Annotated in this window: 61 protein-coding genes (2 of these 61 cut by a window edge); 16 read left to right on the plus strand and 45 right to left on the minus strand. The window is 68.0% G+C overall.

Annotated elements, in window-relative coordinates; translation table 11 throughout:
- The 5 genes from topA to plsY form a co-directional block, all read right to left on the minus strand.
- A protein-coding gene (gene topA, locus AC3WLD_RS06805) for a type I DNA topoisomerase (RefSeq protein WP_492556188.1) crosses the window boundary here: on the minus strand, nt 1-155 show its beginning. The gene continues 2434 nt to the left of window position 1, outside the view; the window shows 155 of its 2589 coding nt (coding positions 1-155); the start codon lies at nt 153-155; its stop codon lies off the left edge, out of view.
- Nucleotides 156-236: 81 nt separating this feature from the next.
- The gene (locus tag AC3WLD_RS06810; protein WP_492556189.1) at nt 237-1250 is read right to left on the minus strand and encodes a hypothetical protein; all 1014 of its coding nucleotides are present in this window, start codon (nt 1248-1250) and stop codon (nt 237-239) included.
- 74 nt (nt 1251-1324) lie between these two features.
- Nucleotides 1325-1702 carry a hypothetical protein gene (locus AC3WLD_RS06815; protein WP_492556190.1) on the minus strand — a complete coding sequence of 126 codons (378 nt, stop codon included), beginning with the start codon at nt 1700-1702 and terminating at the stop codon, nt 1325-1327.
- Nucleotides 1692-2816, minus strand: coding sequence for a DNA-processing protein DprA (dprA, locus tag AC3WLD_RS06820; RefSeq protein ID WP_492556191.1), 1125 nt, complete (start codon nt 2814-2816; stop codon nt 1692-1694). The genes AC3WLD_RS06815 and dprA overlap by 11 nt, the downstream gene beginning before the upstream one ends.
- Nucleotides 2813-3397 (minus strand): glycerol-3-phosphate 1-O-acyltransferase PlsY, encoded by a 585-nt coding sequence (gene plsY / locus AC3WLD_RS06825; protein ID WP_492556192.1) that lies wholly within the window; start codon nt 3395-3397, stop codon nt 2813-2815. Before plsY ends, dprA begins: the two co-directional genes overlap by 4 nt.
- 107 nt (nt 3398-3504) lie before the next feature.
- Between plsY and murI the strand changes: the two genes are divergently transcribed.
- The 4 genes from murI to AC3WLD_RS06845 all read left to right on the plus strand — a co-directional run bounded on the left by murI (nt 3505) and on the right by AC3WLD_RS06845 (nt 7420).
- Complete coding sequence (gene murI, locus AC3WLD_RS06830) at nt 3505-4311, plus strand: glutamate racemase (RefSeq protein ID WP_492556193.1); 807 nt, start codon at nt 3505-3507, stop codon at nt 4309-4311.
- Nucleotides 4312-4324: 13 nt separating this feature from the next.
- Complete coding sequence (locus AC3WLD_RS06835) at nt 4325-5284, plus strand: MBL fold metallo-hydrolase (protein WP_492556194.1); 960 nt, start codon at nt 4325-4327, stop codon at nt 5282-5284.
- A gap of 109 nt (nt 5285-5393) precedes the next feature.
- Complete coding sequence (hemA, locus tag AC3WLD_RS06840) at nt 5394-6614, plus strand: 5-aminolevulinate synthase (protein WP_492556195.1); 1221 nt, start codon at nt 5394-5396, stop codon at nt 6612-6614.
- Between the two features lie 119 nt (nt 6615-6733).
- Nucleotides 6734-7420, plus strand: coding sequence for a nitroreductase (locus tag AC3WLD_RS06845; RefSeq protein ID WP_492556196.1), 687 nt, complete (start codon nt 6734-6736; stop codon nt 7418-7420).
- Between the two features lie 66 nt (nt 7421-7486).
- Here the strand turns inward: AC3WLD_RS06845 and AC3WLD_RS06850 are convergent, their stop codons facing one another.
- The 6 genes from AC3WLD_RS06850 to AC3WLD_RS06875 all read right to left on the minus strand — a co-directional run bounded on the left by AC3WLD_RS06850 (nt 7487) and on the right by AC3WLD_RS06875 (nt 12949).
- Complete coding sequence (locus AC3WLD_RS06850; protein WP_492556197.1) at nt 7487-8674, minus strand: type III PLP-dependent enzyme; 1188 nt, start codon at nt 8672-8674, stop codon at nt 7487-7489.
- Between the two features lie 308 nt (nt 8675-8982).
- Entirely contained in the window at nt 8983-9444 is a 462-nt protein-coding gene (locus AC3WLD_RS06855; protein WP_492556198.1) for a type III secretion system chaperone family protein, read from the minus strand.
- Between the two features lie 115 nt (nt 9445-9559).
- On the minus strand, nt 9560-10078 hold the full coding sequence (locus AC3WLD_RS06860) for a type III secretion system chaperone family protein (RefSeq protein WP_492556199.1): 519 nt from the start codon (nt 10076-10078) through the stop codon (nt 9560-9562).
- 106 nt (nt 10079-10184) lie between these two features.
- Nucleotides 10185-11384 (minus strand): carboxynorspermidine decarboxylase, encoded by a 1200-nt coding sequence (locus AC3WLD_RS06865; protein WP_492556200.1) that lies wholly within the window; start codon nt 11382-11384, stop codon nt 10185-10187.
- A gap of 9 nt (nt 11385-11393) precedes the next feature.
- The gene (locus AC3WLD_RS06870; protein ID WP_492556201.1) at nt 11394-11744 is read right to left on the minus strand and encodes a DMT family protein; all 351 of its coding nucleotides are present in this window, start codon (nt 11742-11744) and stop codon (nt 11394-11396) included.
- Nucleotides 11744-12949, minus strand: a complete 1206-nt coding sequence (locus tag AC3WLD_RS06875) for a saccharopine dehydrogenase family protein (RefSeq protein WP_492556202.1) — start codon at nt 12947-12949, stop codon at nt 11744-11746. The genes AC3WLD_RS06870 and AC3WLD_RS06875 overlap by 1 nt, the downstream gene beginning before the upstream one ends.
- A gap of 80 nt (nt 12950-13029) precedes the next feature.
- Here AC3WLD_RS06875 and AC3WLD_RS06880 point away from each other — a divergent pair, with 80 nt between their 5' ends.
- From AC3WLD_RS06880 to AC3WLD_RS06890, 3 genes are all read left to right on the plus strand, one after another.
- Entirely contained in the window at nt 13030-14007 is a 978-nt protein-coding gene (locus AC3WLD_RS06880; protein ID WP_492556203.1) for a threonine ammonia-lyase, read from the plus strand.
- A gap of 76 nt (nt 14008-14083) precedes the next feature.
- Nucleotides 14084-14536, plus strand: a complete 453-nt coding sequence (locus AC3WLD_RS06885; protein ID WP_492556204.1) for an MAPEG family protein — start codon at nt 14084-14086, stop codon at nt 14534-14536.
- Nucleotides 14537-14551: 15 nt separating this feature from the next.
- Nucleotides 14552-14986, plus strand: coding sequence for an MAPEG family protein (locus AC3WLD_RS06890; protein WP_492556205.1), 435 nt, complete (start codon nt 14552-14554; stop codon nt 14984-14986).
- Between the two features lie 37 nt (nt 14987-15023).
- On the opposite strand, the gene AC3WLD_RS06895 is transcribed toward AC3WLD_RS06890, so the two are convergent.
- The 7 genes from AC3WLD_RS06895 to AC3WLD_RS06925 all read right to left on the minus strand — a co-directional run bounded on the left by AC3WLD_RS06895 (nt 15024) and on the right by AC3WLD_RS06925 (nt 23386).
- On the minus strand, nt 15024-16235 hold the full coding sequence (locus AC3WLD_RS06895) for a class I SAM-dependent RNA methyltransferase (RefSeq protein WP_492556206.1): 1212 nt from the start codon (nt 16233-16235) through the stop codon (nt 15024-15026).
- Nucleotides 16232-17638, minus strand: a complete 1407-nt coding sequence (locus AC3WLD_RS06900) for an NAD(P)H-hydrate dehydratase (protein WP_492556207.1) — start codon at nt 17636-17638, stop codon at nt 16232-16234. Before AC3WLD_RS06900 ends, AC3WLD_RS06895 begins: the two co-directional genes overlap by 4 nt.
- Entirely contained in the window at nt 17607-17993 is a 387-nt protein-coding gene (locus AC3WLD_RS06905) for a hypothetical protein (RefSeq protein ID WP_492556208.1), read from the minus strand. Before AC3WLD_RS06905 ends, AC3WLD_RS06900 begins: the two co-directional genes overlap by 32 nt.
- A gap of 86 nt (nt 17994-18079) precedes the next feature.
- Nucleotides 18080-19924: a dihydroxy-acid dehydratase gene (ilvD, locus tag AC3WLD_RS06910; RefSeq protein ID WP_492556209.1), complete on the minus strand. Its 1845-nt coding sequence runs from the start codon at nt 19922-19924 to the stop codon at nt 18080-18082.
- A 128-nt stretch (nt 19925-20052) separates the two neighbouring features.
- Nucleotides 20053-20781, minus strand: coding sequence for an N-formylglutamate amidohydrolase (locus AC3WLD_RS06915; protein ID WP_492556210.1), 729 nt, complete (start codon nt 20779-20781; stop codon nt 20053-20055).
- Nucleotides 20782-20790: 9 nt separating this feature from the next.
- On the minus strand, nt 20791-21594 hold the full coding sequence (locus tag AC3WLD_RS06920; RefSeq protein WP_492556252.1) for a 4-(cytidine 5'-diphospho)-2-C-methyl-D-erythritol kinase: 804 nt from the start codon (nt 21592-21594) through the stop codon (nt 20791-20793).
- A gap of 139 nt (nt 21595-21733) precedes the next feature.
- Nucleotides 21734-23386 carry an electron transfer flavoprotein-ubiquinone oxidoreductase gene (locus tag AC3WLD_RS06925; RefSeq protein ID WP_492556211.1) on the minus strand — a complete coding sequence of 551 codons (1653 nt, stop codon included), beginning with the start codon at nt 23384-23386 and terminating at the stop codon, nt 21734-21736.
- A 140-nt stretch (nt 23387-23526) separates the two neighbouring features.
- On the opposite strand from AC3WLD_RS06925, the gene AC3WLD_RS06930 reads away from it, so the two are divergent.
- The 4 genes from AC3WLD_RS06930 (at nt 23527) to AC3WLD_RS06945 (ending at nt 27824) form a co-directional block, all read left to right on the plus strand.
- Entirely contained in the window at nt 23527-24258 is a 732-nt protein-coding gene (locus tag AC3WLD_RS06930) for a uracil-DNA glycosylase family protein (RefSeq protein WP_492556212.1), read from the plus strand.
- Nucleotides 24255-26015 carry a lytic transglycosylase domain-containing protein gene (locus AC3WLD_RS06935; RefSeq protein WP_492556213.1) on the plus strand — a complete coding sequence of 587 codons (1761 nt, stop codon included), beginning with the start codon at nt 24255-24257 and terminating at the stop codon, nt 26013-26015. The genes AC3WLD_RS06930 and AC3WLD_RS06935 overlap by 4 nt, the downstream gene beginning before the upstream one ends.
- The gene (moaB, locus tag AC3WLD_RS06940; RefSeq protein ID WP_492556214.1) at nt 26005-26532 is read left to right on the plus strand and encodes a molybdenum cofactor biosynthesis protein B; all 528 of its coding nucleotides are present in this window, start codon (nt 26005-26007) and stop codon (nt 26530-26532) included. Before AC3WLD_RS06935 ends, moaB begins: the two co-directional genes overlap by 11 nt.
- Before the next feature lie 212 nt (nt 26533-26744).
- Nucleotides 26745-27824: a PA0069 family radical SAM protein gene (locus AC3WLD_RS06945; protein WP_492556215.1), complete on the plus strand. Its 1080-nt coding sequence runs from the start codon at nt 26745-26747 to the stop codon at nt 27822-27824.
- On the opposite strand, the gene AC3WLD_RS06950 is transcribed toward AC3WLD_RS06945, so the two are convergent.
- The 16 genes from AC3WLD_RS06950 to AC3WLD_RS07025 all read right to left on the minus strand — a co-directional run bounded on the left by AC3WLD_RS06950 (nt 27821) and on the right by AC3WLD_RS07025 (nt 41695).
- On the minus strand, nt 27821-28201 hold the full coding sequence (locus AC3WLD_RS06950) for a DOPA 4,5-dioxygenase family protein (RefSeq protein WP_492556216.1): 381 nt from the start codon (nt 28199-28201) through the stop codon (nt 27821-27823). The genes AC3WLD_RS06945 and AC3WLD_RS06950 overlap by 4 nt on opposite strands.
- Nucleotides 28198-28605 carry a DUF1330 domain-containing protein gene (locus AC3WLD_RS06955; RefSeq protein WP_492556217.1) on the minus strand — a complete coding sequence of 136 codons (408 nt, stop codon included), beginning with the start codon at nt 28603-28605 and terminating at the stop codon, nt 28198-28200. Before AC3WLD_RS06955 ends, AC3WLD_RS06950 begins: the two co-directional genes overlap by 4 nt.
- A 1-nt stretch (nt 28606) precedes the next feature.
- Nucleotides 28607-30214 (minus strand): long-chain fatty acid--CoA ligase, encoded by a 1608-nt coding sequence (locus tag AC3WLD_RS06960; protein WP_492556218.1) that lies wholly within the window; start codon nt 30212-30214, stop codon nt 28607-28609.
- A gap of 20 nt (nt 30215-30234) precedes the next feature.
- On the minus strand, nt 30235-33822 hold the full coding sequence (gene dnaE, locus AC3WLD_RS06965; RefSeq protein ID WP_492556219.1) for a DNA polymerase III subunit alpha: 3588 nt from the start codon (nt 33820-33822) through the stop codon (nt 30235-30237).
- An 81-nt stretch (nt 33823-33903) separates the two neighbouring features.
- Complete coding sequence (locus tag AC3WLD_RS06970; RefSeq protein ID WP_492556220.1) at nt 33904-34110, minus strand: hypothetical protein; 207 nt, start codon at nt 34108-34110, stop codon at nt 33904-33906.
- A gap of 135 nt (nt 34111-34245) precedes the next feature.
- Nucleotides 34246-34611, minus strand: a complete 366-nt coding sequence (locus AC3WLD_RS06975; protein ID WP_492556221.1) for a hypothetical protein — start codon at nt 34609-34611, stop codon at nt 34246-34248.
- Nucleotides 34612-34785: 174 nt separating this feature from the next.
- Nucleotides 34786-35700, minus strand: coding sequence for a class II glutamine amidotransferase (locus AC3WLD_RS06980; RefSeq protein WP_492556222.1), 915 nt, complete (start codon nt 35698-35700; stop codon nt 34786-34788).
- On the minus strand, nt 35700-36683 hold the full coding sequence (locus tag AC3WLD_RS06985; RefSeq protein WP_492556223.1) for a cyclic nucleotide-binding domain-containing protein: 984 nt from the start codon (nt 36681-36683) through the stop codon (nt 35700-35702). Before AC3WLD_RS06985 ends, AC3WLD_RS06980 begins: the two co-directional genes overlap by 1 nt.
- A gap of 97 nt (nt 36684-36780) precedes the next feature.
- On the minus strand, nt 36781-37233 hold the full coding sequence (locus tag AC3WLD_RS06990; protein WP_492556224.1) for an SRPBCC family protein: 453 nt from the start codon (nt 37231-37233) through the stop codon (nt 36781-36783).
- Nucleotides 37234-37245: 12 nt separating this feature from the next.
- Complete coding sequence (locus AC3WLD_RS06995; RefSeq protein WP_492556225.1) at nt 37246-37887, minus strand: glutathione S-transferase family protein; 642 nt, start codon at nt 37885-37887, stop codon at nt 37246-37248.
- Entirely contained in the window at nt 37887-38369 is a 483-nt protein-coding gene (locus AC3WLD_RS07000; RefSeq protein WP_492556226.1) for a VOC family protein, read from the minus strand. The genes AC3WLD_RS06995 and AC3WLD_RS07000 overlap by 1 nt, the downstream gene beginning before the upstream one ends.
- 4 nt (nt 38370-38373) lie before the next feature.
- Nucleotides 38374-39150, minus strand: a complete 777-nt coding sequence (locus AC3WLD_RS07005) for a VOC family protein (protein ID WP_492556227.1) — start codon at nt 39148-39150, stop codon at nt 38374-38376.
- A 3-nt stretch (nt 39151-39153) separates the two neighbouring features.
- Complete coding sequence (locus AC3WLD_RS07010) at nt 39154-39882, minus strand: DUF1428 domain-containing protein (protein WP_492556228.1); 729 nt, start codon at nt 39880-39882, stop codon at nt 39154-39156.
- Between the two features lie 35 nt (nt 39883-39917).
- The gene (locus tag AC3WLD_RS07015) at nt 39918-40343 is read right to left on the minus strand and encodes a VOC family protein (protein ID WP_492556229.1); all 426 of its coding nucleotides are present in this window, start codon (nt 40341-40343) and stop codon (nt 39918-39920) included.
- A gap of 58 nt (nt 40344-40401) precedes the next feature.
- Nucleotides 40402-41070, minus strand: coding sequence for a glutathione S-transferase family protein (locus AC3WLD_RS07020; RefSeq protein ID WP_492556230.1), 669 nt, complete (start codon nt 41068-41070; stop codon nt 40402-40404).
- Complete coding sequence (locus tag AC3WLD_RS07025; protein ID WP_492556231.1) at nt 41060-41695, minus strand: TetR/AcrR family transcriptional regulator; 636 nt, start codon at nt 41693-41695, stop codon at nt 41060-41062. The genes AC3WLD_RS07020 and AC3WLD_RS07025 overlap by 11 nt, the downstream gene beginning before the upstream one ends.
- A gap of 185 nt (nt 41696-41880) precedes the next feature.
- Here AC3WLD_RS07025 and AC3WLD_RS07030 point away from each other — a divergent pair, with 185 nt between their 5' ends.
- A complete protein-coding gene (locus AC3WLD_RS07030; protein WP_492556232.1) occupies nt 41881-42426 on the plus strand; it encodes a group I truncated hemoglobin in 546 nt (181 codons plus the stop codon).
- 137 nt (nt 42427-42563) lie between these two features.
- Nucleotides 42564-43541, plus strand: coding sequence for a cobaltochelatase subunit CobS (gene cobS / locus AC3WLD_RS07035; protein ID WP_492556233.1), 978 nt, complete (start codon nt 42564-42566; stop codon nt 43539-43541).
- Nucleotides 43542-43568: 27 nt separating this feature from the next.
- Here the strand turns inward: cobS and AC3WLD_RS07040 are convergent, their stop codons facing one another.
- From AC3WLD_RS07040 to fmt, 3 genes are read right to left on the minus strand one after another with little or no spacing between them, the layout of a single operon-like run.
- Nucleotides 43569-44675, minus strand: a complete 1107-nt coding sequence (locus tag AC3WLD_RS07040; protein WP_492556234.1) for a zinc-binding dehydrogenase — start codon at nt 44673-44675, stop codon at nt 43569-43571.
- Nucleotides 44676-44691: 16 nt separating this feature from the next.
- Nucleotides 44692-45432 (minus strand): tRNA pseudouridine(38-40) synthase TruA, encoded by a 741-nt coding sequence (truA, locus tag AC3WLD_RS07045; RefSeq protein ID WP_492556253.1) that lies wholly within the window; start codon nt 45430-45432, stop codon nt 44692-44694.
- Nucleotides 45429-46424 carry a methionyl-tRNA formyltransferase gene (fmt, locus tag AC3WLD_RS07050; protein WP_492556235.1) on the minus strand — a complete coding sequence of 332 codons (996 nt, stop codon included), beginning with the start codon at nt 46422-46424 and terminating at the stop codon, nt 45429-45431. Before fmt ends, truA begins: the two co-directional genes overlap by 4 nt.
- Nucleotides 46425-46569: 145 nt before the next feature.
- Between fmt and recR the strand changes: the two genes are divergently transcribed.
- Together recR and def are read left to right on the plus strand one after the other, a co-directional pair.
- Nucleotides 46570-47166 (plus strand): recombination mediator RecR, encoded by a 597-nt coding sequence (gene recR / locus AC3WLD_RS07055; RefSeq protein WP_492556236.1) that lies wholly within the window; start codon nt 46570-46572, stop codon nt 47164-47166.
- Nucleotides 47167-47299: 133 nt separating this feature from the next.
- Nucleotides 47300-47866: a peptide deformylase gene (gene def / locus AC3WLD_RS07060; protein ID WP_492556237.1), complete on the plus strand. Its 567-nt coding sequence runs from the start codon at nt 47300-47302 to the stop codon at nt 47864-47866.
- Nucleotides 47867-47882: 16 nt separating this feature from the next.
- Here def and AC3WLD_RS07065 read toward each other — a convergent pair whose 3' ends face one another.
- Nucleotides 47883-48293: a four-helix bundle copper-binding protein gene (locus AC3WLD_RS07065; RefSeq protein ID WP_492556238.1), complete on the minus strand. Its 411-nt coding sequence runs from the start codon at nt 48291-48293 to the stop codon at nt 47883-47885.
- A 146-nt stretch (nt 48294-48439) separates the two neighbouring features.
- Between AC3WLD_RS07065 and AC3WLD_RS07070 the strand changes: the two genes are divergently transcribed.
- Nucleotides 48440-49879 carry a DNA recombination protein RmuC gene (locus tag AC3WLD_RS07070; protein WP_492556239.1) on the plus strand — a complete coding sequence of 480 codons (1440 nt, stop codon included), beginning with the start codon at nt 48440-48442 and terminating at the stop codon, nt 49877-49879.
- A 16-nt stretch (nt 49880-49895) separates the two neighbouring features.
- On the opposite strand, the gene AC3WLD_RS07075 is transcribed toward AC3WLD_RS07070, so the two are convergent.
- The 7 genes from AC3WLD_RS07075 to AC3WLD_RS07105 form a co-directional block, all read right to left on the minus strand.
- Nucleotides 49896-50291, minus strand: coding sequence for an META domain-containing protein (locus AC3WLD_RS07075; protein WP_492556240.1), 396 nt, complete (start codon nt 50289-50291; stop codon nt 49896-49898).
- Between the two features lie 38 nt (nt 50292-50329).
- Nucleotides 50330-51142: a TrmH family RNA methyltransferase gene (locus tag AC3WLD_RS07080; RefSeq protein WP_492556241.1), complete on the minus strand. Its 813-nt coding sequence runs from the start codon at nt 51140-51142 to the stop codon at nt 50330-50332.
- 4 nt (nt 51143-51146) lie between these two features.
- The gene (locus AC3WLD_RS07085; protein ID WP_492556242.1) at nt 51147-51431 is read right to left on the minus strand and encodes an HPr family phosphocarrier protein; all 285 of its coding nucleotides are present in this window, start codon (nt 51429-51431) and stop codon (nt 51147-51149) included.
- Between the two features lie 4 nt (nt 51432-51435).
- Complete coding sequence (locus AC3WLD_RS07090; RefSeq protein ID WP_492556243.1) at nt 51436-51840, minus strand: PTS sugar transporter subunit IIA; 405 nt, start codon at nt 51838-51840, stop codon at nt 51436-51438.
- A gap of 116 nt (nt 51841-51956) precedes the next feature.
- The gene (gene rapZ, locus AC3WLD_RS07095; protein WP_492556244.1) at nt 51957-52880 is read right to left on the minus strand and encodes an RNase adapter RapZ; all 924 of its coding nucleotides are present in this window, start codon (nt 52878-52880) and stop codon (nt 51957-51959) included.
- 61 nt (nt 52881-52941) lie between these two features.
- On the minus strand, nt 52942-53358 hold the full coding sequence (locus AC3WLD_RS07100; protein WP_492556245.1) for an HPr kinase/phosphorylase: 417 nt from the start codon (nt 53356-53358) through the stop codon (nt 52942-52944).
- On the minus strand, nt 53355-54455 hold the 3' portion of the coding sequence (locus AC3WLD_RS07105; protein WP_492556246.1) for a sensor histidine kinase. 465 nt of this gene lie beyond the right edge of the window; only the last 1101 of its 1566 coding nucleotides appear in the window; the start codon falls outside the window, past its right edge — the gene reads right to left on this strand; the stop codon is at nt 53355-53357. Before AC3WLD_RS07105 ends, AC3WLD_RS07100 begins: the two co-directional genes overlap by 4 nt.

The following is a 54455-nucleotide window of genomic DNA, read 5'->3' on the forward strand; positions in this document are numbered from 1 at the left end:
CAGTCCATCGCGAAGTCCTCGTCCGGGCGGACGGAGCCGTCCTTGACCGGCAGGTCGCGGACGTGGCCGTAGGAGGCGAGCACCTTGTACCCGCTCCCCAGGTACTTCTCGATGGTCTTGGCCTTGGCGGGAGATTCGACGATGACAAGCTGCATGGCGGTGTTGGGCAGTCCCTATACGCGTATGTACACGCGCGAGGGTGGGGACTGCCCGCCCCCGCCGTCAAGCACCCAACGTCAGCGCAAGCCAACCATCTGCGTGACCAGCCGTTCGTTGGCGAGGCTGGCGGCCTTGGCCGCGCCTTCCTCGTAGTTGCCGGGCTTGGCCACGAACTCGAACTTGCGGGTCTTGCCGAAGGCGAGTCCGCCGACGCCCATCGCCGCCATGACCCCGCCGCCGACGTTCGCCGCGGCCTGCGTGGTCTTGTCGAGGCCGGACGAGGCGTCCTGCTTCTCCACGAACTCGCCATCGACCGAGACGCCCTGCTTCATCGTGACGGTGACCGTCTTGCCGTTTGGCCCGAGCAGGGTCATCCGCGAGAAATTGGGCACGATCGAGAGGTTGGCGTTGACGTTGAGCCCCCCGAAGCTGAATGCGCCTGGGCGCTTCTGGTCCGAAAAGTCGATCAGGTAGACGACGTCGACGACCGGAACCCCGGCCGCCCGCGCATAGCCGGACATCGCGCCGCTCGCCTGTCCCGCCGCCATGTTGAGCCCCATCGACGACAGGCCGGAACCGGTGAAGTCTCCGGGCAGCAGCACGAGCTTGGGCAGTGCTGCCGGCTTGACGTAGGTTGCCTTGCCCTTGCTGCCCTTCTCCAGCGCGACGTTGATGTCGAGCGGGCTCGCCTGTCCCTCCGTCCGGGCCAGTTGCTCAGACGCGAACAGCGACGCCGGGTCCTGGACGGCGAACCCCGCGGCGGTGAGCTTGGCGGTAAAGTCGGCATAGGCCGCGTCGGCAACGGCCTGCATCATTTCCGGCGTCACGCCGACCAGCGTGGACTTGGCCTTGGTCGTCCCGCCGAATGCGCCGATCAGCCCGCCGGTTGACTTGGTCTGGTCGGTCGACTGGAAGATGAAGCCCACCGTGAACCCGCCGATGGCGACCGTTGATGCGCCCTTGAGCGCGTCCTTGCCGGACACCTTCAACGGCGCCTCATCCTTGGCGAAGGCCGGCGTCTCGAGCGCTGGAGCGAGCAACGAAAGCCCAATTACGGCGGAAAGAAATGCGGTGCGTTTGCGAAAAGCCATGTTCACCCCCTGTGACTGATAGCGCAATCTTGCGGTATCCTGCCTCGACTGTCGGGGATTGCAATTGATCTGCGTCACATCCTCGCCGGGACTGTCCGGTGAAACGCCGCGGTAAAGCCCGCAGCCAGCACCGCATCCACCGCCGCGAACCCGGCGACGACCGCCTCCGTCCGGCCCAGTCCGAACAGGACCAGCGCCGGCACCGCGAACACCAGCTTCTCCGCCACCGCGAGCGGCATCAGCGCCCGGAACCGCCGCGGATCGCTGCCGATCACCCAGAACATCCCCTGGAACACCAGCGCGAGCCCGATGAAGCCGAGCGTTGTCTCGGGCGCTCGCTCCGGCAGCGGGAGCAGGTACAGCGGCGAAAGCACCAGCACGCCATAGATCGCCGCGCCGCGGAACATCCGCCGGGCGAAGCGCACGCCCCGTGCTTCAGGCTCATCCCGCAAGGCTCACCCGCCCCGCCGCATGGCGCACCAGCCTGCCCGCCAGCTCCAGTTCCAGCAGCGCCAGTTGCACCGCCGCCGGGCTCTCACCGCTCTGGCGGATCAGTTCGTCGATGGCGACCGGGGCCTGGCCGAGCAGCGCGGCGACGTCGGCCGGGTCGGCGGGCTCTTCGGCCATGGCGAAGGTTGGCTCGGGCGCAGGATCGCGCAGGCGGCTGCGCGGCGCGCCGGTGAAGCCGGACAGCAGTTCGAGTACGTCCTCGGGCGACTGGACCAGCACCGCGCCGTCACGGATCAGCTGGTTGCAGCCGTGCGAGCGGCTGTCGAGCGGGGATCCGGGTACGGCCATGACCTCGCGCCCGTACTCCCCGGCGAGGCGCGCGGTGATCAGCGAGCCGGAGCGCGGCGCGGCCTCCACCACCAGCGTGCCCGAGGCGAGCCCGGCGATGATCCGGTTGCGGCGGGGGAAGTGGCGGGCGAGCGGTTCGACGCCGGGCGGCTGTTCGGCGACCAGCAGGCCTTTGCAGGCGACCTGTTCCTGCAGCTCGGCATGTTCGGGCGGGTAGGCCACGTCGATCCCGCCGGCGATCACGCCGATCGTCCCGCCGCCTTCCTCTGCCCCGGCGAGCGCCCCGCGGTGGGCCGCACCGTCGATCCCCCGGGCGAGTCCGGAAACGACCGTCACGCCCTTCCCCGCCAGCGCCGCGGCGAAATCGCGCGCCAGCTTGACCGCCCCGGCCGAGGCGTTGCGCGCGCCGACCATCGCCACCGCCGGCCGGGAAAGCAGCGCGGCATCGCCGCGGACGACCAGCACTGGCGGCGGACTGTCGAGCTCTGCCAGCAGCGCGGGATAGTCCGGCCCGCCGTGGAACAGGTAGCGCGCCCCGGCCTGGCGCACCGCGGCAATCTCCCGCTCCACCCGGTCACGCGGGACGGCGCGGTATTGGCCCCCGCCCCGCGCGACGAGATCGGGCAGCGCAGCGAGCGCCTCCGCGGCAGTACCGAAGCGGCGCAGCAGCTGGAACCAGCTTACCGGCCCGATATTGGGCGAGCGCAGCAGGGCGATGCGGGCAAAAGCCTCTTCCCGGGAGAGGATCGTCTCGCCCGCTGCGGTCATGCCTTCTTGCCGACTTTCGGCTCGGTCCCGGCGCGCAGGCGGGCGATGTTTTCCCCGTGGAGCCAGAACACGATGATGGCGATCACGACCAGTGCGACGGCATAGTCACGTTGCCCCAGCAAGCCGGCGACAACCGGCGCGGCGGCGGCGGCGGCGAGCCCGCCCGCAGAGGAAATCCGCGTCAGGCCGAGCATGCCCAGCCACACGACCGCATAAGCGAGGCCGATCGGCCAGGCGAGGCCGAGCGAGACGCCCATCGTCGTCGCCACGCCCTTGCCGCCATGGAAGCGCAGCCAGACCGGGAAGCAGTGGCCGAGCACCGCGCCGACCGCGGCCAGCGCCTCGTTCCCCGGCCACCACGCCTTGGTGATCAGCACCGCGACGAGCCCCTTGGCGAGATCGAGCAAAAGGGTGGACGCGGCAACGCCCTTGCGCCCGGTGCGTAGAACATTTGTCGCGCCGATGTTGCCGGAGCCAATGGCGCGCAGGTCCCCCGCCCCGGTCAGCCGGGTGAGGATCAGCCCGAACGGGATCGAACCCAGGATGTAGGCCAGTGCCAGCGCCTTGATCCAGTTTTCCATGGCTCTTTTGTAACCCCTCGTTGCCGCCTGTCGACGCCCCGGCTTTGCTTTCCGGACGGAATTGGAGCTATCAGCAACCGGGGCACACAGGAAGGGCGCGAGGCGAGTTGACCGAGAATACCGATCCCGCCGCGCCGCTGCTGCTGTTCGATTCGGGCGTGGGCGGCCTCTCCGTGCTGGACAAGGTGCGCCGCGTGCTGCCCGGCGCGCCGGTGATCTATGCCGCCGACAACGCCGGGCTGCCTTATGGCGCGAAGACCGAGGCGCAGATCGCGGCGCGGGTTTCCGGCCTGCTCGGGCGGATGACCGAGCGGTTCCGGCCGCGGCTCGTCTGCATCGCCTGCAACACCGCCTCGACCATCGCGCTGGGGATGGTCCGCGAGGTGCTCGAGGTGCCGATCGTCGGCACCGTGCCCGCGATCAAGCCGGCTTCCGCGATGACCCGCAGCGGCGTGATCGGCCTGCTCGGCACCGAGGCGACGATCCGCCAGGGCTATGTCGACCGGCTCGAGGCCGAGTTCGCGGCCGACAAGCTACTGCTGCGCCACGGCGCGCCCGAACTGGTCGCAGCGGCCGAAGCGAAGCTGCGCGGCGAGCCGGTTGACCCGGCCGTCTATGCGCGCGCCGTGGCCGGCCTGCGCGACCAGCCGGGCGGTGAGCGGATCGACACCGTGGTTCTTGCCTGCACCCACTTCCCGCTGGTCCAGGAAGAGCTCGCCGCGGCGTTCGGCCCCGGCGTGGCATTCGTCGACGGGTCGGACGGGATTGCCCGGCGCGTTGCCTTCCTGACGCAAGGACAATCGTTCCGGCGCGACGCGCCCGACCTTGCGCTGTTCACCAAGGACGGCGAAGAGGTGGCCTCGCTTGCCCCCGCGCTTGCCGCGCGGGGTCTGTCGCGCGTGGCGACGTTCTGAAGGAGGCTGGCCGGTGCGCCGTTCGACCAAGGTCCTGCTCGCACTGCTGCTGCTCGTCGGCCTGCCCTACTATTGGCTGCTGGTCGACAACCGTCCGGGCGGAATCGAGCCGGCGCGGCTCGACATCGCGCAGCTGCGCGCCGAGGCGAACCGCATGCCCGGCGGCAAGCCGACGTCGGTGGATTTCGAGGTGATCGGCTTCCGCCGCCTGCCGGGGACCTATTACACGGCCGGGACCGGCATCAAGCGGCGGCTGTTCGGGATCATGGCGTATCGGGTCAACACGCCGGACGGTGCGATTCTGATCAACGCCGGAGTCACCGCCGAGGATTGCGCGATCTATCGCTGCGAGACCTATTTTGCCGAGCGCCAGGCCGGCGTCGACCGGGCGATGCAGTCGGCCCGGATGATCCTGTTCTCCAGCGAGGACCGCGATCACATCGGCGGCTTCCTCGGCAGCAAGGCGTTCCCCCGGATCGCCGGCAAAGTCCTGCTCGCAGCGGGGCAGGAGCCGGGCGGCGAGCAGTCGCGCACGCTGCCGTGGCCCGATCAGCGCGACGGGCTGACCCCGCCGCTCGCGCCGATACCGGTGCAAGCCGTCGCGCCGGGCGTCGTGCTCGTGCGAACAGGCGGTCACAGCCCCGGATCGCAGATGATCTTCCTCCAGCTCCAGGACGGGCGCGAGCTGCTTTTCACCGGCGACATCGCTCCGTTTTACGGCAACTACCGCAAGCTGCGCGCCGGCTCGCGACTCAAGACCGACTGGGTGGAACCGGAGGACCGCAACGCGCAGTTCGCATGGCTCAAGGCGATTCGCGCGCTGAAAGCGCAGGCACCCCAGGTCCAGGTCATCCCCGGCCATGATCCCGAATACCTGCTCAGTGCCCGCAGCGGACGCCCGTTCCGCCTGCATTTCGAGAACCTCCCGACCCCCACTGTCGAGGTGATCCCCAAGGATGGCGAGGACAATTGAGATCGCCTCGCAAGTGAGCGATATCACTGGCAAACGGCCCGCGAGCGGTGTAGATGCGCGTGGTCCGCAGGGCCCCAGGGATCGGGCTCGATGCCAGAGGGAGCGGCGGGTGAATTACGATCAGGTTTTCGACCAGGCCATCGAACGTCTTCATTCCGAAGGCCGGTACCGCGTCTTCATCGACATTCTGCGCAACAAGGGGGCTTACCCCAACGCGCGCTGCTTTGCCGGACACAACGGACCGAAGGACATCACCGTGTGGTGTTCGAACGACTATCTCGCGATGGGCCAGCACCCCAAGGTCATCGGCGCGATGGAAGAGGCGCTGCACGACGTCGGTGCCGGTTCGGGCGGCACCCGCAACATCGGCGGCAACACCCACTATCACATCCAGCTCGAGCAGGAGCTGGCCGATCTCCACGGCAAGGACGGCGCGCTGCTGTTCACCTCGGGCTATGTCTCGAACGACGCCACGCTGTCGACGATCGCCAAGATCCTGCCCGGGTGCGTGATCTTCTCGGACGAGCTCAACCACGCCTCGATGATCGCCGGCATCCGCAATTCGGGCGCGGAAAAGAAGGTGTTCCGTCACAACGACGTCGAGCACCTTGAAGAACTGCTGGCCGAAACCGATCCCGCGCTGCCCAAGCTGATCGCGTTCGAGAGCGTCTATTCAATGGACGGCGACGTCGCCCCGATCCACGCGATCTGCGACCTTGCCGAAAAGTACAACGCGCTGACCTACATCGACGAAGTTCACGCGGTCGGCATGTACGGCCCGCGCGGCGGCGGGATCACCGACCGGGACGAGGCGGCGCACCGCATCGACATCATCGAGGGCACGCTGGGCAAGGCGTTCGGCGTGATGGGCGGCTACATTGCGGCCGACACCAAGATCATCGACGTGATCCGCTCCTACGCGCCGGGGTTCATCTTCACGACATCGCTGTCGCCGGTTCTGGTCGCGGGCGTGCTCGCCTCGGTTCGGCACCTCAAGTCGTCGAGCGTCGAGCGCGAGGCCCAGCAGGCCGCCGCGGCGTTCCTCAAGAATGCCTTCGCGCAGGCGGGCCTCCCGGTCATGCCGTCGACCACGCACATCGTGCCGCTGATGGTCGGTGACCCGGTCCGCGCCAAGAAGATCAGCGATATCCTGCTCGCCGAGTATGGCGTCTACGTCCAGCCGATCAACTTCCCCACCGTGCCCCGCGGAACCGAGCGCCTGCGCTTCACCCCCGGCCCGGCGCACACGGAGGCGATGATGAGCGACCTGACGAGCGCTCTGGTGGAAATCTGGGACCGGCTCGAACTGGACCTCGCCCAGGCCGCCTGATCGAGCGCGCCATCGCCGGAAAGCGAAAGCCCTCCCCCCACCGGGAGGGCTTTTTCGTTGCAATGCGCAGTTAGCGGCTTCAGGATTAATCGAACGATTAAATTCCCGGAGGGTGATCGATGCACGATGAAATGAGCTATGACGAGGTGGTGCTGGGCCGCCGCTCGATCCGCGGGTTCCTCGACAAGCCGGTGCCGCGCGAACTGATCGAGGAAATCCTTCGCCTCGCCATGCGCTCGCCGACCTCGCTCAACTCGCAGCCGTGGAACTTCACCGTGATCACCGGCGAACCGCTCGAACGCATCCGTGCGGGCAACGTCGAGCGCATCCTCGCAGGCGCGCCCGACAGCCGCGAATTCCGCCGCGGCGGGGCCTTCACCGGCGCACACCGCGAACGCCAGGTCGAAGTCGCCAAGCAGCTCTTCGCCGCCATGGGGATCGAACGCGACAACGCTGCAAAGCGGCAGGACTGGGTCCTGCGTGGGTTTCGCCAGTTCGGCGCGCCGGTCTCGATCATCATCACTTACGACCGCGTGTTGGCCGACGGGGACGACGCCACCTTCGACTGCGGCGCGGTGACCACCGCGCTGGTCAACGCGGCGTGGTCGCGCGGGCTCGGCTGCGTCATCAACTCGCAGGGCATCATGCAGTCACCGGTGGTGCGCGAGCACGCCGGCATTCCCGACGACCAGATGATCATGAAGGCCGTCGCCATGGGCTGGCCCGACCCCGACTTCCCCGCCAATGCCGTGGTCAGCAACCGCAAGCCGCTGGAAGAGGCGGCGCGGTTCGTCGGGTTCGATTGAGGAACCCAAAAAGAAAGGCCCCGCCTCGCGGCAGGGCCTTTCCTTGTTTCAGTTGAACCCGCAGGCTCAGCGCAGCGACACCACATTGTCGGAGACGCGCGGGTCGCGGCGGTCGCCACGGTACTGGCTGGCCATCGGCTCGTCGGTCACCTCGTGGACTTCGCTTTCGCCGAAGCCATTGAAGGCTGTCTTCATCGCCGCGCCATAAGCGCCGAGCATGCCGATCTCGATGAAGTCGCCAGCCTTGATGTCGACCGGCAATTCGAACGGGCCTTCCATGTGGTCCATGTCGTCGCAGGTCGGGCCGTAGAAGCTGAACGGCTCGAACTCATCCGCACCATCGCGCAGCAGCTTCACCGGGAAGCGCCAGCCGACGTGCGCCGCATCGAACAGCGCACCATAGGCGCCGTCGTTGATGTACAGCTCGTTGCCGCGGCGGCGTTCCACCCGCACGACCAGCGAATTGTACTCCGCGCTCAGCGCCCGGCCGGGTTCGCACCACAGCTCGGCCGAATAGGAGATCGGCAGCGATTCATAGGCGCGGTCGATGACCCCGAAGTAATCCTCGAGCGGCGGCGGCTCCATGCCCGGGTAGATCGACGGGAAGCCCCCGCCGACGTCGATCACGTCAACCAGCACCGAAGCGTCGACGATCGCGGCGCGGACGCGCTCCATCGCCTGGACATAGGCGTGCGGGCTCATCGCCTGGCTGCCGACGTGGAAGCACACGCCGAGCGAGTCCGCCACCTGGCGGGTCGCCTGGAGCAGCTCACCGGCATCCGCCAGGTCGCAGCCGAACTTGCTGGCAAGGCTCAGCTCCGAATACTCGGACGAGACACGCAGGCGCACGCACAGGGTCAGGTCCTCGGCACCCTGCGTGGCGACCCGGATCTTCTCCAGCTCTTCGAGCGAATCGAGGCTGAACACGCGCACGCCGTGCTGGACGTAAGCCTCGGCGATCGCGGACGGGGTCTTCACCGGGTGCATGAAGCACAGCACGGCTTCGGGCAGCGTCGAACGCACGAGGCGAACTTCGGCGATCGAGGCGACGTCGTAGTGGGTCACGCCCGCCTCCCACAGCACCTTCAGGAGCTCGGGCGACGGGTTGGCCTTCACCGCATAGAGCGAACGGCCCGGAAACTTCTCGACGAAGAAGCGGGCGGCGCGCGCAGCGGCGTGCGGGCGGTTGAGGATGACCGGCTGATCCGGCGCAGCAGCGCGGACTACGGACAGAGCGTCGGGATGATGGTGCAACTCAAGGGACCCCCAATAGGCCTTGCGGCCAGAACACACAGGACGAAGCTGCCTTGCGGTTTGGAAGTCCCCATGGGGCAGCGAGGGGGCGCTATAGGGCTTGGAAAGTGAACTGCAAGTGAAAATGGACCCCTGCCACAAAAATGAAACAGGGCCTGCCGAGCGATTGTCAGAGCTTTGCGGCAAAGGACTGAAAACAGGCGATTGTTATCACGATCCTGGCGAACGCGGCGGACTCGCGGCCGCGCCCATCGTCACGGGTTTCGACGCAGCTTTTTGCACCCGCGTCGCCAGTCGATTCGCGATGCTCAGGGCTCCGGCCAGACCGAGGCTTGCGCGCCGTGCTGCGCTTCGAACAGCATCTTCAGGTTGCGCTTGAGGTTGGCCCAGGTCACCCCGCCATCGATGTTGATGAACCGGGTGAAGCCGACGACCTTGCTCTCGCGGTCGAACCAGGTGGTGATCGCCGCTTCGTTGAAATTGGCGTCGTTGACCCGTTCGAGCGGGACATCCTCCTCGGCGGTGAAGCGGATCTGCATCATCAGACCGGTGCAGCCGGCGAGCTTCTGCGGCGGGCAATCGACGGCAATCAGGACATAGCGGAGCCCGTCTGCGGTACGTCCGCGGACGCTGGGGTCGCCAAAGGGATGGACCGCGTCGACCCGGTCGCCCACCGCCGTGACCAGCTCGGCAAGGTCCGTCTCGCCGATCGTCTGGAGAACTTCGGAATCGCTGCGCGGTGCGGCTCGTGCGGCGGGTGCGCCTGTCAACAGCATCACGCAGGCAAGGGCAACCCGAATGGCAATCAAGGCACGGCCCCTAATAGCGGAGCCGTGACGCTAGAACCTGCTTTGGCTGGCCGCAATCGCAGCCCGTCCGGTTCGACTACTTTTTCTTGTCGGACTTGGGCGGCCACACCACATCAATCGCATTGTAGTGCGCATCGATCAGCAAGTTCACGTTCTGCTTGAGGTTCTCCCATGTCGTCCCGCCGTCGAGGTACTGGAAACGGGTGAACCCGAGATCGCCCGTCTCCTTGTCCCACCAGGTCTGCACGGCGGCCTCAGCGTTGTTCGCGTCGTTGACCTTGGCTTCGGTGACGTCGGCATCAGCCTCGTAGCGGATCTGCATCATCACGCTCTTGCACCCGCTCTGCGCGCCTTCGGGGCAGTCCTTGCCGACAAGGATGTACTTAAGCCCTTCCTTGGTCTTGCCGCGAACGCTCGGCTCCTCGTCGAAGACGTGGACGGCATCGACAGTGTCGCCATTGGCGCGCACGAGGTCGCCAAGGTCCGCTTCCGAAACAGTGTTGACGATCGCGGAAGGCGACTTGGTCGCGGCGAGCACCGGCGAAACAAACCCGGCCGCAGCGGCGACCAGCACGAAATTGCGAACGATCTTCATGACTTGAAGGCCCCCATGTCCCGAATTGCAGTAACGCTATGTCACCGACGATGATCGGGCAAGTGGGCGATTCGCGCTGTGATCCAGATCAAGACGTGCGGCCACTTCAGGAAAGGCGGTCGCGGAAGTCCTGGTAAGAAAAGCCGCGCACTTTCTCGAGCCGGTCGCTGGCGCTGTCCCACAGCCAGATCGACGGCAGCGGCACGCCGTTGAAGGTCGTTGTTTTGACCATCGAGTAATGCGCTTGGTCGAGGAAGGCGAAACGCTCCCCCGGCGCAAATCCGCCCTCGCGGCGATAGTCACCGATGACGTCGCCGGCCAGGCACGACGGCCCGCCCAAGCGGACCGGGCGCGCGCCCTCCCCGCCATCCTCGTATTCGTCGATCGGCAGTTCGCCGAGCATCGCCGGGCGATAGGGCGCCTCGATCACATCGGGCATGTGACAGGTCGCGGAAATGTCGGTGATGGCAAGGTCCATCCCGTTCCAGTGCGTGTCGAGCACCGTTCCGACAAGGATCCCGGCGTCGAGCGCCACCGCTTCGCCGGGCTCGAGATAGATCTCGCAGCCGGTATCCGCCTTCACCGCCTTGAGGAAATCCACCAGTTCGCCGCGCTGGTAATCGGCGCGGGTCACATGGTGACCGCCGCCGAAGTTGAGCCACTGGAGCTGATCGAAGAACGGGGCGATCCGGGGGCGCAGCGCCTCCCAGGTCCGCCGCAGCGGCTCGAAATCCTGCTCGCACAAAGTGTGGAAGTGGAGGCCCGAAACACCGTCAAGGTCGGCTTCCTCAAGCTGGTCGACCGGGAAGCCAAGCCGCGAATGCGGCGCGCACGGGTCGTAGCGCGGCACCTCGCCTTCGGCATGGAGCGGGTTGATGCGCAGGGCGACGTCGAACCTATCGCCCCGCGCCCTCGCCGCCTCGAGCTCGCCGGCAAAGCGCTTGATCTGGCCGGGCGAGTTGAAGATCACGTGATTGGACAGGCGGAGGATTTCGGGCAGGTCTTCGCCCTTGTAGGCGGCGCAGTAGGTCGCAATCTCGCCTTGGTAATGCTCCGCGGCGAGCAGCGCTTCCCACAGGCCGGAGGTGCAGACCCCGTCGAGGTATTCCCCGACGACCGGCGCGACCTTCCACATCGAGAACGCCTTGAGCGCGGCAAGCACCTTGATCCCGGCGCGGTCGCGGATATCGGCGAGCACGGACAGGTTGGCCCGCAAGCGCGCCTCGTCGACGACAAAGGCAGGGCTGTCGACGCGGCTAAGGTCGAAGTTGGCGAAGGCACCCGGATCGCCGGCTCTGGTTTCCATGTTCAGTCCTTACCCTAGCGGCGACTTGTACACAAAAAATGCCCCGAGCCCGATCAGCGCCATGCCGACCAGCTGGCTCGGTCCCGGGCGGCTGCCGAAGAGGACCCATGCCACCAGCAGGAACGTCGACAGCGACATCACTTCCTGCAACGTTTTCAGCTCGGCCAGCGAATAGACCTTTGAGCCCAGCCGGTTGGCCGGGACCGCCAGCCAGTATTCGAAGAAAGCAATCGCCCAGCTGAGCAGCACGACGACCCACAAGGCCCGGTTCGGGGCCTTGAGGTGCCAGTACCACGCGACGTTCATGAACAGGTTGGAGCCGGCCAGCATAGCGACCGGGAGCCACGCCGCCGGGTTCATCAGAACTCCAGCGGCCCGGCCAGTTCCTTCACCTGCCAGGGCAGCCCATGCTGGTTGAGCATGTCCATGTAGGGGTCGGGATCGAACTGTTCGATGTTGAACACACCCGCCCCGCCCCACGTGCCCTGCACCAGCAGCGCCGCGCCGATCATCGCGGGCACGCCGGTGGTGTAGCTGACCGCCTGGTTGCCGGTTTCGGCATAGGCCTCTTCGTGGTCGCAGATGTTATAGATGTAGTAGGTGCGCTCTTCGCCGTCCTTGAAGCCGGTGGCGATGTCGCCGATGTTGGTCTTGCCCTTCGTCGTGGGACCGAGGCTGGCCGGTTCGGGCAGCACGGCCTTCAGGAACTGCAGCGGAATGATCTCCTTGCCCTCGTAGAGCACCGGGTCGATCCGCGTCATGCCCACGTTCTGCAGCACGGTGAGGTGCTGGATATAGGCGTCGCCGAAGGTCATCCAGAAGCGGATGCGCTCGATCTCGGGCAGGTGTTTCGCGAGGCTTTCCAGTTCCTCGTGGTACATCAGGTACATGTTCTTGGGGCCCACGCCCTCGAACACGAAGTTCTGGCGGATCGTCATCGCAGGGGTCTCGACCCACTTGCCGTTAAGGTAGTGCCGAGCGGGCGCGGTAACCTCGCGGATGTTGATCTCGGGATTGAAGTTGGTGGCGAACGGCTGCCCGTGGTCGCCGCCATTGCAGTCGAGGATGTCGAGCGTGCGGATCGTGTCGAGCTTGTGCTTTTTCAGCCAGGTCGCGAACACGCTGGTCACGCCGGGATCGAAGCCGGACCCCAGCAGCGCGGTCAGCCCCGCCGCCTTGAACTTGTCCTGGTAAGCCCACTGCCACTTGTATTCGAACTTCGCCTCGTCGATCGGCTCGTAGTTGGCGGTGTCCATGTAGTTGACGCCGGCAGCAAGGCACGCGTCCATGATATGGAGGTCCTGGTACGGCAGCGCGAGGTTTACGACGAGGACCGGCTGGACTTCGCGGATCAGCGCAGTCGTCGCGGCGACGTCATCGGCGTCGATCTGGTAGGTGTCGATGGTCACGCCGGTGCGCTGCTTCACGCTCTCGGCTATCGCGTCGCACTTCGCCTTGGTCCGGCTCGCCAGCGCGATGCCGGTGAAGATATCGGCGTTCATCGCCATCTTGTGCACGCAGACCGAGCCTACGCCGCCCGCGCCGATCACCAGTACTTTCGCCATGGGGTCTCCAACTGTATTCGAGGTCCGGCGTTCCCCGGTGGCGGGGTGCGGCCATGATGCAGCGCCTTTAGGGGATAGCCATGACAAGTCCAAGTCTCCGCGTTCCCACCGCCGACGGCGTCGCCCGCGCCGCGGCCAAGGTCGCGGCGATCCTCCCGCAAACGCCGCTGCTGCCGCTGGAGGTCGATGGGGCGACCGTGTGGTGCAAGGCGGAGAGCCTCCAGCCGGTCGGCGCCTTCAAGATCCGCGGCGCGTGGCACCGGCTGACCGACCTGACGGACAAGGAGCGGCGGGCGGGCGTGGTCGCCGTGTCGAGCGGCAACCATGCGCAAGGGGTCGCCTGGGCAGCGCGGCGCCTGGGGATCGCCGCGACGATCGTCATGCCCATCGACGCGCCCGAGGTGAAATTGGCTTCGACGCGGGCGCTGGGCGCGAAAGTGGTGCTCTATGACCGGCCGGGCGGCGAGGACCGCGATGCGGTGGCAGCGCGGCTGTGCGAGGCGCACGGGGCGACGCTGGTCCACGCCTATGGCGATCCGTGGGTGATCGAGGGACAAGGCAGCACCGGGCTTGAACTCGCCGCGCAGATGGCGGCGCTCGCCGGCGGCGCACCGACGCGGGTAGTCTGCCCGTGCGGCGGCGGCGGTCTGACCGCAGGGCTCGCCCTCGCCCTCCCCGACGCGGAGATCCGCCCGGTCGAGCCGGAGGGGTGGGACGACCTCACCCGCAGCCTGGAAACCGGAACGATCCAGCGGGTTGCCGCGGACGCCCCGCCGACCGCCTGCGATGCGCTCCAGACGCCGCAGACCTGGCCGATCAACTTCGCGGTGCTCCAGCCACGCGGCATTCGCGGCACGGTGGTCAGCGAGGCCGAGGTCCGCGCCGCCCAGCGGCTCGCTTTCGCCAAGCTGCGGCTGGTCGTCGAACCCGGCGGCGCAGCGGCACTCGCAGCAATCCTTGCGGGCAAGGTGCCGGGGGACGGGCGGACGGCGGTGATCCTCTCGGGGGGCAACGTCGATCCCCAGTCCTTTGCACGGGTGCTGGCCGGCCGCGATTAGTTGCAATTGACAATTCATTCGCGGCTGTCACTCTCCGCCCTGTTCGGGTCGAACGAACGAAGGGGGAGAACAATCAATGCAAGCGCAATTACTCGCGCCGGCGGCCGTGCTGGTGCTGTGGTCGCTGGTCATGCTGTTCTGGACGGCGGGCAGCCGGTTCCCGGCAATGGCGAAATCGGGAATGGACCTGTCGAAAGCGCAGCCCGGCGGGCGCGGCCAGGACCTCGAAAGTGTGCTGCCGCCGCAGGTCAACTGGAAGAGCCACAACTATTCGCACCTGATGGAGCAGCCGACGATCTTCTACCCGACCGTGATCATCCTGGCGCTGACCGGCGCTGGCGCGGTCGATGTGGTGCTGGCCTGGGCCTATGTCCTGCTGAGGGTGGTCCATTCGATCTGGCAGGCAACGCGCAACGTGGTGAAGGTCCGCTTCCTGCTGTTCGTCCTGTCCACCGGCTGCCTCGTCGCGCTGGCGGTCCGCGCCTTGCTGGCGACGCTCTTCGCCGACCCGGCGGTGGTTTTGTCCTGAGGGGGAGATAGACAAATGGTAGGCATGGAAATCCTGAAACCCGTCGTCGCGCTGATGGCGTGGACCATGGTGATGTGGCTGTGGATGTACGCGACGCGCATCCCGGCGATGAGCAAGGCCGGGGTCGATGCGGGCAAGATGCAGGGCGGCACCGGCAAGGATCTCGACGCGGTGCTGCCGGCGAACATCCAGTGGAAGGCGCACAACTACAACCACCTGCACGAAGCGCCGACGCTGTTCTACGCCGTCTCGCTCCTGCTGGCGATGATCGGCGAGGGCGATGGGCTCAACCTGACGATCGCGTGGATCTATGTCGCGCTGCGGGTGGCGCACAGCCTGGTCCAGGCAATCTCGAACCGGGTGGTTATTCGTTTCGGCCTGTTCGTGCTGTCGAGCCTGGCGCTGATCGCGCTGATCCTCCACGCGGGGATCGCGGTGTTCCACGGCTGATTTCCAGAGTCGTCCCGGGCCCGAACCGGGACGACAGTTATGACTGCACGAACAGGCTCGCCAGCTCGACATGCGTCGACCAGCGGAACTGCCCGACCGCGCGCAGCTCCGCGAGCCGGTAACCGCCGGCCACCAGCGTCGCCGCATCGCGCGCCCAGCTCGCGGGGTTGCAGCTGATGTAGACGACCCGCGCCACGGTGCTGGCAGCGATCTGCTCGACCTGCTCGCGTGCGCCGGCGCGGGGCGGATCGAGGAGGACCGCGGCGAAGCGGTTCAGCTCATCGGGCTGGAGCGGATTGCGGAACAGGTCGCGGTGGAGCGCGTGGACCGGCACGCCTGACCGCCGCGCCGCCTGCTGGCAGGCGAGGTGCGCATCGCGCGCGGCCTCGGCGGCGAGCACTTTGGTTCCCGGCCCGGCCAGCGCGAAGGCGAAGGTGCCGAGGCCCGAAAACAGGTCTGCCACCGTGGCCGAACCCGCCAGCCATTCCTTCGCCGCCGCGACCAGCGCGGCCTCGCCGTCGCGGGTCGCCTGGAGGAACCCGCCCGCCGGATAAGCGACCGGAACGGCACCCAGCGTGACCGTAACCGGCTCCGGCTCCCACGTCGTCTCCGCCCCGTAACCCTGATCGAGGGTCAACCGGGCGAGGCCGTTGTCACGGGCAAAGTCGAGCAGGCCCTCGGTCGCGGCGAGCCCTTCGAACTTCACCCCGCGCAGGTCGATCGCGACGCCCTGATCGGTCAGGACAAGTTCGACATCCGCTGCGAGCTTGCGGTCGGCGAGGCCCTCCAGCATGGTCCGCAGCGGCGCGACCATCGCGAACAGCTCGGGTGCGAGGACGTGGCATTCCTTCATGTCGACGATGCGGTGCGAACCCTGCTCGCGGAAGCCGATCACCACGCGCCGCCCGATCGCCTGCGCGTGAAGCGTGGAGCGGCGGCGGGTGCGCGGGGGCGAAAGGTGCGGCGGGTCGACCCGTTCGGGGGCCAGCCCCTGCCCCGCCGACGCCCCGGTCACCCGCCCGGCGACGTATTCGGCCAGCACCTCTTCGTCGAGATGCTGCAACTGGCAGCCGCCACACTGCGGGAAATGGCGGCAGGGTGCCGCTGCGTGGTGCGGCCCGGGTTCGACCGTGCCGTCTGCCAGCAGCCGGTCCCCCGGCGCGGCGAGCGGGGCATAGCGGCCGTCGGCAGTGGCACCGTCGCCCTTGGCGGCGACGCGGACGATGAGATCGGGATCGGAAACGGTCACGACCGCGCGATTAGCAGCGCCTTGCCCACCTGTCGCGCCAGTTCTCCGGCTGTGAACGCGGGGCCGGCGAGGCGCGCGGCTTCGGCGTGGAGCATGACGCCCTCGCTGGCGGCGCGCAGCGGATCGCCGTGAACCGCAAGACGGCTGGCAATGGTCCCTGCGAGGACATCACCGGTGCCTGCGACGGACAGCCAGGACGTGGCTCGGGGAGCGAGGACCACCTCGCCCGCTGGCGCAGCGTTCACGGTGTCCGGACCCTTCAGCACGACCACCGCGCCGGTCGCCCTGGCAAGCGCACTCGCGCGGTCGCGGCGGAGACCCGTGCCGGCAAGTTCGAATGCCTTCTCCAGCGCAGCCATCTCGCCCTCGTGCGGGGTGAGCACTGCGCCGGGCGCGGGCCGGTCGAGCAGCACCAGCGCATCGGCGTCGATCACCGTGGGCAGGCCGCGCTCGATGGTGGCAGCAAGGCGCGCCCGTGCCACCTCGTCGCGCCCCAGCCCCGGCCCGACCAGCAGCGCCGACCAGCGTTTGTCCGCAAGCGACGTTGCGAGGTCGGCATCGTCCACGACCAGTTCGAGCGGAGCGAACGGCGGGCGGACCTGCGCGAGCAATTTCACATACCCTGCACCGCTGCGCATCGCGGCCTCCGCGGCCAGTAGCGGCGCGCCCGGCATGGCTCCGCCGATGATGCCGAGCAGACCGCGGCGGTATTTGTGCGAATCCGCAGCGGGCGCTTCGATAGTCGGCCGCTCCAGCACGCGCGCCGCGCCCGCAACCTCCGCGCGGCCGATCGGCACCAGCCGCAGAGCGCCCATCGCCTCGCACGCCGGCATCGACCAGTGGGCAAACTTCCACGCGCCCAGCGCAATCGTCAGATCCCAGCGCGGCAGGCCGGAATTGAGCGGCATCCCGCTGTCGCTCTCGACTCCGCTCGGCAGGTCGATGGCGATGCGGTGATGATGTGCTCCGGCGAGTTCGGTCAGCAGATCGAACAGATCATCCGGCAGCGCCCGCGTCAGCCCGCTGCCGAACAGGCAATCGACGAAGACATCGCCCTTGACCCGCGCCTCCGGTGCCAGGACCTCGCCCCGGTACAGCGCGCGGGCATTTCGCGCCGCGTCGGTCGCAGGCTCGCGCGCGGCGATTACCCTGACCGGGTTGCCGTGCTCCAGGAGATGCTGGGCGATTACATAGCCGTCGCCGCCGTTGTTGCCGGGGCCGCACAGCACGGTCACGGCGCGCCCCGCAGCGACCCGGCGGACGTACTCCCCCGCCCCGCGGCCCGCGCGTTGCATGAGTTCGTCGACGCTGGTGCCCGCAGCCATCAGCGCCTCTTCCGCCGCGCGCATCTGCGCGACGGTGAGGATCTGGTTACTGGGCGGGAACGGCGCTGGATGATGCATCGGCGGGCTCGGACTCGAGGCGAAAGCGGTAGCGGTCCTGCCCTACCACGACCTCGACCCGCCCGTCACCGACCTCGCGCCACTCGGCCGCCTCGGCTCCGTCGGCCGGACGGATGCGATTGTCGCCCTCGCCGGTGAGGAAGCGGCGGAATCCGCCATCGGGATGGCGCACAACGAGGCCATCAGCGCTGCGTTCAACAGTGCAGTCGTTCCTGTAGGCAGCGGCGCCGGCGAGCGCGCATTCGGTGTGTTCGGCGTTGGCGACGGCGGAATCCGGTGCCTGCGGCGATTGCGAGCAGCCAGAAAGGAGCAGCGCCAGCCCCCAAGCCCGTCCGTGCTGAGCCTGTCGAAGCACTGTTCTTTCTTTCAACCTCGCAAAAAGAAGAACGGTCCTTCGACAGGCTCAGGACGGACGGAGATTAGGGCAGCCGCAAGCCCCTGTCACTTCTCGATCTGCGAGATGTCCCGCACCGCCCCGCGCGCGGCGCTGGTGGTCATCGCGGCGTAGGCGCGCAGTGCGGTCGAAACCTTGCGCGATCGGTCCTTGACCGGCTTCCAGCCTGCCTCCTGCTGCGCGGCGCGGCGGTGCGAGAGGACCTCGTCAGTCACGGCGAGGTGGATCGTGCGCGCCGGGATGTCGATCTCGATCATGTCGCCGGTCTCGACGAGGCCGATCTCGCCGCCCTCCGCCGCTTCCGGCGAAACGTGGCCGATCGAGAGGCCCGAGGTACCGCCCGAAAAGCGCCCGTCGGTGAGTAGCGCGCAGGCCGCGCCCAGTCCCTTCGACTTGATGTAGCTGGTCGGGTAGAGCATTTCCTGCATGCCGGGTCCGCCCTTGGGCCCTTCATAGCGGATCACCACGACGTCACCGGCCTTGACCTGTCCGGTGAGGATGCCGGTCACCGCCGCGTCCTGGCTTTCGAAGACCACCGCCGGGCCGGAGAACTTGAGGATCTTCTCGTCCACCCCGGCGGTCTTCACGATGCAGCCGTCGCGGGCGATGTTGCCGTAAAGCACCGCAAGCCCGCCGTCCTTGCTGAAGGCGTGCTCGGCGCTGCGGATCACCCCGCCCTCGCGGTCGAGGTCGAGCTCCTTCCAGCGGCGCGACTGGCTGAACGCGACCTGGGTCGGCACCCCGCCCGGCGCGGCCTTGAAGAATTCCTGGACCGAGGGACTATTGGTGCGCTTGATGTCCCACTGGTTCAGCGCGTCGCCCAGCGTCTTGGCATGGACGGTCGGCAGGCTGGTATCGAGCAGCCCGGCGCGGTCGAGTTCGCCGAGGATCGCCATAATCCCGCCGGCGCGGTGGACGTCTTCCATGTGGACGTCGCTCTTGGCCGGAGCGACCTTCGACAGGCACGGCACCTTGCGGCTCAGCCGGTCGATGTCGGCCATGGTGAAATCGACGCCCGCTTCATGCGCGGCGGCGAGCAGGTGGAGCACGGTGTTGGTCGATCCGCCCATCGCGATGTCGAGGCTCATGGCGTTCTCGAACGCGGCGAACGTGGCAATATTGCGCGGCAGCGCGCTTTCGTCGTCCTGCTCGTAATAGCGCTTGCACAGGTCGACCGCGACGCGCCCTGCTTCGAGGAACAGGCGCTGGCGATCGGCATGGGTGGCGAGCGTCGAACCGTTGCCGGGCAGCGAGAGGCCGAGTGCCTCGGTCAGGCAGTTCATCGAGTTGGCGGTGAACATGCCCGAGCACGACCCGCAGGTCGGGCAGGCCGAGCGTTCGATCGCGGCGACGTCTTCGTCGGAAACCCGGTCGTCAGCGGCGGCGACCATCGCGTCGACGAGGTCGAGCGCGACTTCCTTGCCCTTGAGCACGACCTTGCCGGCCTCCATCGGTCCGCCCGAAACGAACACGACCGGGATGTTGATGCGCAGCGCGGCCATCAGCATGCCCGGCGTGATCTTGTCGCAGTTGGAAATGCAGACCATCGCGTCGGCGCAGTGGGCGTTGACCATGTACTCGACACTGTCGGCGATCAGGTCGCGGCTGGGCAGCGAATAGAGCATCCCGTCGTGGCCCATGGCGATGCCGTCGTCGACCGCGATGGTGTTGAATTCCTTGGCGACGCCGCCCGCCGCCTCGATCTCGCGGGCGACCATCTGGCCCAGGTCCTTGAGGTGGACGTGGCCGGGGACGAACTGGGTGAAGGAGTTGACCACGGCGATGATCGGCTTGCCGAAGTCGCTGTCCTTCATCCCCGTCGCGCGCCACAGGCCGCGGGCGCCGGCCATGTTGCGGCCGTGGGTAGTGGTGCGAGAGCGGTAGGCGGGCATGGTCTTCTCCGGCGCGAGGGCGCGACCCGGCCTTGAGCGGCGGGACCCTCGCGATGTCTGGTTACCCCAGCCCTAACCCAGCCAAATCGCTCCGTCGAAAGTATTTTTCGCGACTACTTTCCGCGGTGTCAGCAACCGATTTCGAGCGCAACCAGATTGGCGATCCGGGCAAGCCGCTCGGCCCACTCGGCCTGACCCTCGTTGTCGCTGATCAGGTCCTGCCGCACTTCGATGCCGAGGTACGGCCGCCCCTCCGCCTCGCAGTGGCGGTTCATCGACGCGTTGAGCAGCTTGCCCGAATAGGGCAGCTGGTCACCGACGCAGAGACCCTCAGACTCGAGCAAGGGGATCGCGATGCGGGCAGCGCGGTCGTCCTCGTTGTAGAGCACCCCGACATGCCACGGCCGCGCCTCGTCGCTGCTGGCGAGGCGGGGGGTAAAGCTGTGGAGCGACAGCACCAGCGCCTGCGGGGTCTCCTCCAGCATGGCGGCCAGTGCATCGTGATACGGGCGGAAGAACCGGGCCAGCCGCGCCTCGTGCCCGGCGTGATCCAGCGCATTGCCGGGAATGGCGTGGCCGTCGCTGGCGATCGGAACGACGGTCGGCAGGTGCTCGTCGCGGTTGAAGTCACAGACGAGGCGGCTGACATTTCCCTGGAACGCGGCGATGCCCGGGCGCTGCGCCATCAGCGCGCCAACCTCCGCCACGCCGATATCGACCGCGATGTGCTGGTTCAGCAGATCCGGCGCGATGCCGAGGTCGATGTCGCCGGGAACGCGGTTCGAGGCGTGGTCCGAAACGACGAGGATGCCGCCGAAACGCGGGGTGCCGAGGATGCGGCAGGCTTCGTTTTCCATCCCCGCGCCCTAGCGCAGCTTGCCGGCGAGTTTCCACCACTCACCGGGCAATGCAGCGGCCGCGGCATCGCGTTCCGCTACGCTGTCATAGAGCGCGAAACAGGTCGCCCCCGAGCCCGACATGCGGGCGAGCCACGGGCCAGTGGCCCGCAGGGCTTCGAGCACGGTCGCGATCTCCGGCACAAGCGCAATCGCCGGGGCTTCGAGATCGTTGCGGCCCGCCAGCGCGATCTCGCGGGCGGAACCTTCCGGCATGGCGCCGCGGTCGGTCCCGTCCCAGCCCTTGAACACCGGCCCTGTCGCCAGCGGAATGCGCGGATTGACCAGCAGGACGGACGTGCCTGCGAGGTCCTGCGGCCCCGGCTCCAGCTCAGTCCCGGTGCCCCGCCCGATGCAGGTGCGGCTTTCGACGCAGGCCGGGACATCCGCGCCCAGCCTGGCGGCGCGATCGTGCCAGTCGTTGGGCAGGCCCTCGCGATCGCGGACCATCCGGAACAGCGCCCCGGCATCGGCCGACCCGCCGCCCAGCCCCGCCGCGACCGGGAGGTTTTTCTCCAGCAGCACCCGCCAGCCGCCTTCGCGCGGCAGCAGGTTCAGAGCCTTGGCGACGATGTTGCCGAAAGGATCGGCAATGCCGCCCGCGAACTCGCCCACCGTCACCACATCGTCGCGCGGCGCGGGCGAGACGGACAGAACGTCGCCCGCATCGACGAAGGCGAACAGCGTTTCAAGCTCGTGATACCCGTCCTCGCGCCGCCGCCGCAGGTGCAGCGCGAGGTTGATCTTGGCGTAGGCGCTCTCGGTCAAGCCGATCCTCCCCCGCCGGGGGAGGTGGCAGCCCCCTTCGGCTGGCCGGCAGGCCGGCCGCTCAGGATAAACTGCCCCGGGGGCAGGGCTGACGGAGGGGGGCTGCGCATGGTCCCCCTCCCCCGATGGGGGAGGATCGCCATCATCACATGTTCGGGTAGTTCGGCCCGCCGCCGCCCTCCGGCGTTACCCATTCGATGTTCTGGGTGGCATCCTTGATGTCGCAGGTCTTGCAGTGGACGCAGTTCTGGGCGTTGATCTGGAGACGGGGCGAGCCCTCCTCCATGCCGACGAACTCGTACACCCCCGCCGGGCAGAACCGCGCTTCCGGCCCGGCATAAAGCGGCAGGTTGATCCGCACCGGCACCGTCGGGTCCTTGAGAACGAGGTGGCACGGCTGGTCCTCCTCGTGGTTGGTGTAGGAGAACGAGACGTTGGTCAGGCGGTCGAAGCTGATCACCCCGTCCGGCTTGGGGTAAGCGATCGGCTGGTAGAGGTCGGCGCGCTGGGTCGCCTCGCTGTCGCGGTGATGCTTGAGCGGCTTCCAGATGCCGAAGCCTCCGATGGTCCGCAGCCACATGTCCGCGCCCGCCAGCACCGTGCCGAGCTCGCCGCCGAACTTGGCGACCAGCGGCTGGGCGTTCTGGACCTTCTTGAGCTCCTTGGCGATCCAGCTTTCGCGCACGGCGGTGTCGTATTCATTGAGCGCGTCATTCTCGCGCCCGGCGGCGATCGCCGCGGCGATCGCCTCGGCGGCGAGCATCCCGCTCTTCATCGCGGTGTGGCTGCCCTTGATCCGCGGCACGTTGACGAAGCCGGCCGAGCAGCCGATCAGCGCCCCGCCCGGGAACGCCAGCTGCGGGACCGATTGCCAGCCGCCCTCGTTGATCGCGCGCGCGCCGTACGAAACGCGGCGGCCGCCTTCCAGGATCTCGCGGATCGCCGGGTGCTGCTTCCAGCGCTGGAATTCCTCGTACGGATAGACGTAGGGATTGGCGTAATCGAGCGCAGTCACGAAGCCGAGTGCCACTTGGTTGTTGGCCTGGTGGTAGAGGAACCCGCCGCCCCACGAATTGCTTTCCGACAGCGGCCAGCCCTGGGTGTGGAGGACGCGGCCAGGCACATGCTTGGCCGGATCAATGTCCCACAGCTCCTTGATGCCGATGCCATAGACCTGCGGCTGGCAATTTGCCTCGAGGTCATAGTGCGCCTTGAGCCGCTTGGTCAGGTGGCCGCGCGCGCCCTCGGCGAAGAGGGTGTACTTGGCGGTCAGTTCCATGCCGGGCTGGTAGTCGCCCTTGTGGGTGCCATCCTTGGCCACGCCCATGTCGCCGGTCGCGACGCCGCGGACCGCGCCGCTGTCGTCGAACAGCACTTCGGCGGCCGGGAAGCCCGGGAAGATCTCGACGCCAAGCTCGGTCGCCTTTTCCGCCAGCCAGCGGCAGAGGTTGCCGAGGCTGACCGTGTAGTTGCCCTCGTTCGACATGAACGGAGGCATCGGCCAGTGCGGGATGCTCATCTTGCCGGTGCGGGTCAGCACCCAATGCCAGTTGTCGGTGACCGGGGTCTCGCCGAGCGGGCAGGACGAATCCTCGCGCCATTCGGGGAGCAGCTCGTCGATCGCCTTGGGATCGACCACCGCGCCCGAAAGGATGTGCGCGCCAATCTCGGAGCCCTTTTCGAGGATGCACACCGAGATGTCGGCATTGACCTGCTTCAGCCGGATCGCCGCGCCCAGGCCCGCTGGGCCGCCGCCCACGATCACGACGTCGTACGGCATCGATTCGCGTTCGCTCATGCCCCTGCTCCGTCTCTCTTCAAGAATGTCGTTAACTCGAAGCCGTGCCTTGAAAGAGCCGTCCGGCAAGGTCAAGACCGCATGGCCGCCTGCGGGAGTTTCGATTGCACTCTGAGGAAAAGTCCGTCCCCCGGGACCTGATGGCCGCGACGCTCGACTGGTGGCGCGCGGCGGGGGTGGACTGTGCCTTCAGCGACGACCCGACGGCGTGGCTGGCCGAGGTCGAGGCGGAACCGGGCGCGCGCGCCGCGCCGCAGCGCCGTAGCGTCGATCCGGAACCTGCTCCGGCCAAGCCCTCGGCTCCGAGCATCGGCGGGGACCCGGCGACCTGGCCCACGGACCTCGACGAATTCGCCCGCTGGTGGCTGACCGAGCCGACTCTCGACCCTGCCCCGCCCTCGCGCCGCGTCCCGCCGATGGGCAAGTCCGGTGCCGAACTGATGGTCCTGGTGCCGATGCCCGAAGACGGCGACGAAGCGGTGCTGCTGTCGGGACGGGCGGGCAAACTGCTCGATTCGATGCTCACCGCGATGGGCCTGTCGCGTGACCGGATCTACCTCGCCGCGGCGCTGCCGTCGCGGGTTCCCGCGCCGGACTGGAACGCGCTGGGTGAGGCCGGGATGCGCGGCGTGCTCTCCCACCACGTCGCCCTCGCGGCTCCCAAGCGGCTGCTCGTTTTCGGCCGTTCCGTCGTTTCGGCGCTTCTCAGCCACGATCCAGCGAAAAACGCTGATAATTTACGCTCGTTTAACCATGAAAGCGGCAACGTGCCGGTAGGGGCTGGCATGGATCTTGAGGCTCTGCTGGCGAAGCCGGCGCTCAAGGCGGGGGTCTGGAAACTTTGGCTCGAATGGACGGCAAGCGATCGATGAAGAGAACCGTAGCCGCGGCGCTGCTCGCCGGGGCCTGCGCGCTCTCCTCCGCCGCCGCCCACGCCAACAGCGCCGCCGCCGAATACTTCCGCACCCGCGCCGATCGCGCTGCGGTGCCGAGCCTGCTCAGCGCCGACGACCGCGCCTATTACAGCCAGCTGTTCGGCGCGATCGACAAGCAGGACTGGGCGACTGTCCAGAGCCTGTTTGCCAAGCGCCCGGACGGCCCGCTCCACGCGGTCGCCAAGTCCGAATTCTACCTCGCATCGACCTCGCCGAAGGTCGAGCTGGAACCGCTCAACCAGCTTCTCGCCACTGCCCCGGAACTGCCCTGGGCAGACCAGGTCGGCCGGCTCGCGGTCAAGCGCGGGGCGACCACGCTGCCCTCGCTCCCCGGCGAACAGCGCTTCGTCAGCCTGCCATCCACGCCCAAGCGGATCCGTCCGCGTTCGGCCAGCGACGGCACGATGCCGGATTCGATCGCCAACGCGATCCAGGAGAAGATCAAGGTCGATGACCCCGCCGGGGCGCGGGTGCTGCTCGACGGGATCGACGCAACGCTCTCGACCGAGGCGCGCGCCGAGTGGCGGCAGAAGGTCGGCTGGGCGTTCTATATCGAGAACGACGACGCTTCGGCGCGTACCGTCTCGCTGTCGGCTGCGGAAGGCACCGGACCGTGGGTGGCCGAGGCGATGTGGACCGCCGGTCTCGCCAGCTGGCGCCTCGGCAACTGCGCCGATGCCGCCACATCCTTCGAACAGAGTGCCGCGGGCGCCCAGAACGAGGAACTGCGCGCCGCCGCCAATTACTGGGCGAGCCGCGCGTACCTCAAGTGCCGCCAGCCGGAGAAGGTTTCGGGCCTGCTCAAGGCCGCAGCCGGCAACCGCGACACGCTTTACGGGATGATGGCGGCCGAAGCGCTCGGCCTGCGCGAGGCGACGCCGCCCGCCCCGGCCGACTTCAGCAACGACGACTGGCAGATGCTCCGCTCGGTCCCGAACGTGCGCGTCGCCGTGCAGCTCGCCGAGATCGGCGAAGGCGGACTGGCCGACGAAGTCCTGCGCCACCAGGCGCGGATCGGCGATCCCTCGCAATACGCGCCGCTCTCGCGCCTCGCCCGCGATCTCGGCCTCCCTTCGACCCAGCTGTGGATGGCCTACAATGCCCCCGCGGGAGCACGGCCCGACGCGATGGCCCGCTTCCCCGCGCCGAAGTGGACCCCGGCCAACGGCTGGAAGGTCGATCCGGCGCTGCTGTTCGCGCACTCGCTTCAGGAATCGAACTTCCGCACGAGCGCGGTCAGCCCCGCCGGCGCGACCGGGCTGATGCAGGTCCGCCCCGGCACCGCGCGCGACATCGCCCGCTGGGACAGCTCGCTCGCCGGCCGCGACGGGCAGCTGACGCTTCCGGAAGTCAACATGGGCTTCGGCCAGTCCTACCTCGCCACCTTGCGCGACAGCGAAGCGACGCAGGGCCTGCTGCCCAAGGTGATGGCCGCCTACAACGCCGGGCCGCTCCCGGTGGCGCGCTGGAACACCGAGATCCGCGACCAGGGCGATCCGCTGCTGTGGATGGAATCGGTCCCCTATTGGGAAACGCGCGGCTACGTGAACATCGTGATGCGGAACTACTGGATGTACGAGCGCCAGGCCGGCGGCGAATCCGAAAGCCGGATGGGCCTCGTCCAGGGCATGTGGCCCAAGTTTCCCGGCCTGTCGGGCGCAGGCTCGGTGCGGATTACCCAGAATGGCCGTTGATCCCAGCCGCACGTTCAAGCCGATCAATATCGCCCTGCTCACCGTTTCCGACACCCGCGGCCCGGACGAGGACACCAGCGGCGACATTCTTGCCGAGCGGATCAAGGGCGCCGGCCATTCGCTGGCAGCGCGGGCGATCGAAAAGGACGACGCGCTGCGCATCGCCAGCCGGCTCAACAACTGGATCGACGACCGCAGCGTCGACGCGGTGATCATCACCGGCGGCACCGGGCTGACCGGCCGCGACGTGACCCCCGAGGCGCTCGACCGGGTGAAGACCCGCGACATTCCCGGCTTCGGCGAGCTGTTCCGCTGGATCAGCTACAAGACCATCGGCACCAGCACGATCCAGAGCCGCGCCTGCGCGGTGGTCGCGCGCGGGACCTACATCTTTGCCCTGCCCGGCTCGAACGGCGCGGTGAAAGACGGCTGGGACGGCATTCTCGCCGAGCAGCTCGACAGCCGCAACCGGCCCTGCAACTTCGTCGAGCTGATGCCGCGGCTGACCGAGACCTAATCCCAATACACAGGACGTCGTCACCCTGAACTGGTTTCAGGGTCCACTCGCGACCTCCCCCGACACCCGGTACTGCAAGCTCCCCCGTCGGTTTGCCTATTCGCGACTACTCCGGAGCGGGAAGACCCGGGACCCTGAAACAAGTTCAGGGTGACAAATTCTTTTGGACTTGCGCGCTTGCCCGACTCTGATGTTCTCTCTATGTTCTTCTCATGCCCCCGCGCGAGTCCATCCATGGCCGCGGCGCGCAATCGGCCGCCGTTCCCAGCCGCTTCGGCCTTGCCGCGCGCGAGGCCGATGGTGACTGGCTGGATGAGCGCGTGGGAATCGACGGCGAGGCCCCGCGCATCCGCACCACGGTGACCGAGGAACGGCCCAGGACCATCGTCACATTCAACCAGTCTCCCGATATCCCGTTCGACCGCTCGCTTAACGCCTACCGCGGCTGCGAGCATGGCTGCATCTACTGCTACGCCCGCCCCACCCATGCCTTCCACGACCTCTCGCCGGGGCTGGACTTCGAGACCAGGCTGTTCGCCAAACCCAACGCCGCGGAGATCCTGCGCCGGACCTTCGCCGCCAGGGGCTACAAGCCGGCGCCGCTGGCGATGGGCACCAACACCGATCCCTACCAGCCGATCGAGGGCCGCTACCGCATCACCCGCGCCGTGCTGGAAGTGTGCCTCGACGCGCGGCATCCGGTGACGATCACCACCAAGTCGGACCGCGTGCTGCGCGATCTCGACCTGCTGGCGGAGCTGGCAAAGGAGAACCTCGTCGCCGTCGGCATCTCGGTGACCAGCCTCGATCCGCGCCTGTCCGGCCTGCTCGAACCGCGCGCCGCCGCCCCGGCCAAGCGGCTGGCGGCGCTCGGCAAGCTGGTCGAGGCGGGTGTGCCGGCGCACGTTTCGGTCGCTCCGGTCGTGCCCTCGATCACCGACGAATTCATGGAAGGCATCCTCGAGCGCGCCGGGGCGCTCGGCGTGCGTTCGGCCAGCTGGATCATGCTGCGCCTACCGCACGAAGTCGCCCCGCTGTTCCGCGAGTGGCTTGACGTCCATTACCCCGACCGCGCCGGCAAGGTGATGGCCATCGTCCAGTCGGTCCGGGAGGGCCGCGACAACGACCCCTCTTTCTTCACGCGGATGAAACCGCAGGGCGTCTGGGCCGACCTCTTCCGCGCCCGCTTCCGCATCGCCTGCAAGCGTGCGGGGATCGATCAGGTGAAGCTCTCGCTCGACAGCACCCGCTTCCGCAGGCCCAGCGCCGATGGGCAGATGAGCCTGCTTTAGAAATCCCTCCTCCCAAACCTCGCCAGCCCCTGGTTCACGCCCGGCGGGTCCAACGCCGACAGGTCGAGCGGCAGCGGTTCGCCCAGCCATTCGCCGAGTACCGTGTGATCGGCGAGGTCATCGTTGGTCAGCGGGTGAATGAGCGCGCGGAGGCCGCTCCCGGCGATTACCGCCCGCACCGCTTCATGATCGCCTTCGCGGAAGTGGACCTCGAACTGCGCCTGCGGGTGCGGTCCGACCGGTTCGTCGCAGAGGCTGCCCGCGAACAGCACCGCGTCCATCGCCGCAAGCCGAGCGTGGAGCGATCGCGCTTCGTCGCGGGAGGCCCGCCGGTAATAGACATGGGCGTGCCACGGCGCGCCCGACGCGCCGCTCACGGGCCGAAGCGGATCAGGCGGCTGTCGGCGACTGCGGCGGTGCGGTGGGGAACGACGTCGCGGACGTATTCCTCGTTCTTGACCATCTTCATGAAGGCCGCGCTGTCGGGATAGCCCATCACGAAGATCTCGTCCCACTCGTCCTCGGGCCCGGTGACGACGCACTCCAGCGGCGGAGACCAGATCATCGCGGCACCGTCGTTCGCGACCACGCGCTGGAAGCCCTCCTTGTAGATGGCATAGGCCTCCCGGCCGGTCAGGCCCTTGCCGCGGTTGGGATGGCCTTCCGGGTATTCGGCAAGCTCACGCAGCTTGATCAGGTTGAGCATCTGGATCGGGCGATCGCGGGGCAGGTCCTTGAACCGCTGCCAGTTGTCGCGCGAGGGATCGATGTACGTGGTCATCTCAGGCCTCCGCCAGCTTGTAGTCCCTGAACCGGTCGCGCAGGTCCTTCTTGCTGATCTTGCCGGTGCCGGTGTGGGGAATGTCGTCGACGAATTCGACCGCGTCGGGCAGCCACCACTTGGCGACGTGTCCGGCAAGATATTCGCGCAGTTCCCCAGCCGTCACCTCCGCCCCTTCGCGCTTGATGACGACCAGGATCGGGCGCTCGTCCCACTTGGGGTGATAGATGCCGATGGCGGCGGCTTCCTGCACCGCCGGGTGGCCGACCGCGGCGTTCTCGAGCTCGACCGAGCTGATCCATTCGCCGCCTGACTTGATGACGTCCTTGGTTCGGTCGGTCAGCTGGAGCACGCCGTCGGGATGAATCAGCGCGACGTCGCCGGTGTCGAACCACTGGCCGGGCCCGACCGCGTCTTTCTCCGCCTTGAAGTAGCGCTTGACCACCCACGGACCGCGCACCTGCAGGGCGCCGGCGGTCTTGCCGTCGCGGGGCAGCACCTTCGAGGGATCATCGAGATCGACGCAGCGGATCTCCACGCCGAAGGGGACGCGGCCCTGCATCACCTTGGCCATGACCTGGTCGTCGAACGAGAGCTTGTCCCAATTCCACGGCTCGCACCCGGTGGTGCCGATCGGCGAGGTTTCGGTCATCCCCCAGGCGTGGACGATACGCACGCCATTGCGCATGAACCGCTCGATCATCGCCTTGGGCATGGCCGAGCCGCCGCAGACGATCTGCTTGAACGCCGGCATGTCCTGCCCGCTGGCGTCGAGGTGCTGGAGCACGCCGAGCCACACGGTCGGCACGCCGGCGGAGACCGTCACCTCCTCGCGCCGGAACAGGTCGCACAGCGTCGCCGGATCGTTGGTCGCGCAATAGACGAACTTGCACCCCGCCGCCGCGCCCGCCCAGGGCAGGCCCCAGCTCGCCGCATGGAACATCGGCACGACAGGGAGCATGACCGTCCGGCTGTCCATGTTGTGAACCTGTGGCTGCAGCGCCGCGAGCGCGTGGAGCATGGTCGACCGGTGTTCGTAGAGCACGCCCTTGGGATTGCCGGTCGTGCCGCTGGTGTAGCAGAGCATGCAGGGATCGCGCTCGTCGCCATCGGCCCATTCGGTTTCGCCGTCCTCGGCGCCGATCCAGTCCTCGAACGATTGCTCGTGCGCGTCCGAATCGAAGCAGACGTACTTGACGACGGTCGGCCATTCGCCGCGCAGCCGGTCGATGATCGGCTGGAACTGCGCGTCATAAAGCAGCACTCGGTCCTCGGCGTGGTTGACGATGTAGGTCAGCTGGTCATCGAACAGCCGCGGGTTGATCGTGTGGAGCACCCCGCCCGCCCCGACCGCGCCGTACCAGGTGACGAGGTGGCGGTGGTGGTTCATCGCCAGCGTCGCCACGCGGTCGCCCGGCTGGATGCCGAGCCCGCGCAGCGCCTGCGTCATCTTGAGCGCATCGCGGCGGATCCCGGCCCAGTTGGTCCGGCTCTCGCTGCCGTCGGCCCAGCGGCTGACGATCTCGCGCGTGCCATGCTCGCTCGCCGCATGATCGATCAGGTGGGTAACCCTGAGCTTCCAGTCCTGCATCCCGCCCAGCGCGCCCATCCTGGTTTCTCTCCGTTTTCCTATTGCACCAGCCGCAGGTGTCGTTCCGCCCGGGCCGTCAGCGCCACATTGGCAAGGCCTTCGATGGGAATCAACCGCTCGACCAGATCCGCATCGAGCTGGAAGTCGGTGCCCAACCGGACCAGCGGTTCACGCTCGCGCCCGGTGCGCAGCCGCGCGAGCACCTCGCCGCGCCCGGTCGCCCCGCGCGGGAGCAGCGCGGCCAGTTCGCCCAGCGCTTCGGGCGTGGTCACGTCGAGCTTTAGCTGCATCTTGGCGGCCGAGTTGACCGAAGCGAGTGGCCGCCCGCCGCGGATGGTGATACGTGGCGGCTCGTCCGGACTCGGCTTGTCGAGCTCGACGTTGAGCAGCACGCAGGTGCCGTCCTTGGCCCACTGCACGAACGCGTCGACCAGCGATTCCTCGAAGCACGAAGCGGAGAACTGGCCCGAGCTGTCGGAGAAGTCGGCCGAAACGAAGTCCTTGCCGCGCTTGGTCTTGCGGCGCTGCACGCCTTCGACCATCGCCGCCATGACCGCGCCCGTGCGCCCCGCGGCGTCGCCGCCGCCGCCCATCAGGCTGGCGTAGGTGCGGGCACCGTTGGCGCTGGCGACGGCGCGGTATTCCTCGACCGGATGCGCGGCGAAGTAGAAACCGAAGTTCTCGCGCTCCGCCGCCATCTGCTCGGCGCGGCTCCACGGCTTGACCTCGGCCAGGCGCAGCGCGGGCGCGGCATGGTCGTCGCCGCCGAAAAGGCCGCCCTGCCCGCTCGCCTTGGTCCGCGCCGCCTCGTCCGCCACCGCGAGGAGCAGCTCGGCACTGGCGACAATTTGCGCACGGTTGGGGTTGAGGCTGTCGAACGCACCCGCCGCGCCCATCGCTTCGACCGCGCGGCGGTTCATCGACCCGGGCGGCACCCGCCGGAACAGGTCGTCGAGGCTTTCGAACCAGCCATGGGCCTCACGCTCGGCGACGACGGCGTCCATGGCTTTCTCGCCGACGTTGCGCAGCCCCGCGAGGGCGTACCGCACCGCGTGGCCGTCGTCGGTGCGCTCGACCGTGAACTCGCCGATCGAGCGATTGATGTCGGGCCCGGCCAGCGCGATCCCGTTGCGGCGCATGTCGTCGACGAACACCGCGAGCTTTTCCGACTGGTGCATGTCGAAGCACATCGAGGCGGCGTAGAACTCGTGCGGATAGTGCGCCTTGAACCACGCGGTATGATAGGCGAGCAGCGCATAGGCGGCGGCGTGCGACTTGTTGAAACCGTAGCCGGCGAACTTGTCGATCAGGTCGAACAGCTCGTTGGCCTTGGCCTTGTCGATCCCCGAGACCTCCTTGCAGCCATCGACGAAGCGCTGGCGCTGCGCGTCCATTTCCGCCTGGACCTTCTTGCCCATGGCGCGGCGCAGCAGGTCGGCGTCGCCGAGCGAGTATCCGGCGAGGATCTGCGCGGCCTGCATGACCTGTTCCTGGTAGACGAAGATCCCGTAGGTCTCGCTCAGGATCCCGGCGAGCTTCTCGTGCGGGTACTCGATCGATTCCGCACCGTTCTTGCGCCGGCCGAACAGCGGGATGTTGTCCATCGGGCCCGGGCGGTAGAGCGAGACGAGCGCGATGATGTCGCCGAAGTTGGTTGGCTTCACCGCCGCGAGCGTGCGCCGCATGCCTTCCGATTCCAACTGGAACACGCCGACCGTATCGCCGCGCTGGAGGAGGTCATAGACCGCGGTATCGTCCCACGGCAGCGCCGACAGGTCGATCTCGATCTCGCGTTTCCTCAGGAGGTCGACCGCCTTGCGCAGCACCGACAGCGTCTTGAGGCCGAGGAAGTCGAACTTGATGAGCCCGGTGTCTTCGACATACTTCATGTCGAACTGGGTCACCGGCATGTCCGAACGCGGATCGCGATAGAGCGGCACCAGCTGCGCCAGCGGGCGGTCGCCGATGACCACGCCGGCCGCGTGGGTCGAGCTGTTGCGCGGCAGGCCTTCGAGCTGCATCGCGAGGTCGATCAGCCGCCTGACCTCGGGATCGTTGTCGTACTCGCGGTGAAGTTCCGCGACGCCGTTGAGGGCGCGCGGCAGGGTCCACGGATCGGTCGGATGGTTGGGCACCATCTTGCACAGCCGGTCGACCTGGCCATAGCTCATCTGGAGGATGCGGCCGGTATCGCGCAGCACCGCGCGGGCCTTCAGCTTGCCGAAAGTGATGATCTGGGCGACGTGGTCGTGCCCGTACTTCGCCTGGACATAGCGGATCACCTCGCCGCGGCGGGTTTCGCAGAAGTCGATGTCGAAGTCCGGCATCGACACGCGTTCGGGGTTGAGGAAGCGTTCGAACAGCAGGCCCAGCTTGATCGGGTCGAGGTCGGTGATGGTCAGCGACCAGGCAACGAGACTGCCCGCGCCCGAACCGCGCCCCGGGCCGACCGGGATGTCGTTGTCCTTCGCCCACTTGATGAAGTCGGCAACGATCAGGAAGTAGCCGCCGAAGCCCATCCGGTTGATGATGCCGACCTCGAACTCGAGCCGGTCCTTGTAGCCCTGGACCTCCTCGAGATGCCCGGCTTCGGCGAGCTTGGGCCATTCCGCCGCGCTCTCGTCCTCCGGATCGCGCAGGATCAGCGCCTCGACCTCGTCGAACAGCGTCTCCGGCCAGTACGTCCGCACCCGCTCGACCAGGCCCCGGCGCGAATCCTGCGCCATCATCCGCGCCTCGCCCTCCTTGTCGCCGGCGAGACTGGGAAGCAGCGGCTTGCGCTTGGGCGGGGCGAACGCGGTGCGCTGGGCGACGACGAGGGTGTTGGCGAGCGCCTCGGGCAGGTCCGCGAACAGCTCCTCCATCACCTCCGCCGACTTGATCCACCACTGCTGCGACGAGCGCGGGCGGTCAGGGCTGTCGACGTGGGTCGAGCTGGCGATGCACAGCATGGCGTCATGGGCATCGTAGAAGCCGGGGTCCGCGAAGCACGCCGGATTGGTCGCGACCAGCGGCAGGTTCCGCGCATAGGCGAGTTCGACCAGTGCGTCCTCGCTCGCCTCTTCCACCGCCTCGCCGCGGCGGGCGATCTCGATGTAGAGCCGGTCCGGAAACAGTTCGACCAGCCGGTCTGCATAAGCCTGCGCCGCGCTGTCCTGCCCTTCGGCAAAGAGCCGGGCCAGCGCCCCCTCGCCCGCCCCGGTCAGGCAGACCACGCCCTCGGTACGACCGACGAGATCGGCGAGCGTGACGTGCGCGTCGAACTCCAGCGGGCGGTCGAGGTGGGCCAGGCTGACGAGATGGCAGAGATTGTCGTACCCGGTCGCATCCTGCGCATAGAGCGCCAGCCAGTCGATCCGCGGGCTCGCCGGGCCGAAGCCGGGGTTGGCGCCGCCACTTTCGGGCCGGGCGACGGCCAGCGTCGTGCCGATCACCGGCTGCACGCCCTTGTCCTTGCACGCCGAGGCGAACGCGGGCGCGGCGTAAAGCCCGTTGCGGTCGGTCACTGCGATCGCCGGGAAGCCTCGCGCCGCAGCGGTCTGGGCGATCATCTTGGGATCGATCGCACCATCGAGCATGGTGTACGACGAATAGACGCGAAGCGGCACGAACGGGGCGAAGGGCATGGCCGCAAGATAGCGACTTTCCCGCACCGTTGCAGGGGGGCGCGGCGGGTTTTCACCCATGTTGTGCGAGCGTATCCGCGGTTAGGGCGCGGGTGTCGCCCCTGCCCCCGCAAGCGTCTTTCCGGCCTTGTCGGGCACGGTCCAGATGGCGACGTTCACGCCCATGATCGCGACCAGCAGCAGCATCAGCAGCGGCCGCTGCCGCTCCCCCTTGCGCCACAGGTAGATCGCGCCGGCCAGCAGCGCGATGCCCGCGAGCATCAGAAGGGACAGGGCGAGGTCGAGCATCGTTTGCGATCCAGACTTAACTGCACACTCAGCTTCGTCATTGCGAGGAGCGCAGCGACGAAGCAATCCACGAGGCCACACTGTGGATTTCCGCGGCCTTCGGCCTCGCAATGACGACCGTGGTTTCCCGAGGAATCAGTTGCCGCCGAACAGCCCCTTGGCCATCCCGGCGAGGTCGTCGAGCGGGTTGCCGTCGCCGTCCTTGTCGAGGAAACCGGTGACCATTCTCAATGCGTCGGGGTTCTGCCCCAAGGCCGAGGCGAAGCTGGCGAGCGAGCCCTCCCCGCCGATGTGGCCGACAATCTGCTGGAGCACGCCTGCATCGAGCCCGCTGGTCGCGGCGGCGGTCTCGATCGTGTCGCCCTTGGCCTGATGCCCGGCGGCGAGCGCGGCGATCGCGCTTTCGGCCTGGCTGGGATCGAGCCCGACCTTCGCGGCGAGGTTTTTCACATCGACGTTGCTGCTGACCTGGCCGAGGATCGAATCGAAAATGCTGCTCATGGAACCGCCTCCGTGGTTTTCCCGATCTTAGCGGCCTGATCCCGAACTCCAAACACCCATCGTCATTGCGAGGCGCGCAGCGACGAAGCAATCCATGGCGCAGTGCAAACCCCTTGGATTGCCCCGGGCTTCGCCCTCGCAATGACGAGCAAGGGGGCCTAGGTTCGCGCCAGCTCACACTTCCAAGGCATGGATTTCCGCAAACCGCCGCGCCCCGTCGGCACGGGCGACCAGCGCCGAGTATTCCGGCACTTCGATCCAGGTGGCAAAGTCGCGAGTCAGCGGTTCGGAGGCGACGATCAGGCTGTTGGCGCTCGCCGCCCCGCCGGTCAGCTTCCACTCGTCGTCGTGGAGGCCATAGTCGCGCCCGAAGGTGTACCACATCGAGAGGAAGTCGGTCGTCCCCTGCAGCTGGCTCGCCTCGAACCGCCCGAAGTCGAAGGTGTAGCGCACCGCGACGAGGTTGGTCCCGTCGCAGAAGATCAGGTTGGCCGACGACGAGCGGGCGATGCCGTGCCGCGCCCTTACCTCGCGGATCGTGGCGAGCGCGTGGCGGATCGCGGCGAGGATCGCCTCGGGCGCATTGACCGCATAGGGATCGGGCAGCGCAGAGGCGACCAGCGCATAGATCCACTCGCTGTCGGTCGACCCCTGGATCGCCTTCGCGAACTCGGGCTTCACGTGCGGGACAAGGTCGAAGCGCATCTCACGGAAACCCGAGAGGTCGCCGTTGTGCGCCATCGCCAGCGGCACCCGCTCGAAGCGGAAGGGGTGTACGTTCTGCTCGTTGACCTGGACTGTCGAGGTCATCGGCACCCCGCGGATATGCGCGAGCAGCGCGCCCACGTTGAGCTTGGTCGCCAGTTCCTTGAGGTTGCGATCGAACACCGCGACCTGGGTGGTGCGGTAGCGATAGGGCGCCTGCGGCATGTGGCTCGACGGGTCCCACGCCGCCATCCCGAACCCTGCGAGGTTGAGCATCGACAGCATTTGCGCCGCCGTGGTCTGGTTGAGCAGCGACGAATCCGGGGCATAGAGCAGGTGGTCGAGCAGGACCGGCTCGCCGAGGTAGGAGAGGATCCGGCACATTAGGCAGCCTCCCGCGCTGCGGCGTTGAAGTGGTCGAGCGCCACCGCCCGCCCCAGGTGACGGTTGGCGCGGCGCTGGTCGCGCACCAGTTGCCGGCCGATCGCGGCGAACAGCGCGAGCGCATGGGGATCGCCGCGCCGTCGCCACTCGTCGAAGCGGCTGCGCGGGATCTGCAGGACATGGGCGTCCTCGCTCGCTTCCACGCCCAGCGCATGCGGCCCGTCGTCGAATGCCGGTACCAGCCCGACAAGATCGCCGGGCCCGTGGATCATGACCTGCTCGTTGCCCTCGGCCCGGGGCAGCGCGGTGCGCAAAGCGCCGCGCAGCACGACCTGGACGGCGCGCGATTCCGCGCCTGCTTCGACCAGCAACGCCCCCCTCGGCACCGCGAGGCAGGTTCCGCGCGAGGCGAGCCAGCTTGCCCCGTCCGGCCCCAGCTCGGCCAGCCGGCCCAGCGCCCCGAACAGCCCTGCCGCCTCGGCCCCGCCGCGCGTCGCGATGTCGGCGGGCGTTCCCGGCGCGCGCAGGGCGGAGAGGTCATAGCGTCCGGCCTTCGCAATCCGGTCGATCGTGGCGCGGGTGCGGATGGCGACGAGGCTGCGCAGCGCGTCGATCAGCTCGAGCGTCCACGGCTTGCCGTCGGCGAGCAAGGCCGCGAAGCGAGTGCGCGGGATGCGCAGGCCTTCGGTGTTTGCCAGCGCCACCACGTTGGCCGAGCGTGGGCCTTCGTCGAGCAACGCGAACTCGCCGACCACCTCGCCCGGCTCGATCGAGCTGACCGCGGCGGCCTCGTCGCCAGGAATGCGGGCGTGGATCTCGAGCTGGCCGGCGGTGACGATGTAGAGCGCGTCGGCCTTCATGCCCTGGCGGAACAGCGTCTCGCCGCGGGGAATCGTGAACCGGTCAGCCGCCTGTGACAGCTCCGCGAGCGCATGCGGCGCCAGCGACGCCAGCTGCTCCGACTTCGGCAGGAATTCCCCCAATGCACGCCTCCCCTTCAGCGGACGCGCGACCCTCGTTTTGCGCGAGGATAGGCACGAACCGCTTGTATTGGGAAGCGCTATCGCGGGCCGAAGCGGATCAGCCGGCCTCGCTCAACGCCTTCAGCTGTGCGGCGCAGGCGTTCCAGCCGTCCACGAAGCCCATCTCGGCGTGCTGTTTCATCGCCTCCTCGGTCCAGTGGCGGGCGGTCGCAGTGTAGCGCGTGCCCTCGCCCTCCGGCGCGATTTCCCAGATGCCCACCATGAACGGTTCGCTGGGGTTGAAATCGGCATCGAGCGCGTCGGTGGTGACGAAGCGGCGGCCCTCGTCATAGGCGAGGTAGATCCCGTTCTGCGGCATCTCCTCGCCGTCGGGTCCGCGGAACGTCATGTTGCAGGCCCCGCCGGGGCGGCGGTCCTGCCTGTCGACGGTGGCGCGCCAGGGGGCCGGGCACCACCATTCTTCCTGTCGGTTGGCGAGGACGTCCCACACCTTTTCAGGCGGCGCGGCGACGAAAGTGGAAATGCTCAACTCATAGGGGGCTTCGGCCATGGTGATCTCCAATCAATCGCGGTCAGGCGCGCCGAGCGGGAAGTAGTGGCGGAAAGGGCGCGCATCCTCGACGCAGCGGCTGACAGCGGGGAGCGCCAGCAAGTGGGTGCGGAGGGCCCTGAGCCTGGGGCATTCGTCGGGGATCGAGCAGACCCAGTCGGCATAGAACAGCGAGGGCGCGGCGGCGCATTCGACCAGCGTGATCCGTCCGGGATCGGCTCTCCGGGCCAGCCACTGCTCGAGCCAGCGATAGCTCTTGCCCAGTCGCTCCTCGACCGAGGCGCGGGTTTCGGGCTGGTACGCGCCGTTGTTGATGACGTCGACGACGCTCTCGGTCATCACGTTCATCACGTAGTTGTCGAACACCCGGTCGATCATCCGCGCCCGCGCCGCTTCGCGCGGGTCGGCGGGCAGCAGGTCCGCCGCCTCGGGCCGGGTCGCGGCGAGCCATTCGATGATCGCGGTCGCCTCGAACACCTCTTCGCCGTCGTCCACCAGCAGCGGGAACTTGCCCAGTGGCGAGGCGGCGGCGACCACTGCAGGGTTGTCGGGGTGCTCCATCGTCCGGAACTCGAACGGAATGTCCCGGTCGTAAAGCGCGATCAGCGCCTTCCAGGTGTAGCTGGAAAACGGGTGGCCATAGAGTGCCAGCATCACACCTCTCCCCGCGCTGCGGCTTCGATCGCCTCGTGGTCGATCTTGTGCATGGTCATCATCGCCTCGAACACGCGCTTGCGCACGGCGGGATCGGGATCGCCCATGCCGGCGGTAAGGACCCTGGGGGTGATCTGCCACGACAGGCCCCACTTGTCCTTGCACCAGCCGCAGGCGCTCTCCTGACCGCCATTGCCGACGATGGCGTTCCAGTAGCGGTCGGTTTCCTCCTGGCTGTCGGTGCCGACCTGGAACGAGAACGCCTCGCTCTGGCTGAACGCCGGGCCGCCGTTGAGGCCCATGCAGCGGATGCCGACGACGGTGAAATCGACCGTGAGGACGTCGCCCTCGAGTCCGTCTGGGTAGTCCGACGGCGCGCGGTGGACGGCATGGACCGCGCTGTCGGGGAAAGTCTCGGCGTAGAACCGCGCGGCGGCCTCTGCGTCGCCGTGATACCACAGGCAGACGAGGTTGGTGGTCATCGCGCTATTCTCCCTTGGGACCAACGAGGCCGAAGCCCGCGCCTTGCGGATCGACGCCGATGATCACCCATTCGCCGCCGGGTACTTCGTGAGGGCCCATCACGACCATGCCGCCGTTCGCCTCGACCAGCGCCTTTGCAGCCGCGATCGAGGGAACGCCGAAGTACATCAGCCATGCGGTTGGCTGGCCCGGTTGGGCCTGCATCATCGCACCAAGCGTGCGACCGCCGTGCTCCATGAAGCAGTAGTCGCCCAAGTCCCCCATCGGCATCGAGTTGTTGAATTCGAACCCGAAGTGCTTGCTGTAGAACGCCTTCGAGCCGGCGAGGTCGGGACTGGCGAGTTCGTTCCAGCGCACCCGCTGCGGTTCGGTGACAGAGAAGACATCGCTCTCCATCCCCTCCATCCCCGGCGGCGGGACCGGGTTCATCAGGTAGATGACGATCCCTTGCGGATCCTTGACCATGGCGATGCGGCCCACCGGCAGGTCGGTTGCGGGCATCAGGCTTTCACCGCCCTGGGCAAGGATTGCCGCGACTTCGACATCGACGTCGGCCGCGTGGAGATAGGGCAGCCACGTCGGCCGCGCCCCGCCCGCCTGCATCTCGCCCGTCAGCGCGAGTACTCCGCCGGCATTGCCGCCGTCAGCGCGCTGGATCATGCGGTAATCCATGCCATCGGCCGGTTTGTCGCCAAAGGTCCAGCCGACCACCGCGCCATAGAACCGGGCCGCGGCATCGGCATCGGTGGTCAGCAATTCGTACCAGATGAAGTCGGCCATCTGTCAATCTCCCCCGATTTCGACGACCGGCACGAAACCGGCAAAGATCATGCGCTGCGGGTTGAAGGGCACGACGTCGGGCATCTGCATGGTTTCATCCGACTGCATCTTTTCGCTGGCCGCGTCGCACACCGCCTTGCTCGGCCACAGCATCCACGAGAACACCACGCTCTCGCCGTCTTCCGCTTTGACGGCACGGAAGAAGTCGGTCTGCTTGCCGTGGGGAACGTCGTCCTGCCAGCACTCGACGACCTGCAGGGCGCCATAGCCTTCGAACATCGTCCAGGCGTCCTGCGCCATCTTGCGATAGGCCTCGCGGTCGGTGCCTGGGAGGACGAAGCCCTGGACGTAGGCGCCCGGAGTCCAACTGCCTTCCTCGACAATCGCCTCGAAGCCGCCGAAGACCATGCGCTTGCCGTCGAACGGCATGTCGTGCGGGTCGCCATCCATCGTCCCGTCGCTCATCATCTGCTCCATCCGGGCGTGAACGGCGTTGCGGGTCTGCTTGTCAGGCCATTCGATCCAGCTGAAGCAGACCGTTTCGTCGTCCTGCGCATCGACCGCGCCGTAGAAGTCGGTCTGCTTGCCGCGGGGCACGTCCTCGCCCCAGGCTTCCACAACCCGCAGCGCGCCGGCCTCGACCAGCATGGTGTCGAACTTGGTGGCGTGGTCGATGAACGCCTGCCGGTTCGCGCTCGGCACGGCAATGACGAAACCGTCGATGTAGCTCATGGCATTCTCTCCTCGGTACCCTCCCGATTTCGGGTTCAGGCGGAAGCCGCGGCGGTCTCTCCCTGCGCGGCTGCGGGGTCCATCCACATCGGACCCCAGACGTGGCCGTCGGGATCGAGCACGTCGCGGCCGTACATGAAGCCGTGGTCCTGCGGCGGGTTGACGTCGACGGTCCCGCCGTTGGCCCCCGCCGCCTCGGCGAAGGCATCGACCGCATCGCGGCTGTCGACCGCGATGTTGAGCGCGACTTCGCTGGAGCCTTGCGGGCAGATCGGACGGTCGGTGAACTGAGCCCACTTGGCCTTGCTCATGACCATCACGTAGATTGCCTCGCTCCACACCATGCAGGCGCCGTTGTCGTCGCTGAACTGCGGGTTGTGGGTGAAACCGAGCGCCTCGTAGAACGCGCGCGAGCGTTCGACATCGGCGACGGGGAGGCTGATAAAGATCATCTTGCTCATCGGGCTGGGTCCCTTCTCAAGGTGGGAGCGTGGACCATCCACGCCTCCGGGTCGTCGTTTATTGGACAGGTTCTGCTTTAAAATCGGCCAGTTGCGCGGCAAGCGCGCGCTGGAACGCGGGCCGCGCCTCACCGCGTGCGACGTAAGCGGAAAGGCTCGCCGGGAGCCGCTCCGCCAGCGTCCCGATCCGCAGCGTCGCCACCATCATCAGGTCGCCAACGGTGAAGCGGCCCTCCAGCCACTCCTTGTCGCCGAGCCAGTCGGAAAGGCGCGACAAGCGCATGTCGGCGAGGTCTCCGAAGGCCTTGGTCGCCCCCGGTCCCCAGTCGGTATCTGCGCCCACGACGCGCGGGATGACCAGGCCCATCGCGGCGACGTCCATCGTGCTGAGCGCGGCGAACAGCCAGGCGATCGCGCGCTTGCGGCCGATTTCGTCGACAGGGAGCAGCGCTTCGCTCTTTTCGGCGACGTGGAGCGCGATTGCGCCGCATTCGAACAGCTCGAGCGCGCCCTCGCGGTACGCCGGCACCTGCCCCCAGGGCTGCTCGCGGTAGTACCAGTCGGGCCGCGCCGCCCCGATCGCTCCGCCGAGCAGCCGGGTGCGATACGGCAGCTCTGCCTCTTCCAGCGCCCAGCGCACACGGAGGTCGCGGACCTGGCCGCGGGCCATCTCGGGCACCCACGACAGCGCGGTGACCTCGATTTCGGCATGGGGATCAACCGGCATCGGCGGGCTCCTTTTCGAAGAGCAATTCGAAATAGCGCTTGAGGTGGACCAGGCTCTCGCGCGCCATCGCCGCGGCGCAGGCCTCGTCCTGGGTCTTGGCGAGAATGAAGGAGCCCTGGACCACCGCCTGGATGTGCCGGGCAAGGCTCGGAGCATCGACGCCGCGCAAGGCGTGGACGCGGATCGCCTCGGCAATGTCGCCTTCGAGCACGCGCGAATGGCCAAGGATGCTGTTGCCGCAGGCCAGGCGGATCGCCTCGCTCGCCTTGTAGGCCTCCTGCACCATCGTCCCGGCGACGCAGGTGAAGCCCTCGATCGGCCCGCCGAGGATTTCGATGCGGAAGTCGAGATAGCCGAGCACGCGGTCGAGCGGGTCGGCGTGATCGTGGTAGGGCGCCTGTGCGAACAGGACGCTGGTGGTTTCCGTCCAGTAATCCGCCACCGCCGCACCAAGCGCCTCCTTCGACGCGAAGTGATGGAAGAACGCCCCCTTGGTAACCCCCGCTTCGGCGCACAGCTCGTCGACCGACGTCCCGGCAAAGCCGTTCGTGCGCACCAGCTTCACCGCCGCATCGAGCAGCTTTTCGCGGGCCGTCGGAGGGCGCTGGGGACGAGTCGCGGACACGAATTGACCATACCGACTAGTTGGTATGTCCGATACAGTTCATACCGTTCAGTCCGCCGCAGGATCGCCACGGCCCGGCGAGGTGTGCCGTCCGTCACTTGCCTGCAACACGGATCGGCATAGCGTTCGCGCGCGGCAATCTCGGGCGCACTCCTGCCGTCGAATCGAATTTGGGGAGACTCCACATGCGTTCACTCTGGACCGGATCGGTCATCGCCCTTGCTCTTGCGCTTTCACCGTCGACGGCGATGGCCAAGGGCAAGCACAAGAAGAAGCACCACGCCCCCGCTGCGGCGGCCGCGCCGGCGGCGACCAAGTCGCTCTACGATCGCCTCGGCGGTGCGCCGGCGATCGACGCGGTCGTCAACGACTTTGCCGGGCGCGTGCTTGCCGACACCCGCATCAACGCGAAGTTCGCCAAGTCGGATGCGAACCGGCTGGTCACCAATCTCAAGGCGTTCGTGTGCATGGCGACCGGCGGTCCCTGCGAATACAAGGGTCTGTCGATGCAGGCCTCGCACCACGGCATGGGCGTGACGGAAGGCGAGTTCAACGCGCTGGTCGAAGACCTCGTCGCCAGCCTCGACCACTTCAAGGTCCCCGCGGCGGAGAAGAACGAGCTGCTCGGCGCGCTCGGCCCGCTCAAGTCGCAGATTGTCGAGGTTCCGGGCAACGCCACCGGCACCGCCCTGCCCCCGGCCTTCCAGCCGGCCCCGCCGCTCGGCAAGTAAGCCCTCGCGGTTTCCGTAAGGGAAAGGGCTCCGTGCGCCTGCGCGGGGCCCTTTTTCATGCGCGCCATCCCGCGCAAATGGCATTGCACCGGCCTTGCCCGCCGTATAGGCGGAGCCTCGCAATTACCGAGAGTCCGATGAGCCAGACCGACAGCCGCGCCACCACCGTCCTTTCCGCTCCCGACCGCACCGTTTCCGTGCGCGAGCTTTTCGGGATCGACATCGACATGACCGTGCCCGCCTTTTCCGAGGCGGACGAGCGCGTGCCCGACCTCGACGACAGCTATGTGTTCGATCCGGACACCACGCTCGCGATTCTCGCCGGCTTCGCCCACAACCGCCGCGTCATGGTCCAGGGCTATCACGGCACCGGCAAGTCGACCCACATCGAACAGGTCGCCGCGCGCCTCAAGTGGCCGTGCATCCGCATCAACCTCGACGCGCACATCAGCCGCATCGACCTGATCGGCCGCGACGCCATCGTCCTGCGCGACGGGCTGCAGGTGACCGAGTTCCGCGAGGGCCTGCTCCCTTGGGCGCTGCAGACCCCGACCGCACTGGTCTTCGACGAATACGACGCCGGCCGCCCCGACGTGATGTTCGTGATCCAGCGCGTGCTGGAGACCGAGGGCAAGCTGACCCTGCTCGACCAGAACCGGGTGATCCGGCCGAACCCGTACTTCCGCCTGTTCGCCACCGCCAACACGGTCGGCCTCGGCGACACCAGCGGGCTCTATCACGGCACCCAGGCGATCAACCAGGGCCAGATGGACCGCTGGAACATTGTCGTCGCGCTCAACTACCTGCCCGCCGAGACCGAGATCGACATCGTCTCGAAGAAGGCGACCGGGGTGGACGCCAAGACCATCTCCGACATGGTCAAGGTCGCCGGCCTTACCCGCGCCGGCTTCATCGGCGGCGACATCTCCACCGTGATGAGCCCGCGCACGGTCATCACCTGGGCGCAGAACACCGCGATCTTCAACGACGTCGGCTTCGCCTTCCGCCTCTCGTTCCTCAACAAGTGCGACGAGGCGGAGCGGGTGCTGGTCGCCGAATACTACCAGCGCGTGTTCGGCAAGGACCTGCCGGAAAGCGTGGTGGGGAAGAACTGAAGATCCTCCCCCAACGGGGGAGGAACCTCACGGCACCACGAGGTACTTCTCGCCGGTCCGCCGCGCGTTGTAGTCGGCGATCGCTTCCTTGCTGAGCATACCCGGCAGGTCGACGCGCGCCTTGTAGTGACTGGCGAAGGTCGTGGTCAGGTCCTTCATCACCCGTGCGCGCATCCGCCCGACGATCTCCGGCCCGGCCTTCATCATGAAGGGCGTGAGCAGCCAGCCCGAAAGATCCCAGGTCAGCCCGAACGCCCGGTTGAGGATCGTCGGCCCGATATCGAGCGCGCCATAAATGCAGACCTTCTTGGGCTGCGATGAACCATAGCGGCTGAATGCGGCACCCCGGCTGGCGGCGGCTTCCATCGCGGTGAGCATCTGGCTGGCGACCGTTCCGCCGCCGATCGGATCGAACCCGATCATCGCCTTGGTCTCGGCAATCGCGTCGATCAGCTTCGGCATGAAGTCGGCGTCGGTCATGTTGAGCACATGGGTCGCGCCGATGCCCTTGAGCAGGTCCACCTGCGCCTTTGAGCGGACAATGTTGACCAGCGGCACCCCGTCTTCCGCGCAGATCCTGACCAGCATCTGGCCGAGGTTCGAAGCCGCCGCCGCATGGACGATGCCGGTGAATCCTTCGAGCTTCATGGTCTCGACGAAACCCAGCGCGGTCATCGGGTTGACGAAGCTCGACGCCGCCTGGTCGGCGCTGACGCTGTCGTCCACGGCCATGCACATCGGCGCGTCGGCATAGGCATACGTGCCATAGGCGGTGCCGGGCACGCAGGCGACGCGCTTGCCCATCAGCGCCTGCGCCGCCGGGTCCTCGCCCGCCGCGACGACGATCCCGGCCGCCTCGTTGCCCGCCGGCATGTCCATCCCGTGGCGCGCCTTGAACGCCCGCGTCGCGGCGTCGGGCATTTTCGCCACCACCTTGCCGGGCGAATAGTCCGCGTTGTCCATGTCGGCCGAGGCGAACAGCAGACCGAGGTCGGACGGGTTGATCGGCGAGGCTTCGACCTTCACCAGCACCTGCGATCCCTTGGGCGCGTCCCAGCTCTTGTCGTTGAGCTGGACGGTCAGGGTGCCGTCGGCATCGAGCCGGGTGGTAAGCTGCTGGCCAGTGAACGCCATGTCCGTCATCCTCTTGTTATGGGTAGGTTGCGGATACGAAGTAGAGCCCTTCTGCCGGCGCGTTAAGTCCCAATCTGCAACGGTCTTTCGCCGCAAGCGCTTCGGCGAGGTCGGTGCGGCTCCACTGCCCCTGCCCGACCAGCGCGAGGCAGCCGACCATCGAGCGGACCTGGTGGTGGAGGAAACTGCGCGCCGCCGCGTCGATCAGCACGTGCTCGCCCTCGCGCCGCACCCGCAGCCGGTCGAGCGTCTTGACCGGGCTCGCCGCCTGGCAGCGGGCCGAGCGGAAGGTTGTGAAGTCGTGGAGGCCGACCAGTTCCTGCGCAGCGTCGTCCATCGCTTCTGCATCCAGCGGCTTTGCGATCCGCCAGGCGCGTCCCAGCCCGAGCGTCAGCGGCGCGCGGCGGTTGGCGATGCGGTAGAGGTACGAGCGCCCGGTGCACGAAAACCGCGCATGCCAGTCGTCCGGCACGATCACGCAATCGAGCACCGCAATCGGCGCGGGCCTGAGTTTCGCGTTGAGCGCTTCCATCATGCGGAAGGGATCGAATTCCCGCGACAGGTCGAAGTGCGCGCGCATGGCGAGGGCATGGACCCCGGTGTCGGTACGGCCGGCGGCATGGAGAGTGACCGACTCCCCCGTTACCGCGAGCACCGCCTCCTCGACCGACTGCTGCACGCTCGGCCCGTGGGCCTGACGCTGCAGGCCCATGAACGGACCGCCGTCGAATTCGAGGGTGAGAGCGAAGCGCATCAGCCGAGGTGCGTCCCCGCCGGGATCGCCCGGCCCCGCAGCAACGCTGCCGTGTCCATCGCCGGGCGACCGGCGCGCTGGATCAGGGTCGGGCGGATCGCGCCGGAGCCGCAGGCGATGGTGAGCATGTCGTCGAGCACGGCACCCACCTCAAAACTCCCTGCGCCCCCGCGCAGGCGGGGGCCTCCATCAATCGAGCGGACCGTATCGGGCACGAGGTCCCCGCCTTCGCGGGGACGCAGCGGTGGCTCAGTAACCACCTCCGCCGCCAGCACCCGGTAGCGCTCGCCCTCCAACTCGAACCACGCCCCCGGCGCGGGCGCGAAGGCGCGGACCTGCCGCTCGACCTGCACCGCGTCGGCCGTGAAATCGAGCCGGCTTTCGGCCTTGTCGATCTTCTTCGCGTAGGTCACGCCGTCCTCCGGCTGCGGCCGTTCCGGATAAGCCGCAAGGTCGGCCAGCACCTGCACCATCAGCGCCGCGCCCATCTCCGCCAGTTCCGCCGTCAACTCCCCCGCCGTCTTGCGAGCGACGGGCGTCCGCCCTTCCAGCAGCACCGGCCCGGTATCGAGTCCGGCCTCCATCCGCATGATGCCCACCCCCGTCTCGGCATCGCCGGCGAGGATTGCCCGCTGCACCGGCGCCGCCCCGCGCCAGCGCGGCAGCAGCGAGCCGTGGACGTTGAGGCAGCCATGCCGCGGCGCACCCAGCACCGCCTGGGGCAGGATCAGGCCATAGGCCGCGACCACCGCGATGTCGGCACCGAGCGCCGCGAACGCCGCCTGCTCATCCGCGCCCCGCAGCGACAACGGCGAGCGAACTGCGATCCCATGCGCCTCCGCTGCCAGCTGAACCGGCGACGGCTGGAGCTTCTTGCCCCGCCCCGCAGGCCGCGGCGGCTGGGTATAAGCGGCGACCACCGCGTGCCCCGCCGCGACCAGCGCCTCCAGCGTCGGCACCGCGAAGTCCGGGGTTCCCATGAAGATGATGCGCACTGCCGGTCCCAATCGTTCGTCATGGCGAGCGCAGCGAACCCATCCAGAGCCCGCGCGCCCCTCCCCGGATTGCTTCGCTCCGCTCGCAATGACGATGTGGAGAACCGGCTTTTCCGCGGTGGCCGCAGTCCCTATCTCTCCCCCCATGGCATCGCAAGAGATCGACGCGCTGGCCGGCGCGCTGGCGAAACTCCCCGGCCTCGGGCCGCGCTCGGCGCGGCGGGCGGTGCTGTGGCTGATCAAGCGCCGCGAGACCGCTCTCGGCCAGCTGGTCGAGGCGCTGGCTGCGGTGCAGGAAACGCTGGTCGAGTGCGATACCTGCGGCAACGTCGACACCCGCAACCCCTGCAGCGTTTGCGCCGACAGCCGCCGGGACCAGCGCGCGCTGTGCGTCGTGGAAGACGTCGCCGACCTCTGGGCGCTCGATCGGGCGCGGCTGTTCAACGGGCGCTATCACGTGCTCGGCGGGCGACTCTCGGCGCTGGAGGGCGTGCGGCCGGAGGACCTCGCGATTGCCCCGCTGATCGCGCGGGTCGAGGCTGGCGGGATCGACGAGGTCGTCCTCGCCATGAACGCCACGCTCGAGGGCCAGACCACCGCGCACTACATCGCCGAGCGGCTGGAAGGCCTGCCGGTGCGGATCACCCAGCTGGCGCATGGCCTGCCGGTGGGCGGCGAGCTCGATTACCTCGACGAGGGCACGCTGGCGCAGGCGCTGCGGGCGCGGCGGCCGGTGGGGTGACGTCGTCCCGGGCTCGACCCGGGACCGCTGTGAACCCGGGTTTCTTGATTGCCAGCGGTCCCGGAGCAAGTCCGGGACGACGAGCCCATCTCCCCACCTTGCGACTCCCCCGCATCGCGACTATCTGCGCCCCATGGCCATTCTCCCGATCGTCGAAGTCCCCGACCCCCGCTTGAAGCAGGTCTCCGTGCCCGTCGACACGTTCGACGACCAGCTGCGCATCCTCGTCGACGACATGTTCGAGACGATGTACGACGCACCCGGCATCGGCCTCGCCGCGATCCAGGTCGGCGTGCCGCTGCGGGTGCTGGTGATCGACCTCCAGCCCGAGGACCCGGACGCCGAGCCGGTCGCCTGCGACCACGACGGCCACCATCATCATCACCAGCCGACGAAGCGCGAGCCGCGGGTGTTCATCAATCCCGAGATCCTCGATCCGTCGGAGGAGCACACCCTCTATACCGAGGGCTGCCTTTCGGTGCCCGAGATCTACGCCGAGGTCGAACGCCCCTCGCGCATCCGCGCGCGCTGGCAGGATCTGGACGGCAAGGTCCACGAGGAGGACATGGACGGGCTGCTCGCAACCTGCCTCCAGCACGAGATGGACCACCTCGAAGGCATCCTGTTCATCGACCACCTCAGCCGCCTCAAGCGCGGCATGGCGCTGAAGAAGCTGGAGAAGCTGCGCAAGGCGGCGTGACCTCGCCGCCGACGCCTCACGCGTCGGCGTGAACCTCTCGGTTCAGCGCTTCGAGCGCGGCACGGCAGGCATCGGCGCATTCCTGGCACATCACTGCACAGCGCTGGCAATGCGCGTGATCGTGCATCGCGCACTCCGCCGCGCAGTTTTCGCAGGCCTCGATGCAGGTCGCGAGCAGCGTGCGGATGAGATTGCGGTCGTGCCCGGTGCGGCGGCTGGCGACACGGTAGGTGGCTGTACAGACGTCGGCGCAGTCGCTGCACAGGCGGATGCACTGGGCCATCTCCATCGGCTCGGCGACGCAGGCATCCGCGCAGGAATTGCAGATCGCCGCGCAATCGACCGCCTTGCGGACTGCGACGCCAAGCGTCTCGTTGGTATTGCCGTTCACGTCGGGGTGTTCGGAAATCATGGCTTCGATGGACATGGCGGGTCTCCTTCGCTGGTTCTCAAGCGTCTGGTGACGAAGGTTGTTCCGTTCCGGGGGCAACGCCGGGGATAGAGCGTTCAGTGCCCTTGTCACGGCGAGCCGCCAAGGATAAGTTCGTGCTTCGTTCTTGTCAGGAGCCCGGCTTGGAAACCGTTGTCATCGCCATTGTTGCCGTGCTTGCCGGCATCGCCCTCGGCTGGTTCCTTGGCGGGCGGCCGGTGGCGGAATGGCGCACCCGGTTCGAGGCGCGCGATGGTGAGGCCCGGGCACTCGACGAAAAGTTTCGCGCCGCGATCACCGATCTTGCGGCGATGAGCGAGCGCGCGGCGCGGGCCGATGCCTTGGCCGCGCAGCTCGACGAGGCCCGCTCCGCCCACGCCCTTCAGGTCGATGGCCTGCGCGGCGAACAGGCCCGGCTCGGCGCGGAACTGGCCGAGCTCAAGGCCAACGCCGCGAACTTCGACGAGAAGGAGCGCCTGCTGCTGAACGCACAGGAAGCACTAAAGAAGGAGTTCGAGAACGCCGGCAGCAAGGTGCTCGAAAAGGCGCAGGAGGCTTTCCTGGCCCGCGCCGGGGAGCGGCTGGCGGAGAGCGAGAAGACCAGCGCCGAACGCATCGCCACCCTGCTCGCGCCGGTGGGCGACCGGCTGCAGAAGTACGAGCAGCAGGTCGCGGGGCTCGAGGCCAAGCGCGTCGACGCGTTCGGCCAGCTGTTCGGCCAGATCGAGCAGCTGCGTGCCGGGCAGGAAGCCGTGCGGCGCGAGGCGCAGCGTCTCGGCAACTCGCTGACCAACGCCCCCAAGGCGCGCGGCCGCTGGGGCGAGCGGGCGCTGCAGAACGTGCTCGAGCAATGCGGGCTTTCGGAGCACACCGACTTCGTCACCGAACATTCGGTGAGCACCGAGGACGGCCGCCTTCGACCGGACGCGATCATCCGCATCCCGGGCCAGAAGAGCCTGATCATCGACGCCAAGGTTTCGCTCAACGCCTATCAGGAAGCGTTCGAGGCGAGCGACGATGTGGAACGCAAGCGCCATCTCGACCTGCATGCCCGCTCGATGCGTAACCACGTCCAGACCCTCGGCGCGAAAGGCTACCAGAGCCAGTTCGAGGAAGCGCCGGACTATGTCGTGATGTTCGTGCCCGGCGAACACTTCGTCGCCGCCGCGCTCGAACATGATCCCGAACTGTGGGACTTCGCCTTCCGCAACAAGGTCCTGCTGGCGACTCCGACCAACCTCGTCGCCATCGCCCGTACCGTCGCCGAAGTCTGGCGGCAGGACACCATCGCCCGCGAGGCGGTGGAGATCGGCAAGGCCGGGGCCGAACTCTACGACCGGCTGCGAGTGGCGAGCGAACACCTCAAGCGCGTGGGCGGCGGTCTCAACTCGGCGGTCGAGAACTACAACAAGTTCGTCGGCAGCTTCGAACGCAACGTCCTCTCCTCGGGCAAGCGCCTGCGCGACAAGGGCGTCGCCATCGGCGCGCGCGAGATCGAGGAGGTGCCGCTGGTCGAAGCCGCGCCGCGGTATGCGGAGAGTGTGGAGGCGCTCGAACCGCCGATGGATGCCGAAGCAGGATAGTGGAAGCGGCCGGCCTTTACTTCGCCCGCACCGCCTCCAGGCTGTGTCCGCTCGATTCGAGCAGGAGCGTCTCGCCGCGCCGCGCCACCTTGGGCGCTCCGGCGAGCAGCGCGCCGACGGCCTGTTCCTGGTCCCACACCGGGCCTTCGCAGAACATCCGCGTCGCCATCAGCGGGCCGGCGATGAGCCGACCGCCCTCGATCCGGTACTCGCCGCCCATCCCGTTGCAGCCGACGTTGGCGCCGATGCGGTCGGCCTCGAAGGTCAGCTTCGCCTTGTCAGGCGCGGCCGGGGCCACGCCGTCGATGCGGGTAACCGTCCACGCCGTCCCGCCAAGCGTCAGCCCGTCGCCCTGCGCCATGGTGCAGGCGGGAAGGAGCGCGAGCGCGGCCAGGAGGGAAATCAGCTTCATCACCATTCAACGCTAGAACGGCGCGACTGATCCTGAGATTAACCGTCAGGCCCGTCCAGAACCGCCAGCACCTCGTACGCCAGCACCGCCGCCGCCACCGCCGCGTTGAGGCTGTCGGCGCGGCCCTTCATCGGCATCGTGACGCGCAGGTCGCAGGCGAGCTCGTACTCCTCGGGCAATCCGCGCGATTCGTTGCCGACCATGACAAAGCAGGGCGCGGCATAGGGCGCCCCGCGATAGGGCCGGGCGTCGCGCAGCGACGCGGCGACCAGCTGCCCCGCTCCGCTCCGCAGCCACGGCAGGAATTCGTCCCACCGCGCCTGCGCGATCCCTTGCGTGAACACCGCGCCCATGCTCGCCCGCACCGCCTCGACGCTGAACGGGTCGGCGCAGTCGTCGATCAGGATCAGCCCTCCGGCCCCCACCGCGTCGCCGGTGCGGAGCATGGTGCCGAGGTTGCCGGGATCGCGCAGCGCCTGGGCCACCAGCCAGATCGGCGCGGCGGTGCGATCGAGGCTCGACAACGAAGTATCGAATTCGGCAAACACCCCGGCGACCGCCTGCGGGTTGTCCTTGCCGGTGACCTTGGCGAGCACGTCCCCGGGCAGCTCGATCACCTCGCCGCCCGCCGCCTCGACCACGGTTTCCAGTTCGGCCAGCAGGGGATGCTCGTCGCGCCCTTGCGCCATCAGCAGGAGTTCGGGCACCCGCCCGGCTTCGCGCGCGTCGGTCAGCAGGCGCAGACCTTCGGCGAGGAACCTGCGTTCCTGCTTGCGGTGCTTCTTCTCCCGCAGCGAGCGGACGAACTTGACCGTGGGGTTGGAAAAGCCGGTGATAATGCGGCGGGTCAAACGCTCAATCCTCGCCGAAGCCGTCCTTGACCAGGCCGGAGAGACGGGCGAGCGCGGGTTCGGCATCGCCGTCCGGTGCACTGACCACGATCTCGATCGCATCGCCCTTGGCCGCGCCGAGCATCATCAGGCCGAGAATCGATCCGCCGGCAGCGTCGTTGCCGTCCTTCAGCACCTTGACCTCGACTCCCGCCGGGAGCTTCGCAACGGCGCCGACGAACTTGGCGCTGGCCCGGGCGTGCAGCCCGCGCTGGTTGCAGATGGTTACCGTCTCACGCAGTTCCGCCATAGGTTCATGCGTCCTGTCCCAGGAATTCCGATGCTATCGTTATGTAATTGCGCCCCGCGTCGCGCGCGGCGATGGTCGCTTCCTGCACGGTCATGCAGCCCCGCGCCTTGGCGAGGCGGATCAGCATGGGCAGGTTGATCCCGGCGATCACCTCGACATGGCCCGCCTGCATCAGCGAGATCGCGAGGTTGGAGGGCGTGCCGCCGAACAGGTCGGTGAGGATGATGACCCCCGCCCCGCTATCGACCCGGCGGATCGCGTCGGCGATTTCCTTGCGCCGCTTTTCCATGTCGTCGTTCGGGCCGATGCAGACGCCGACGATCTGGGTCTGCCGCCCGACGACATGCTCCATCGCGTGGATGAATTCGTCGGCAAGCGCGCCGTGGGTGACGAGAATCAGACCGATCATGAAGGCTCATGGCTCCGAAATGCTGGCGGCAACCATACGACGGCCAAGCTTAACGCCCGCTTGGCGCGCATGTTCGCACGTGCAGCAGACCCCGATAGCGAAGTGTAAAGCACCTGTCACGGCTGTTGCGCATCCTCGACCGCACTCGCCCCGCGCGAGGTCAGGTTGCGGTGCAACAGGGCGGGGGAATAGCCTGCCTCGGTCAGCGCGGCGGCAATCTGCTCGGCCATGAACACCGAGCGGTGCTTGCCCCCGGTGCAGCCGAAGGCGATGTTGACGTAAGCCTTGCCCTGCGCGCGGAAGCGCGGGAGCAGCATCAGCAGCAGCCCGCGGATGCGCTCGAACGCCTCGGGGAACGCCGGGTCCTTGCGGATGTGGTCGGCGACCGGCGCGTCGCGCCCGGTCAGCGGGCGCAGCTCGTCGACCCAGTGCGGATTGTCGAGAAAGCGCATGTCGAACACGAGGTCGGCGATCGGCGGCATGCCGCGCGAAAAGCCGAAGCTGCTGACGGTGATCGTGGTCGGGTCCGCGCTCGCCCCGGCGAACTGTTCGCGGATCGCCTGCTGGAGGTCGTTGGCGGTGAAACTGGTGGTGGAGATCACCACGTCGGCCCAGCGCCGCAGCGGTTCGAGCAGTTCCCGCTCGGCGGAGATGCCGACGGCGGCGGGCTTGTCCTCGCTCAAGGGGTGGCGGCGGCGGGTCTCGTTGTAGCGGCGCTCGAGCTCCTGCCCGCTGCAGTCGAGGAACAGCGTGGTGATCTCGAGGTCCTCGCGCGCGGCCATCAGCTTGACCCGCTCGATGATCTTCTGCGGGTCGAACCCGCGCGTGCGGCTGTCGAAACCGATCGCGAGCCGCTGCGATTCGTCGCGCCCGCCGGCGGGCTTGGTTTCGAGCAGACGGCCCAGCAGGCGGATCGGGAAGTTGTCGATCGTCTCCCAGCCGAGGTCCTCCAGGACCTTCAGCGCGGTTGTCTTGCCCGCGCCGAGGAGGCCGGTGACAAGCAGGATGCGTTGGCGCGGTTCGGTGGAATCGGTGGCCATCGCCCGCTGCCTTGCGCCCGAATCGCGGGGATTGGAAGGGGTGTGGAGGCGTTGTCCCGGCTTAGCGCAGGCCGTACTTCTTCAGCGCCAGCTCGGCGCGCAGGTGGAGCACCGGGCTTTCCGGCCACAGCGCCAGCGCCGGGATGGTGACGCCGAGGACGGCCTCAGAGCCTGCCTCTTCGATGAACCGCGGCGCCTCCGCATCGAGCCGCACCAGCAGCGCCACCGGCACCCGCTCCGCCACCGGCATCTCCACCAGTCCGGCACCGCGCACTTCGAGCAGGCCCCGCGTGTTGGGATGCGGGCTCGCCAGGAGCCGTCCCGCCCGCGCCTCCAGCCAGACCGAATCGTCGCCGACCAGGACCGCGCCGCGATCGATCAGCGCCAGCGCCAGGCTCGACTTGCCGCTGCCCGGCGGCCCCTCGATCAGCAGCGCGCGGCCGCCAACCGCGACGCAGGTCGCCTGCCGCGCGCTCACGGCTGTGCCGCCGGGAGCTGGAGGACAAGGCACGCGCCGCTGCCCCCGTCGGGCCGGTCGTCGATGGAGAGTTCGCCGTCGTGGGCGGTGGCAATGGTCCGGGCGATGGCGAGGCCGAGCCCGCTGTGCGCGCCGAACGCCTCGTCCTGCGGGCGAAGCGAATGGAACCGCTCGAAGACCTTGTCGCGCTCGGCCGGCGGAACGCCGGGGCCCTCGTCGATCACCGACAGGGTTACGCTGTGCTCGTCGCCCCAGACATTGACCTCGACCCGGCCGCCCGCGGGCGAGAACGACACCGCGTTGTCGACGAGGTTTTCGAGCACACGCTCGAGCCGCGCGGCATCGCCCCGGACGACCGCCGGGCCGACCCCGCGGTGGAACACGAGCCGCACGTCCTGCGTCTCGCCCAGCGTGCCGCGCGCCCCGACCAGCCGCGCCGCAACGTCGGCGAGGTCGACCTCCGTGAAGGTCGTGCGGCTGAGTTCGGCGTCGATCCGGCTGGCGTCGGCGATCTCGGTGATCAGCCGGTCGATCCGCTGGACGTCGTGCGCAGCGATGGCCGAAAGCTGGCGGCGCAGCTCCGGGTCCTCGACCTTGTCGAGCGATTCGAGCGCGCTGCGCAAGGACGCCAGCGGGTTCTTGAGCTCGTGCGCGACATCGGCGGCGAAGCTTTCGACCGCGTCGATCCGCTGGCGCAGCGCCGCGGTCATGTCGGAGAAAGCGCGGGCGAGCAGGCCGATCTCGTCGCGCCGTTCGGGCAGGCGCGGCACCACGACCTCGCGGTCGCGCCCAAGCCGCACCCGAACTGCGGCGCGGACCAGCGTGCGCAGCGGCTGGACGATGGTGCGCGCAAGGAACAGCGAGAGCTGGATCGACAGCAGCAGCGCGAGTCCCACGACGATCGCCAGCGTCTGGCGCGCATCGCGGATCGCCTGGGTGGCGTCGAGCGCGTTGCGGGTGGTCAGCAGCATCTCGCCCTGCGCGCCGACGGGCGCGGCGGCGGTGATCATCGGGGTGCGATCGGGCGCATAGCGCAGCTTGACCACGCTCGCCCCCGTCTGGCGGGCGCGAGCGATTTCGGGCCACGGCGCGGCGCT

This window comes from Novosphingobium sp. FW305-C-111 (genome assembly GCF_058783565.1).

Bases quoted from the DNA above. Each gene is read 5' to 3' on its own strand.
- AC3WLD_RS06890 (WP_492556205.1), top strand. From the start codon at position 14,552: ATGGTAGGCATGGAAATCCTGAAACCCGTCGTCGCGCTGATGGCGTGG.
- AC3WLD_RS06980 (WP_492556222.1), bottom strand. From the start codon at position 35,700: ATGTGCCGGATCCTCTCCTACCTCGGCGAGCCGGTCCTGCTCGACCAC.
- AC3WLD_RS07015 (WP_492556229.1), bottom strand. From the start codon at position 40,343: ATGAGCAAGATGATCTTTATCAGCCTCCCCGTCGCCGATGTCGAACGC.
- AC3WLD_RS06935 (WP_492556213.1), top strand. From the start codon at position 24,255: ATGAAGAGAACCGTAGCCGCGGCGCTGCTCGCCGGGGCCTGCGCGCTC.
- AC3WLD_RS06860 (WP_492556199.1), bottom strand. From the start codon at position 10,078: ATGAAGATCGTTCGCAATTTCGTGCTGGTCGCCGCTGCGGCCGGGTTT.
- AC3WLD_RS06960 (WP_492556218.1), bottom strand. From the start codon at position 30,214: ATGGGCGCGCTGGGCGGGATGCAGGACTGGAAGCTCAGGGTTACCCAC.
- AC3WLD_RS06975 (WP_492556221.1), bottom strand. From the start codon at position 34,611: ATGAGCAGCATTTTCGATTCGATCCTCGGCCAGGTCAGCAGCAACGTC.
- moaB (WP_492556214.1), top strand. From the start codon at position 26,005: ATGGCCGTTGATCCCAGCCGCACGTTCAAGCCGATCAATATCGCCCTG.
- AC3WLD_RS07005 (WP_492556227.1), bottom strand. From the start codon at position 39,150: ATGGCCGACTTCATCTGGTACGAATTGCTGACCACCGATGCCGATGCC.
- AC3WLD_RS06990 (WP_492556224.1), bottom strand. From the start codon at position 37,233: ATGGCCGAAGCCCCCTATGAGTTGAGCATTTCCACTTTCGTCGCCGCG.
- AC3WLD_RS06870 (WP_492556201.1), bottom strand. From the start codon at position 11,744: ATGAACCCGGCGGCGTGGCTCCCGGTCGCTATGCTGGCCGGCTCCAAC.
- AC3WLD_RS07085 (WP_492556242.1), bottom strand. From the start codon at position 51,431: ATGGCGGAACTGCGTGAGACGGTAACCATCTGCAACCAGCGCGGGCTG.
- dprA (WP_492556191.1), bottom strand. From the start codon at position 2,816: ATGACCGCAGCGGGCGAGACGATCCTCTCCCGGGAAGAGGCTTTTGCC.
- AC3WLD_RS07020 (WP_492556230.1), bottom strand. From the start codon at position 41,070: ATGCCGGTTGATCCCCATGCCGAAATCGAGGTCACCGCGCTGTCGTGG.
- AC3WLD_RS07090 (WP_492556243.1), bottom strand. From the start codon at position 51,840: ATGATCGGTCTGATTCTCGTCACCCACGGCGCGCTTGCCGACGAATTC.
- rapZ (WP_492556244.1), bottom strand. From the start codon at position 52,880: ATGGCCACCGATTCCACCGAACCGCGCCAACGCATCCTGCTTGTCACC.
- AC3WLD_RS06865 (WP_492556200.1), bottom strand. From the start codon at position 11,384: ATGGAAACCAGAGCCGGCGATCCGGGTGCCTTCGCCAACTTCGACCTT.
- dnaE (WP_492556219.1), bottom strand. From the start codon at position 33,822: ATGCCCTTCGCCCCGTTCGTGCCGCTTCGCGTCTATTCGTCGTACACC.
- AC3WLD_RS07030 (WP_492556232.1), top strand. From the start codon at position 41,881: ATGCGTTCACTCTGGACCGGATCGGTCATCGCCCTTGCTCTTGCGCTT.
- recR (WP_492556236.1), top strand. From the start codon at position 46,570: ATGGCATCGCAAGAGATCGACGCGCTGGCCGGCGCGCTGGCGAAACTC.
- AC3WLD_RS06945 (WP_492556215.1), top strand. From the start codon at position 26,745: ATGCCCCCGCGCGAGTCCATCCATGGCCGCGGCGCGCAATCGGCCGCC.
- AC3WLD_RS06845 (WP_492556196.1), top strand. From the start codon at position 6,734: ATGCACGATGAAATGAGCTATGACGAGGTGGTGCTGGGCCGCCGCTCG.
- AC3WLD_RS06810 (WP_492556189.1), bottom strand. From the start codon at position 1,250: ATGGCTTTTCGCAAACGCACCGCATTTCTTTCCGCCGTAATTGGGCTT.
- AC3WLD_RS06970 (WP_492556220.1), bottom strand. From the start codon at position 34,110: ATGCTCGACCTCGCCCTGTCCCTTCTGATGCTCGCGGGCATCGCGCTG.
- AC3WLD_RS06955 (WP_492556217.1), bottom strand. From the start codon at position 28,605: ATGACCACGTACATCGATCCCTCGCGCGACAACTGGCAGCGGTTCAAG.
- AC3WLD_RS07010 (WP_492556228.1), bottom strand. From the start codon at position 39,882: ATGAGCTACATCGACGGTTTCGTCATTGCCGTGCCGAGCGCGAACCGG.
- AC3WLD_RS06925 (WP_492556211.1), bottom strand. From the start codon at position 23,386: ATGAGCGAACGCGAATCGATGCCGTACGACGTCGTGATCGTGGGCGGC.
- AC3WLD_RS07065 (WP_492556238.1), bottom strand. From the start codon at position 48,293: ATGTCCATCGAAGCCATGATTTCCGAACACCCCGACGTGAACGGCAAT.
- AC3WLD_RS06875 (WP_492556202.1), bottom strand. From the start codon at position 12,949: ATGGCGAAAGTACTGGTGATCGGCGCGGGCGGCGTAGGCTCGGTCTGC.
- AC3WLD_RS06880 (WP_492556203.1), top strand. From the start codon at position 13,030: ATGACAAGTCCAAGTCTCCGCGTTCCCACCGCCGACGGCGTCGCCCGC.
- AC3WLD_RS06915 (WP_492556210.1), bottom strand. From the start codon at position 20,781: ATGGAAAACGAAGCCTGCCGCATCCTCGGCACCCCGCGTTTCGGCGGC.
- plsY (WP_492556192.1), bottom strand. From the start codon at position 3,397: ATGGAAAACTGGATCAAGGCGCTGGCACTGGCCTACATCCTGGGTTCG.
- AC3WLD_RS07075 (WP_492556240.1), bottom strand. From the start codon at position 50,291: ATGAAGCTGATTTCCCTCCTGGCCGCGCTCGCGCTCCTTCCCGCCTGC.
- AC3WLD_RS06930 (WP_492556212.1), top strand. From the start codon at position 23,527: ATGGCCGCGACGCTCGACTGGTGGCGCGCGGCGGGGGTGGACTGTGCC.
- def (WP_492556237.1), top strand. From the start codon at position 47,300: ATGGCCATTCTCCCGATCGTCGAAGTCCCCGACCCCCGCTTGAAGCAG.
- AC3WLD_RS06995 (WP_492556225.1), bottom strand. From the start codon at position 37,887: ATGCTGGCACTCTATGGCCACCCGTTTTCCAGCTACACCTGGAAGGCG.
- AC3WLD_RS07000 (WP_492556226.1), bottom strand. From the start codon at position 38,369: ATGACCACCAACCTCGTCTGCCTGTGGTATCACGGCGACGCAGAGGCC.
- ilvD (WP_492556209.1), bottom strand. From the start codon at position 19,924: ATGCCCGCCTACCGCTCTCGCACCACTACCCACGGCCGCAACATGGCC.
- AC3WLD_RS06885 (WP_492556204.1), top strand. From the start codon at position 14,084: ATGCAAGCGCAATTACTCGCGCCGGCGGCCGTGCTGGTGCTGTGGTCG.
- AC3WLD_RS06900 (WP_492556207.1), bottom strand. From the start codon at position 17,638: ATGCATCATCCAGCGCCGTTCCCGCCCAGTAACCAGATCCTCACCGTC.
- AC3WLD_RS07040 (WP_492556234.1), bottom strand. From the start codon at position 44,675: ATGGCGTTCACTGGCCAGCAGCTTACCACCCGGCTCGATGCCGACGGC.
- cobS (WP_492556233.1), top strand. From the start codon at position 42,564: ATGAGCCAGACCGACAGCCGCGCCACCACCGTCCTTTCCGCTCCCGAC.